This window comes from Agrobacterium sp. CFBP 3001 (assembly GCF_027871605.1).
Classification (GTDB): domain Bacteria; phylum Pseudomonadota; class Alphaproteobacteria; order Rhizobiales; family Rhizobiaceae; genus Agrobacterium; species Agrobacterium leguminum.
In genome coordinates, this window is sequence record NZ_JAQAHD010000020.1 from 1 (window position 1) to 55,878 (window position 55,878).

Below are 55,878 nucleotides of genomic sequence, written 5' to 3' on the forward strand. Positions count from 1 at the left end.
ACACGAAGGAGAAAAACAGGAACTTGACCTCTACACCAGACCCGAAACATATCTAAAAGGCGGGTCAAATCTCGGTGGAAATACCGGGTCAGTTCTCAGTGGAAATCAACAAAGTGAGCTTCGGCAACAAATCTATACGAGTACAGAGGAGCCCCTGGATCTTTGTCTCATGCAGGCACCTTGCATCTATCGTCAGGCGGCGCTTGAAGCGCTGTTGCGAACGAATACAAACCACCGTGAAGTCATGACCGGAAACAGTGTTCAGTCCGTCCGCAGCGCAGTGATTTCTGGCTTAGGGATCAGCGTGCTGGGAGCTTCGTGCTTGGGGGCGGGATTACGGCCATCTCGACGAATGCACGATCTGGAGGCGCTCCCGCTGGCGACGATCAGTCTACACGGGCGAGATCATCGAAAAGATGACGTGGTGACCGTCATGCGGGAAGTTCTAGCTGATCACTTGCGGAGTGACCTGCCATTGAACTTTCCTCCAGAGGCGATTAACGCCTAGCACGACTTCAGCAGGCGACGTGATAGACGACGTTTCCCGACAAGCAGCCACTGGGGCCGATCAGGGCGCCATTGCCGCAGTTGATGCAGAACGCTTTCTTGCTCTCGCAATTTGCAGAAGCAGCTAAGCTCTCAATAGGGCGGATTAAACAGGTGAACAACATTCCCGCTACCGATGACGACAATTTTCAGACCTACGTATTAGGTAAAGAGGGCGTCACCGTTGTCCGATTTTGGGCAACATTGTGCCCACCTGAACTGCACCCCATTTCGACCGGACAGTCGGCATAAGCAGAAGGCTCAAGCACAGGCTTGGGTATAGGCTTATGTCTAACGAGTATCGACACGTTGAATTGCTGACAGGAGATGTCCGCCGCAGGCGATGGACAACCGAGCAGGGGTCGTTTGGCTATCGTTACTAGAAGTCCAGGGGATACCAGCGGGATCTCGCTCGATCGGTACTGCGCTCCGGCAGACTTGGCGAAGACACCGGGGCACCCTCGTCGACTGTTGCTGCTTGAGCATATAGCTCAAGGGGAAGCGATTGGGTGAATAAATATAGTCAACGACCAGTCTGATTCTCATCACGATCGATCGGCCTTTTGCGAGAACTCACGCCGATCAGCTCGTAGGGTTTGCCCCGGTCCCCAAGCTTGACCGCAGACTGGAAAGTGTCAATTCGAATCCGGATGCACCATCCAGCATTCGCTCCATCATGAGTGCCCCCTCAAGTGAGGTGACAACAAGGCGCGCTGCAGCGCGGCCTTCAAGATTGCTGTTCACCTGACGATTTCGCAAACCCTCTTCGTATACTTTTTGTACCCACTCAAGATGTTCACGGAAAAATGCTTCAGTCCCTGCCCGCAACTCTTCTGGCAAAATCTCGAGTTCGGCTGTAAGGGCCGCACAGAGGCAACCCAAACCTTTGTCCACTCCGGTAAGATAAAGCCGACCATAGGCATCTATTCGATCCAGTGCGTTGTCCGAATGTGCCTCTATTCTTGTCAGGGCATTTTTGTAACGCTGCCTGTAACTATCAAGAACCGTAGAGACCATTATTTCTTTTGTCGGGAAATGATAATGAATACTCGCCTTCCGAATTCCCACCCGTTCTGATACGTCTGCATAGCTGAAGCCGGAATACCCCCTGCGGCGTACAAGGTTTTCTGCATGTCTCAGCAGTTCATCGCGCATTTCAGACACGCCGTATCTCCTTTCCAAGCAAGCTATCGATAAGTAGATAGGCAACCGGACGACGAATTGCAACGAAAACGTCGGTTATATGGAGCCGCTCAACCGCGGGCGCCTGTAGCCGCAGGGATTAGTTACTCAAACGACTCTCGATAAGCGAACAATCCCGGCGCCCCGCCCGTCATAAGGAAAAGTACATTCTCGTTGTCCTTCACTACTCCGGAGCGAATCGCGTGAAGCATGCCTGCGAAAGCCTTGCCGGTATAAACGGGATCGACGAGCAAGCCCTCGGTCTGCGCGAGAGTGCTGATCGCGTCCCTCCCATGCTTCGACATGACACCGTAGCTATCTCCGAGTTGGCTGTCATCAACGTGGATTTCCGCCTGCGGGATACCCTCCTCGAAACCGAGCATCGATAGTAGTCTGTCTGTCAAATCTAACGTTCGAGCTTCAGTCGCCGCCGCAGAATCAAAGACGCAGTATCCAACGACATTTCGGTTGTTGCCGCTGAGTGCCCGGAAACCTGCAAGCAGGCCGGCATGCGTGCCGCTGCTGCCCGTTGCGGTAAAGATCCGATCAAATCTAATGTCGTTCGATCGTTCCTGCTCTAGTATTTCGCCGGCGCAATCGACATATCCAAGGCTGCCGCAAGGAGACGAGCCTCCAAGGCCGACAGAGTACGCTTTACGCCCCTGGCGTTGCAACACCCGGGCACGTTCGTGCGCCATGGCCAACGTGTCCGTATCCTTTGAGAAGGTGTGAACCGTTGCGCCAAACAGTTTGTTGAGCAACTGGTTGCCATTCGACTGGTAGGCTTGTGTTTCGTTCGGTACCAGGGTCGAGAGCATCAGTTCACATGCCAAGCCTGCTTTTGCAGCTGCGGCAGCGGTAATACGTGCGTGATTTGATTGCAGTCCGCCGGTCGTAATGATCGTGTCGCATCCATTTTTCAGAGCATCACCGATCAAAAACTCAAGCTTCCTCAGCTTGTTTCCCCCCATGCCGATCCCTATGAGGTCGTCGCGTTTGACATAGATCCGAACGCTTGTGCCGAGTGCCTTCTCAAGCCTGCGTAGCCGTTGAATCGGGGTTGGACCATCGAGGAGAGGAAAATGCGGGAAATCGTCTCGCAGCCTTTGGCGGGTCATGCTCATCAACGTTCATCCTTGATTCTGATATCTTATAGAAAGGATCGGCCGCGTTAGCAGCCGATCCGCGAAGCCTTTTTGGCGGCTCTAGGAATCTTGCTTCAGCACTTCGCTTGAATAAGACGTGCTGGCATCGCCAACAGCAGAAGTGCCGCTCCGGCAATTAGAACCCCGGCAAAAACATACAAGCCGATGTCAGTGCTTCCCGTCTGCGCCTTGATCGCACCGATCACCGTCGGGCTAACGAAACCGCCGATCAGAGCGAGCGAGTTAATCAGAGCGATGCCACCCGCCGCCGCGGTCCCAGACAAATAACGCGTGGGAATGGTCCAGAATACCGGCATCGCCGCGAAAACACCAACCGCGGCGACCGTAAGGCACGCAAGCCCAATGATCAGATTTGTCGTAAAGAACGTGCTGGCGACAAGCGCGGTCGCGCTGATCACCATGCATGTCGCGAGATGCCAACGCCGCTCGCCAGTCGCATCAGAACGCCGGCTAATGACGACCATGCCTATAGTGCTCGCAAGATAGGGGATTGCTGTTAGGAGGCCGATATGGAACGGGTCGGCAATGCCATAGCCCTTCACCATACCTGGCAACCAGAAACCGAGGACATAGATACCGGACGCCACGGCGAAGTAGACGGCCGCAAGCGCGTAGATCCGCGGATCACGAATGGCATCTTTCATCGAGTGCCGGCCGGATTGATCGGTCGGGCTCTTGATGTCTTCGGTGATTTGCGTGCGTTCCCGGTCGGACAACCAGCTTGCCTTCGACGGCCCGTCAATAAGCATCAGACCCGCAACGATACCCAACACCACGGCCGGAAGGCCTTCGATGAGAAACATCCATTGCCAACCATGCCACCCGTTCACGCCCTCCATGTGGCTCATGATCCAGCCAGACAATGGACCGCCGACGACACCGGCAATGGCGATTGCGGACATGAAGATGGCGATGATACCACCACGCATGCGTGCTGGAAACCAATAGGTGAGGTACAGGATGATGCCGGGGAAGAAGCCCGCTTCAAAAGCGCCGAGCAGGAAGCGCGCGATGTAAAACTGCATCGGCGTCTGCACGAACATCATGGCGGAGGAGACCAGACCCCAGCAGATCATAATCCGCATGATCGTCTTACGCGCTCCGATCTTAGTCAGGAGCAGGTTGCTCGGGACTTCGAACAGGACATAGCCTGCGAAGAAAATTCCAGCGCCCAAGCCGTAGACAGCATCGCTGAAACTGAGATCCTGCTGCATGCGCAACGCAGCAAAGCCGATATTAACGCGATCCAGATAGGCCACGATGTAGCTTACGAACAGCAGTGGCAAAATTTTCCATGCTACCCGTTTGTAGAGATTGTCAGTGTCTGTCGATGGCAAGGCCGTCGCCGCGGAATCGTACGATGTCATTCTACTTCCTCCCAGAGTCGAATTGTTGATGAACTGATGGCGGCCCAGGGTTACAGGCCGAGATAGCCCCCCCGCTCCTTGGCCGGATGCGCGGCAAGTGCCGTCTCGATCGGCTCGCAGCCCCAACCTGGCCGGTCCGGTACGACGATCGCGCCGTTCTCGATGATCGGTGCGTTGGTGAAGAGCGCGTCGTCCCAGGCGAGACGATCGACGTCATGTTCCATAATCCGCAGATTCGGCACCGCCGCCGCGAAGTGGACGTTCATCATCGTTGCGAGATGGCTATAGAAATTGTGCGGTGCCACGTTCACATCGAAGGCTTCGGCCGTATTGGCAATCTTCATCGACTGCCAAACACCGTTCCAGACGACATCAATGATCGCAACGTCGACAGCCTGTGACTGGAAGTAAGGCAAGTACTGCCGCACCCCGAACAGGGTTTCGAGGGAACTGATGGGGGCATGGCTTTGCTGGCGAATGTAGGCGAGAGCCTCAGGATTGTAGATGTCCAACTCGCACCAGAGGAAATCGAAATCCGACAGTGCGCGGATCAAGCGGACATACCCCTCCGTTCTGGCGTTGAAATTGAAATCGACAAGCAGCTCAACATCGGGACCGAGACCATCCTTGAGCGCTTCGAGGTGAGCGCGCACGTTGCGGATCAGCGTCTTGTCGATATTGAGTTCGGGTTTATAGGGCGCGCCGAAACCCGCATGCCATTGTTTGGGTCGCCCCTCTCCGTGAAGAAACAGGTTCGTCTTGGCCGCACCGATACCGCTGTTGCGCGCATCAAGCCCCGCTTGCTTCACATCGTCCAGCGTATCGATCTTCGGCGAATAAAACGATGGATGTGAAATGCGCCAGGTCGCGCAATGCGACCAGTAAATTGGGATGGCGTCACGGTGCTTGCCGCCAAGAAGCTCATAGCACGGAACCCCGAAATCCTTGGCCTTAATATCCAAGAGAGCATTCTCGATGGCTCCGAGTGCTTCTGCCGCCAGACCGTATGGTGCGGGCCTGATCGACGCAGCGAGAACCCCATAGATCCGCTCGTGATCGGTGACCGAACTGCCGATGACACGCTGTCCAAACCGGCGGATCACATCGGTTAATCCCGGCGGACCGTAAGCTTCATCGTACTCGCTCCAGCCGACGAGCCCTGTATCCGTCGTTATTTTCAGGAAGTTGTAATTTCGCCAGCCCGCGTCACAGGCAAGCGTCTCCACCCGTTCGATCTTCATCCCGCATTCCTCCCAGAACTAAATTGGATGCCGATATTACTTGCCTATCTACTAGTAGAGTGTTAGGTTGTCAATCACGTATTGATCGCAATCGTCCGCACCTTTCATCAGAAGGCGGAACGCAGGCCTTACGTCCCAGGCTGGAAAGATCCGTCTGCGGAACATCGACCAATGACTCCAAGGAGGCTCAATTGACTGCTACGAAGAAGCCCTTCGCCGACATCAAGGCGATCCGTGAAACGCAGGACGTCGTCCGCAACCAGCCGGAACTCGGAAAAGTCACGTTCAAAGTCAAAGGCAGGTCCAACGGCGGTCTTGCAATCGCTTCGCAGACCGGTCCCCTCATTCAAAACGGGCTGGCAGACAATACGCGTGACGGAAAGTTTTCTCTTATTGGCGATGAGCCTGTGGCACTGCTGGGCACCGACACCGGTGTCAGCCCCGCTGAATACGTCCTTCAGGCACTTGCCGGCTGCTATATCGTAACCCTGGCCTCCATGGCTGCCAGCAAAGGGATCGATCTCAGCGGACTCGAACTCGACCTGGGCTTCGATATCGATCTCAACGGCTTCCTGGGTCTTGACGAGACGGTCCGCAAGGGTGCGCAGGCGATCAATGTCGACGTCAAGCTAACCAGCGACGCGGCAAACCGCGAGCAGCTCGAGGAGTTGGTACGCGAACTGCCGAACAATTCCCCGATCCACGACACGCTGGCCAATCCGGTCAAGATTGCAGCGCGTCTGGTTTGACCGATCGTGGCCGGCGGGGAGCCCCTCCTCGCCGGCACACCAATTCATGTTCGTCACCAAAACTCAACCGAGCGGTATAAATCCATGAAATCCGAACTGTATTACGTTACCGATATCTACTGCCTCTGGTGCTATGGCTTCAGAAGAACAATCGATCGTATAGCTACGGAATATGCCGACCGCGTCGACTTGCGGCTGGTCAACGGCTGCATGATTCCGCAGGAGATGCAGCTCGGAGAATTCTTCGGACGCTTTCCGGATCCTATCGGCCTGCATCAGCGTGTGAGCGAGGTGTCCGGTCAGGATTTCGGTGAACCTTATCTCGAACATATCCGCAATCATGCAACCTCGAAGCGCAAGTTGAATTCGCTCGTTCCCGCAAGGGCGATGGCAGTAATGCAAATGCTCGGCGTAACAGATTCACTGGCGGTTTCCTCGCAGATGCAGCGCGCCCACTACGACGACGGACTCGACCTTCTTCTACCCGAAAGCTACCGTGCGCTCGACTGCATGAAGACGATCGACTTTGAACAGTTCAAGTCTCTGCTAGTGGATAAGGCAACTCTGTCCACCGTCTTAAATGGTGTTCGATGGGTGAGCGATGTTGGCGTACAGGGCTTTCCCGCACTGCTCCTGAAGCAGAGTGAAACGCGGTATAAGATGATAGCGCGTGGATTCATGCCATATGAGGGGGTAAAGGCTGGACTCGACGCCGCCCTTGGTAGCTTGCTGGACGTGGCGGCGACCACGGGCCTCGCATGCCAACTTGACGGAACCGGATGCCAATGACGCTAAGCTCAGATACATGTGTGCTGCTGACCGATGCTCCTTGGGTTGATACGGAACTGGAGGAAAATATCTTTCGCAGCGCCGGGTTGGAGTTTATTCGCGCGCCGGCCGAGGAAGAGACCCTTGCCCGACTTCTAGCCTCCGTCGAGCCGGCGGCCATCATTACCTGTTGGGCATTAATCTCGCCTGGTATGATCCATGAAGCAGAAAAGCTCAGGGTTATCGCCCGGCTTGGCGCTGGCGTGGACAACGTGGCCGTCGAAGCTGCCACCGATCGCGGAATTTGGGTAACCAACGTCCCGGACTATTGCGTCGGGGAAGTGTCCGACCACGCGGTCGCGCTTATGCTGGCCCATTGTCGCGGCATCGTCCGACTCGATGCCGAGGTGAAGCGAACCGGCTGGCGCTCTGATGGGGCCGGCTTGCAACGTGTCTCGGATCTAACCGTCGGCATCGTCGGTCTTGGAAGGATCGGATCGGAGACCGCACGCAAGCTGAAGGCGTTTGGGTGCCGGGTCATCGCCATGGCACGCACTGGAAGCCACGACAGCAGCTTGGCGGAGCCGGTCGACCCAGATAATTTCGCTAGATTGGCAGATGTGATTATCCTGCACGCGCCCTTGAACGCCGAGACGTCCGGGATGATCGACACACGTTTCCTGTCGAAATGCGCAAAGCGCCCGCTGCTTATAAATGTGAGCCGAGGCGGGCTGGTGGACAACGCAGCTCTTGCCGTGGCGCTCGACGCCGGGATGATCAGAGGTGCCGCCCTCGACGTCGTTGATGGCGAGCCCTCTCCCCCGCAATCGCTCCTCAACCGAACGGATGTGATCATCACACCGCATGTCGCTTACGCATCGACTGCTGCAATGGTGGAACTGCGCACACGAGCTTGCGAGGAGGTCATTCGCGTACTACGCGGTGAACAACCGCGCAATGCATGCAACACTCCTCGCGTGACCTAAGACTTCAACTGCGGATTTTCCCGGTTAGCGCGCTACCAAACCGACCCCGAACTATCGATTAGCTGAAATTGCGTTTCGAATCCGGTCGAGTCCTTCCTGCAAGACGGAACGGGGGCAAGCAAGGTTCAGCCGGATATGGCCCTCGCCGCTGTCTACGAACATTTCGCCACCCTCGATGACAACACCGGCCCGTTCGAGGAAGAAGCGCGTCAGGTCGATCGAACCTGAGAAATAGGCGCGCATGTCGATCCAGGCAAGATAGGTCGCCTCGGGAATACGCAACCTTGCATCCGGGAGATGCGTCCGCACAAACTCATCTGCGAGCGCAAAGTTCCCATCCAGGTAGACCCGTAGGTCGTCCAACCAAGCTTCGCCCCCGCGATAGGAACCGATGGCAGCCGCAAGGCTGATCGGATTGATGAACGGATAGTGCAGTTCGTTCCAAACCGCTCTTAGCGCCTCATCGGGGATGACGATTGTGGCAATCATCATGCCGGCGAGATTGAAGGTCTTACTCACCGCCATGCATGTGACGACATCGCGGCTTTCCGGGAAAAGCTTGGCGAGTGGCGTGTGTTTGAGCCCGCTGCGAAGCAGGTCGCAATGGATTTCGTCGGAAATGATCTTCACGCCGTGTTTGAAGCAGACTTCCGCGAGGCGCCGCAACTCGGCTTCGCTCCACAGCCGCCCGGTGGGATTGTGTGGGTGACATAGGAAGAAGACCTTGACCGAGCCGTCCGCCGCCTTTTCTTCGAAATCTTTGAAATCGACTTCGTAGTAGCCGTCATTGTTGATGAGTGGCGATGTGACCAATGTTCGGCCGCTCTTCACCGTAGCGTGCTTGAAATAACCGTAGGACGGGCTGAGAGTCAGCACCTTGTCATGCGGTCCGCAGAGATAGTTGACGAGGCCGAACAGTGCAGGAATGACACCGAGCGACAGGACCAGCTGCTCGCGCGGGAAGCTCCAACCGTGCCGGCGCTGACACCAGGCGTGGAAGACATCATAAAGGTGGTCATCGTAGTTCATCGTATAGCCGAAGATCGGATGCTTCAACCGATCCGACATGGCATCCAGTGCGGCTTGCGGGGCAGCGAACTGCATATCGGCCACCCACATCTGGATGATCTCCTCTTTCGGCCGATCGAGCACGACCGGCACGGTACCCTGCGGGAAGAGATATTTCTCATATCCTTCCACTGCGGACGCATTGCTATCGAGACGGGAAATCAGGCGGTCGAAATCGTGGTGCATTGGAGACTAACCAGGAAACGTGAGTGGATTGCGCTGGACATCGTTGCGTTGAAAGCAGTTTAATCTACAAGCTGCTACAATTCTTACTAATGTTCTAGCTGATGCTGCGAATCAGTGGCAGATTCCACTAAGGAACGACGAAATGGACGAGATTGATTTCAAGATACTCATCGAGCTGCAAAAAGACGGCCGGCTTACCAATCAAGAGTTAAGCGAACGCGTGAATCTGTCACCCTCCCCGTGCCACAGGCGCGTCCGGCTTTTGGAAGAAGCCGGTGTGATCGAAGGTTATGGTGCGCGGCTCAGCCATAGGGCTCTCGGAATGCCGATCATCGCCTTCATTCTTGTCCGGCTCGCGGCGCAGAGCAAAAACGCCATGGCAGAATTCGAGCTGGGTATTCGCCGAACATCCGAAATCACCGCCTGTTATCTCATGTCGGGACGGCAGGATTATCTACTTCAGGTGTTCACCGCCTCATTGGATAGTTATGAGGAATTCGTGCGCAACAAACTCTCAGAGCTGCCGGGTATCGGATCCTGGGAGACGAATTTCGTGTTTGGGGAAATCAAGAAGAGCGTCCTGACGCCGAAAATAGGTTCACGTTTACCTTCTCCTGGCGAAGGCAGGGAGGCCTAGATGCGCTGGTGGATTGAGCCGAATCGGCGCGGTCGCTAACCAGCGACAACTATGGATCGCTATGGCGCCCGTCTTCGATAGCCTGATGGAAGAATAGGACCTAGCTTACCGCTCCGCGCCATCGCGATCATTGCTGCACTGGCGCTCCTGTTCCGCCTGCCGGAGAATCTGCTGGCGCTGCTCGTTCTGCGCACCCATTGGCAGCCCCGGCCAGCTCCCGCGAAGTCCTTGCGACGCGACCGGCGGCGAGCACCTGCTGCGGGGCGGCGATGGCCGAACGACCGTCGGCGGCGTTGCCCGATCCTCTTGATCGCGTCTATACTGCCAGAACGTATCCCTTCCACTATCGCGATGCGCTCGTCACCAATTGTCGACTTGACGTCGGGAGCATATCGCCAGCGATTCCGGGCATAGCTGTGACTTTCGCGGAGGCACGAAGCCTTCGGTGGCTGCAGGAATGCCAAGGGATTAGCCTTTCATATGAAGATTGTGCTCCTTTGCCGGTTGACCCGCCCCAGGGGAAGCTTCGTTTCGTCAAGTCAACGACCAAGCTCTCCGCGCTGTTGGTCGACGGATGAGATAGTGCTGTGCTTGAGGATCTCATCTGGAAGCGCATCACCCCAGTCTTTCATGGCATATAAAATGTCGTGCAAAGACAGTCCAAGTTCGGTCAGTTCGTAGACTACACGCGGAGGCGTTTCGGCGTATGCCATGCGCGTCACCAAACCGTGCTCTTCAAAACGCCTGAGGCGATAGGTCAGTGTGTGTGCGCTGATCCCAGGCAGCCTGCCGCGCAATTCGGTAAAGCGACGCGGCCCGCCCAGCAGCTCACGGACGATCAATGTAGCCCAGGGGCCGTCGAGAAGAAGCAGAAATCGCTCGACCCCGCAGCACGGCAGTTTTTTTACGGTCACTGAATTTTCTTCCATTAGTGCATTTGACGTAACTGATGCACATCATGCACCAATGGGTTCCGACCTTCAACGGAAATGGAGCAGTTTATGTCTTTCATCATTCACGGCGCGACGGGGGCACAAGGCGGCCCGCTTTTTGATCTCCTGCTATCCAAAGGGGAAGCTGTACTCGCAGCGGTTCGCGATCCGGCCAAGTCCGATGGGAAACCATGTATCGCTGTCGACAACAGTTCCCTGGATTCCCTGATATCCGCCTACAATGGCTCGGACGGGGTCTTCTTTCATCTACCGCAGACCCCGGAGCCTGTACGGGTGGAATATGCCCTCAACTTCTTGGAAGCGATCAAGATAGCAAAACCCAAGCGTGTGGTGCTTTCGACCAGCGGCGCCGTCATTGATCAGCCCGGATCATCAGTTCAGGTGTCCGAAGACAGTGCCATGGGAATGCTTGTGCGCGGCATCAGCGACAGCAAGATATCCTACGCCGTCGTGGCCCCTCGCCTATACTTGGAAAATCTGCTGTTGCCCATGGTGGTGGGCAGGGTAAAACAAGACGGTGTTCTGTTATATCCGATCCGCGCGGACCTCCCGGTATCCTGGAGCTCCCATCTGGACATCGCGGAAGTTGTCGAAAGACTACTGGCGGACCATACGGTCACCGGTATCGTCGGTGTCGGACACCTGCCCGGAATGAACGGTGCGGCACTGGCTGATGGGTTCTCGGCGCGGTTCAACCGGCCAGTTCAATTCGAAGCACAGTCGCCGGAAGAATTCCGCAAATTGCTGGAACCAATGTTTGGCCCAGCCGCCGCCAATGTTGCGGCCTTCTATCAAGCCCTCTCAAAGCTCGATAAAAATGTGATCGTTGAAGAAACGAGCGCACAGCGGCTTCTCGGTCTATCACCACGCAGCGTCGAAAAATGGCTGGACGACGTCTCCGCCTGACTTTGGAGATGAGGCTACAAAGGAAGTCGTCTCGGCCAAATCCGAGGCGGCTGTTCGGCCAATGGTACCTTCAACTTCGTCCTGACCTTGGCGTTTCTATGGCCGTTTGACGCCGAAGGACAACCGCCGACGCAGCCGTGCCATCTCGTCTCTGCGAAGTCAGCTGGCCGTGGTAATTCTCGCGCTTGTGTCGCTGCAATTGACCTTCTCCAGCATCCAACTGGCCTTCGGCTGCGGTTTCACGGAGATGCGCTTTCGGGGAGCTGTACCCGCACCTTGATCGTCGGCTTGCCATCGCAATTATGGCCGACGCGGAAGACGGCCCTATAGCTCAACGAGACCGGCGCCTGCTGGTTCGCCAGCGTGGCGTGTGCGAAAGCGGCCGTCGAGCCGATTGCGCCAGCGAGTATCAAGGATTTGAGTGCCCGACATCGTCATAGCTACCTGAAGGCCGTCGTGGCCTTGGACCGATTGTCCAATCCCCTATCGGGCACCATGCCGACTATCAAAAGTGGAAAATTCCACTGTTCGGCTGGTGAGGTAAAATGAATGCTATATCACGTTGGCTTAGCGCCAAGAATCATCGAACTACAGTCATCAATATTCTGATGTTGACTGGAGTGCTCGCGATGGCCGGTAGTGCCGGTCTGTTCAAGGTGGTGGGCGGCTGTGCCGTCGCGATCGCAGGTGCCTATTTCCTCGTTCGCGCGATCAGCTTGACCGTTCGGTCCTGGGCTGGCGCCAATTTGTACCAGATCGCGCTGATCTGGATACCCGGCATTCTTGCCCTCGGTCTCGCTGTAGTCGGCCTCTACCTCGTCACCAGCAGCGAACCACTGAGCCTTGGTTATGTTCTTGGCTTGACCCTGTTCGGGACCGAGGTGGCCATGCTCGCCATTGCCGGCGCCGACCTTGTCGGGACCTCAGCCAAAACGGTGGAGACCGCCTGATGGATTTTCCGGTCTTTCATCTAGATTTCTTCGGCAATCGCTGGCTGATCGCCACGATCGCCATCCTGCATGTGCTGATCAATCACGGCCTAGCCGTCGGCATGATGCCGCTCGTCGCCGCCATGGAGTGGTACGGACACAAGAAACAAGATCCGCGCTGGGACAGGCTCGCCTATAAAATTCTGTTTTTCTGCTTCCTGATCACCACGACGGTCGGCGCGCTTACCGGCGTCGGCATCTGGTTCTCGGTCTCGCTGGTTAATCCCTATTCTATCGCCAGCCTGATCCGCGTCTTTTTCTGGGCCTGGTTCACCGAATGGCTGGTGTTCGTCACCGAGGTCTGCCTGATCCTCGCCTACACTCTGACCTGGAAGAAGTGGAGCAGCCAAGGCCCGGAAGCGAAGAAGCGGCACATCCGGCTCGGCTTTGCGTTAGCGTTCGCCTCCTGGGTGACAATGGCGATCATCGTCGCGATCCTCGGCTTCATGATGGATCCAGGTAACTGGATGACGGACCGCAGCTTCTGGACGGGCGTAATGAACCCGCTCTACGTCCCCCAACTCGCGTTCCGCACGCCGCTTGCCGCCGCCATGGCCGGCATCATCGCGGTGTTCCTGATCCTCTTCTTCACGAAGAGACAAGATGGCTTCCGACACGATGCGCTGCGGGCCGTGGGTTTATGGACGCTGGCCTTTGCCCCGTTCGTGCCCGTCGCCGGCTGGTGGTACTACACCTCCGTTCCCGACGCGATGAAGGACAATCTCGGCGTTTCGTTGGCGACACTGGAATTCGTCGACTGGCAGACCAAGTTCCTCCAGATCGCCGTCATCACCGTCGTCACCATCCTGCTCGTCGTGCAATTCGCGATCTCGCGGCCCAACCGGCTGCCGAAGGTGGCACTGGTCGTGCCATTCTTCGCCATCCTCTGGATGACGGGGCATTTCGAGCGGGTGCGCGAGTTTATCCGCAAGCCCTATGTGATCGGCCAGTACATGTATGCCAATGGCATGCGGGTCGACGATTACGCCCTGCTGCAGCGCGACGGCGTCCTCACCTACGCGACCTATTCGAACCCGCTGACCGAGGCCGAGAAGGCCGGTCTCCCAGAGGAGCTATCGGAAACGGAGCGGACGGCGCGGCTGGAGACCATCCAGAAGGGCAAGGACGTCTTCATGGACACCTGCTCGCGCTGCCACACCGGGCATGGCGTCAACAGCATCACCGGCCACCTGCAGCGCATGTTCGGCGACAAGCCTTGGACGCCGGAACTGACCGCCGGCTACATCGAGGGCATGCATTATGCCCAGCCTTACATGCCGCCGTTCCCCGGCAGCAAGGCGGAACTGCAACTGCTCGGTGCCTATCTCGAACATCTCCAGCACAACAAGGCGCCGATCCCGGGCGCGCAGTCGGCGGGCGTCGTCGTGCATGGCGAGAGTGCGTCCCGGATCGCTGCGAAGAACAATCAGACAGAGGGGACCACCCGATGAACCAGATTCCTGTCCCCAGAGACATTCCGCTGCCGCTGCCGGCGCCCGAGCCGGTGTTGATCGGTGTGCTGGTCGTCTTCTTCCTGATGCACATCGTTTTCGTAAACTTCATGGTCGGCGGCGCCTTGCTGACGCTCTGGTACCAACTGCGTGGCCTGAAGGAGAAGCGCTACGACGATCTCGCTTACGAGATCGCCTCGACCATCACCGCCAACAAGTCGATCGCGGTCGTGCTTGGCGTCGGACCGCTGCTCGCCATCAACACGATCTACACGGTCTATTTCTACACTGCGAACGCGCTGACCGGCGCCTTCTGGATCAGCATCATACCGCTGGTCATCGTCGCCTTCGTGCTGACCTACATCCACAAATATCTCTGGCATCAGATGGAGCGGATGAAGTGGCTCCATATCGGCCTGGCCCTTGTAGTGAGCCTGCTCTTCCTGTTCATCCCGCTCATCTTCCTAACCAACATCAATCTGATGCTGTTTCCGGAGAAGTGGGGGACGGTTCAGGGCTTCTTCTCGGCCCTGATGCTGCCAAACGTCTTCTCGCGCTATGCCCATTTCATCCTGGCCTGTCCGGCCATGACCGGTCTTTTGATGGTTTGGCTGTTCCGCAGGAAGAGTGGGGCAGAAATCGCCGCCACCGGCTTCGAGCGCGTTGAGCTGATCCGCAAGGGCTATCAGTGGGCCTTCTGGCCGACAACCGCCCAGTTCGTCATCGGCCCCCTCGCGCTTCTGACACTGCCCGAGACGCAGGAGCCCATTCATTCCGTCATCGCCGTTTTCGGTGTCGCCATCCTCGTCTCGCTGGGCATGGCACATCTGATGTTCACCGAGACAAGGCGTCCGGCCGAGACCATCGGCAGGAGCTTTGCGCCGATCTGCGCGCTGATGCTGGTGGTCCTCGGATTGATGGGAACCGGCCGCCATCTCTACCGGGAAGCCGCCGTCTCGCCACATCGCGAGCTCGTTCGCGCCAAGACGGAGGACTACATGCGCAGGGTCGAGGAGGCGAACCGCGAGGCCGCGGCTGCGGCCAAGGGTAGCGAAGAGGGATCATCGCAATGATCCCCGGCTCCCTTGAATCAGGCGAGCCGCAAGGCGGCTTGAGCGCGTTTCGCGGCTTCAAGGTCTGGATCAGACGGTATTTCTGGCTCTGGATCGCCTACCAGACGATCAAGGGTATCACGACCACGACCGTGATCTGGGCGCCGCTCGTGTATATGTACTTCACTAAATAGGAGCATTGGGCGGGGCGACGTGGCGGTTTCCATTCACGACAAGACCAACAAGAAGAATTTGCTGCTGCTGATCCAACTGCGCTGGCTCGCCGTCGGCGGGCAGGTGATGACGATCCTTGTCGTGCATTACTGGCTCGGGATCACACTCCCGCTCGTCCCGATGGCGGGGGTGATCGTGTTCCTGGTCGGGCTCAACGTCGTCAGCTTACTGCGGAGTCGAAGTCAATCCGAGGTCAGCAATATGGAGCTTTTTCTCGAGCTCCTGCTCGATGTCGCGGCGCTGACCGTCCAGCTTTACCTGAGCGGCGGGGCCTCCAACCCGTTCATCTCGCTTTACCTGCTTCAGGTGATCCTCGGCGCGGTGCTGCTGGAGGCATGGTCGACCTGGGCGCTCGTCGCGATCACCAGTGGTTGCTTCATCTGGCTGACCACCAGCAACCGCGAGATCGCGATGCCACATGCCCACGGCACCGATTTATTCAACCTGCACATCCAGGGCATGTTCATCTGCTTCGTGCTTGCCGCGAGCCTGCTCGTCCTGTTCGTCACGCGCATCCAGCACAATCTTCGCGCCCGCGACGCGCAATCGGCGGAAGAGGATCACATCGTCAGGATGGGTCTCCTGGCTTCCGGCGCCGCCCATGAGCTCGGCACGCCGCTCTCGACCGTCTCGGTCATCCTGAGCGACTGGCAGCGGATGCCGATGTTCAAAGCCGATCCGGAGCTTGTCGAGGAGCTCTCTGACATGCTTGGCCAGCTCGACCGCTGCAAGGCGATTGTCTCCGGCATCTTGACATCTTCGGGCGCGACACGCGGCGAAGGAACGGTGCGCACCACCGTGAACGCCTTCCTCGACGAGCTGGTCGAGGAATGGCGCGCCGGCCGCCCAACGATCAAGGTCGACTATACCAACGTCTTCGGACCGGATGCGCCGATCGTCTCGGATACTGCCCTCAAGCAGGTGATTTTCAACATCCTCGACAATGCCTGGGAGGCCTCCCCTGAGTGGATGGGCATTGCCGTTGGAAGGCAGGGTGACGATCTGATGATCGCAGTGAGCGACGCCGGTCCTGGCTTCGACAACGAAATGCTCGCGGAGTTCGGCAAGCCCTATCGTTCGAGCAAGGATCGCCCCGGCAGCGGTCTCGGCCTGTTCCTCGTCGTCAATGTCCTGCGCAAGCTTGGCGGGACGGTCAGGCCGAAGAACGGGAAGGAGGGCGGCGCGTCCGTCACTCTCCAATTGCCGCTCGCTTCCTTATCTCCGGAAGGCGCCGATGGAATCTAGGCGTTCGCTGCTGATCGTCGAGGATGATGCTACCTTCGCCCGGGCGTTGCGTCGGTCCTTTGAGCGCCGCGACTATGAAGTGCATCTATGCGACGGGCTGGAAGGAATGCGCTCGATACTCGCAGCCGGCTCGCCCGGCTATGCGGTCGTAGACCTGAAGCTGCCCGGCGGGTCGGGCCTCGAATGTGTCAAGGAACTCCACCGCTACGATCCGGATATCAAGATCGTCATTCTGACCGGCTTCGCCAGCATCGTCACGGCCGTCGAGGCGATCAAGCTAGGCGCCAGCCATTACCTGCCGAAGCCGTCAAACACGAACGATATCATCGCCGCTTTCGACAAGGTTGATGGCGATACGTCCGTTCCGCTGACTGCCCGGCCGACATCGATCAAGAATCTCGAATGGGAGCGTATTCACGAGACGCTTGTCGACACCGAGTTCAACATTTCCGAAACGGCCCGCCGCCTCGGCATGCACCGGCGAACCCTGGCGCGAAAGCTGGAGAAATGGCGAGTAAAATAATCCGTCCCCTTCAATCTGGATCAGGGCTAGGTCGAATGGGTGCGACAAACTGCTGACTGTCTGTCGCGTGGCGAGCAGATCGCCGAAACTCTTTAGTATCGGTGTGCATGACCCGATCGACGGCTGAGCGGACGAAATCTCCGGCTGATGCCAGGAGGGCAATGGCGAAGTGGAGGACCTAATGCAACATTGGCTGGACAAGTTGACCGATCTCGCCGCCATCTCTGGAGATGAAGGGACCCTGAAACTCGCCCTGGCGGCCTTTACCGAGCAGATTGGTTTTGCGGGCTATGCCTATCTCAACATCCAGCCAGGGCGTTCCGTCGCAATCTCGAACTATCGTCAAGAGTGGCAATCTGACTATTTCCAGCGAGGCTATCTTGCGATCGATCCGGTCATTCGACAGGCCAAATCGCTGAAGCGAGCCTTCACCTGGAGCGGTGAGCAGCAGATCTCACGGCCTTCAAAGGCCGAGCGCTCCTTCTACGCGCATGCCGCAGATTTCGGTATTCGGTCCGGCATCACAGTCCCCATCAAGGCCGCATACGGCTCCATCGCGATGTTCACGCTTGCCTCGGAAAAGCCGTCAATCGACCTGGACCGCGAGATCGACCCGGTCGAGGCAGCGTCCGCAGTCGCGCAGCTTCATGCCCGCATCAATCTGGCTGATCCGACCCCAAGTGTCGAAGAGCCGATCGGTCTCGATCCCAAGGGGGCCGCCTATCTGAGCTGGATCGCTGTCGGCAAGACGATGGAGGAAGCGGCGGACCTTGAAGGCGTTAAATACAACAGCGTGCGCGTCAAGATCGCCGAAACCAAAAAGCGCTTCGACGTGCACACCCTGACCCACCTGACCGCCGTCGCCATTCGCCGAAAGCTGATTTGAGCTTCAGTTCACCGACACTTTTGGGATATAGCCAAGGATGGTGACCAGCGTGTTTACCACATACATCTGTGCGTGCATCTCCATGCAAGCCTGGATGTAAATGAGATGCTGAGCGCCGCCCGCCGCCTTACCGGATTTATAGGTGTCGGGCAGAGCCTGGAACAGCTGATCAGCCTCATCGACCAGACGCCGATGGGTCCGGATAGCATCCACTGTCAAGCTCTCCAGGTCAGCCTTGGGGAGACCTTGCGTCAGCCCGTACACGGGACGCATTTCGAGTTTATCTTCCGATGTCGGCGCGTCCAGTGTCATTCGATCCAGTCTCCGGCTTGTCCGCGGTGCGCCCCCGCAAACGTTAATCCCTGATCCCAAGCCGGGGGTTGGAAACTGTACCTGGACAGTCCTGCGACCTTTAGTACCGGAGCACCTGGACATACGTCACAGGCCCCCGGCCAATCGGTCAGAGGATTCTGGTGCTGCAACGGCCAGCACCAACCGCCAGATAGAGGTTTCCACACCTCGGGCAGCGCGTACTGCCCTATCCGCCCTTATAGAGGGCGGAAGCTGAATTCGCCAGTGCAAACATGCACATGATCACGTAAGTCGTGCGGTGAACTTCGCGAGCATCAAGGTCATTCAGCACCAATTCCTGAAAGATCGACACGAATGCCAGCCTTGTTCGGATCGTCGCCGCGGGCCTCGTCCTCGGCAGGATTGCTCACCTCCACCCCAGCAGGATCTGCTGACTGTTCGACAGCATCGCTCGCAGGCTCGTGGTTCTCAGGGTCCGGCACCTCCACTTTACCGGTATCCGGCGCCCGAAACACCGCCGTGCCCTCGAAATACCCCGTCCGCCAGGCGATGATAGCATCGTCGAGCACCTCGGGAAGAACCTCCTGCTCGGTGGGATTGCCGTACCATTTCATGACTATGCGATAGACCTTGGCGAAGAGCGCCGTGCCCATGCGGAGATTTTCGCAAGGCTCGACCAGGTCCGGTTTCAGCCCTCCGGACTCCATGATGCCGAGACCGGCTGGATATTGCGTGATGCCGACGCGAATGACGTTGCGCCCGAGATTCTGGCGGATCAGTTCCATTGCGTCCGCGGGCGTCGCGGGCTTCGGCACGAGCACAACACGGTTTCCGGAACTGACGGTGACCGCAAGCGGATCCTCCGATCCTGCCCGCTCGATGAACTGTTCGACAATCGCAGGTTTTAGGTCAGGATTGGCGCATTGCTGGATGAGGACGGCATCGACCATCACGATCACTCCTTATGTGTTGAAAGCCATGACGACGGGCAGGCCGAACAGCCTGGCCCAGGCGGTCACGCTCGCTTTCTGGATGGCCACGATCGACGTGCCCCTGGTCCACCAGCCATTGCCGGTGGCGACGATGACGGCGGGTGAATACAGCATCGATTGCAGCATCGGCCAGAGGAGGAGTTGCTCATAGCAGATCAGCGGCGCGATCCTCATTGTCCCAACCTCCACGACCGGGTTCGCAAACAGGTGCGCTTGGGCGCCGCCGCCCTGCCCTGTCCAATGCAACCATGGCCGCCACATGGAAACCGGAACCGGCATGCGCTCCTTGTAGAGGATGCCAGCGGCGCCGGAACCAACCGCCACCATGACGTTGTCGTAGCCTTGCGCATCGATGACGGCGGCGCCGGCGACGACCGTGACGTCGAGCCCGTTCAGCCCCTCCCGCCAGAGCCGAGCGACCGTCGGCGTCCAGAAACCGAGAGTGCTCTCGGGAAAGACGACAACGCGCGCGCCCTGACTTGCGGCTATGCGCGCTGTGGCGATCAGGCCACGGTGCTGGTCAAGCGAAGCATCGCGGCCGAGCATTTGGCCCAGCTGGAGATCGACGCCTCTCCATCCTTCCGGTAGATTCGGCTCTGTCCACGTTGCGGCGGACCAGAGCCAGAAGCCTCCGAGGCCAATGGCAGCGGCCGGCCAATGTCTCGTCATCATGACGAACAGGCCGGCCGCAGCCGCAGCCAGCCCCCACCAGCCCCAGCCGGGAAACACCACGCCGGCCGCAGTCAACGGATGTGCCCAGCCGGTGATCCCGAAGGGGGGCAGTGCCATGAGCACCGCCGCCGCCAGATAGCGCACCGCCCGCCCCTTTCCCGTTTGCCTTGTCCACGCTGCGGCATGCACGGCAACGAAGGAGACCGAGGCCGCCATCCAGAGCAGGAAGCCCGGCCAAAGATCGGATGAATAGAAGTTTGCGACACCCTGCGGCAGACCGCGCGAGGCGGCCAAAAAATAGCCGGCCGACACAAGGACCGCGATCGTACGCGACGGCGACATCGCCCAAAGCGCCGGGAAGAGCATCGCGACCGGAAGGGCAAGCACATTGCCGCTCCAGCCGAGTGAACCGCAGGCGACGGATGCGACGATGAGCAAGGTAGATCGCCAATGGTCAGAAACGTGATCACGGATCGAAGGTGAGAACCGGTCGGGCAAGGCCGAGAAGGCCGGTCTCGGGAACCGGCCCGAAATATCTTGAGTCATAGGAGCTCGCAAAAGAAGAGTGGAGAAAGAAGTGTCCTGGCGGCACGATGCCACCAGGATATGGCGTGATCGTCCTGCCCTCTCCGTCCGTCTTCCGCACGACGGATGCGGCATGGGAGCGGCCGTCGATCACGACGTAATCGGTAATTTCGACATGCTGCCCGGGAAGTGCGGCAACGGTCTTGATCAACGGCGCGAACCCACGATCGCAAAGCCCCCGCCGGAGATATCCTCGCCGTCGTGCCTCCTCGGACATTGCGGTCGGCGGCGGGCAGATGAAGACGAGATCACCGGCCTTGACCGGACGATTGAGTTTCTCGATGCGCCAGAGCCCGAGCGGCTCGCTCGGCGTCAGGTTCAGTCGATAACCGCCGACGGTCGCAGCCGTAATGAGGCAAGCGATAGCCACCATTGACGCGCTCAACAGCATGATCGTGCCGCGTCGCCTCATTGCTTCATCACCGGGGCTTGGCGCTGAGCTAAACGCAATTCCTCGGCCTGCCGCAGGGTCTCGGTCGTGCGCTCATGGGCGGCAAGCTGCTGGGCCGTGCGCATGATCGGCCAGGCTTCCTTCAGGCGCTCCTTCTCTTGGTGGGAGAGGCCTTCGGAGAGCTTATCGAAGAGTTTTCCCGAGGGCTCACGTGCGGCATTGGTCAGCAGGGTGCGCTCGCCGAAGCGTTCGGTGATGGCCTTGTTGAACCCGTCGATCTCCAGCTTCGTCTCGCGGTTGCTGAGCGCATATGCAAGGGCTGCGGACAAATCGTTGCGGTCGATCGCATCGCGCACGCGCTCCAGCACGACGCGCGCCGCCGGAGACAGCGCCGGTATGTCGATCGAGACACGCTGACGCAGCGCTTTCTCTTCAGCTTCATGCCGTTGCACCGCGCTCTCGCGCATCTGAAGATAGCGTTCGAGATCGCGTTTCAAGGCGGGTACATTGACCTCGGCGATGCGGCGCGCCTCGCGATCCGTCTTGCTGGCAAGAATGCCTGTCTTGCCCCTGAGCGGGCCAATCGAAGCCGGATCTGCCGCGAGCTTCTGCAGCACCTGCCGCGCCATGTCCTTATCCGCCAACACGGCGTCGAAGTTCATCACCCGCAAGGCGGTCTCGGGATCGGCGAAGACATAGCGGAAGCGGATCGAAACCTCCTCCCATTGCTTCTTCAGAGTCGGATCGGAATCGAGCCTCTCGCTGACCGTATCTGCGACGGAATTCTCGAACCGGGAAATGCCGGCGACCATGGGCCTCGACTCCTTGCTTGATTGTGTTTTCGGGGATTGCCGCAAGCCGAGACGTTCGCCGAGAGCGCGAAGGCGGTTGGCGAGATCGGTGAGCTTGCTTTTCTGGCGTAGCGTCCAGTCGAGCCGGTCGCGCAGCAGCGTGCGGGCCACCTGGACGATACGCAGCCCTCGGTTTTCAGAGAAGGCGAGCGCCTCGCGGTAGAGCGTGCCGCGCTCGTAGTCGAGTGTGGTTTCCTTGGCGTTTCGCCGCGACAGGATCTTGGCCAGCCCACCGTTCATCTCGAAGGAGCGGCGACCGAAATAAAGCTGAAGATCCTCGCGATGGCGGGTCATCGCCACATAGGTCAGGTGACGATCGAGAGAGAGTGAAGCGAGCACCTTCACCCGGTCGACCGTCGCTCCCTGGCTCTTGTGGATCGTGGTGGCATATCCGTGATCGATATTGTTGTAGGAGCGGCTCTCGACCGTCACCTGCCGGCGTTGATCGCCCTCACCCACGGTCACGGCAATGCGGTCGGGCGCGGCCTCGATCACCCTGCCGATCATGCCGTTCTTGACGCCGAGCGAGCCCTCGTTCTTCAGGAAAACGATCTGGTCGCCGGCGTCGAACTGGCGGGTGCCGTCGGCGGTCTTGAAGGCGTGACCCTCACCGATAATTCCGCGTTCGACCACCTTTTCGCGCGCCATCATGTTCAGCATGCGGACGTCGCGGCGCAGATGCGCCAGCATCAGCATCGACTTCGTGGGATCGTAGTCGTGGTTCCAGGCCGAGATGAGGCTCTCGACGGCTTCCGATTTCAGGTTTTCTCCAACGATGTGGCCGCGGGTGCGATAGGCCAGCAAGCCCTGTTCAATGTTGCCGCGCGCCAGATCGACCGAGGCATGCCGCATCCACTCTTCGCGCTGGCGGTAGATCGTCTCGAGCTCGGCGTAGCCGATACGATCCACGATGGCGCGGAAGGCAGCACCCGCCTCGATCGGCTGCAATTGCTCGGGATCGCCAACCAGCACGATCTTCGCGCCCGCCCTGACGACGGCTTCGACGAATCCCGCCATCTGTTTCGAAGCGACCATGCCGGCCTCATCCATGACAAACACGGTCCTGGCGTCGAGCGTGTCACGCCCCTGTTGCCAGCGCAGCTCCCAGGAAGCGAGTGTGCGGGAGACGATGCCCGCCTCCTTCTCCAGCCCCTCAGCCGCCTTGCCGGCAAGGGCACCACCGACCACGCGATATCCGGCGAGTCCCCAAGCCTCGCGCGCCGCCTTCATCATGGTCGTCTTGCCCGCGCCGGCGCGACCGACCACGGCCGCGATCCGCGCGGAGCCGGCAATCCGTTCGATCGCCGTTTTCTGCTCCTCGGACAGGCGCGCATGTCGCGCGAAAGTCGCCGCCAGCACCTTGTGATCGACGCCATGGGTTTCACGGCCCGACAGCCACATCGCCTGACGCGCCATCGTCGCCTCGAGGCGGATCATCGCCCGTGTCGAATAGCGCGCCGGCGCCTTCGCGCCGGTGGCGAAGTCGATCGTGTCGCGCTGGAGCCGGAGAACTTCCGGATTCAGGATGATGCGTAATATCAGCTGCTGGAAGACGGCCGGATCATCGACATAGCGATGCAGCACCTTCGCAACATCGCGCTCATCGAAGACGCTCTTTTCCCGCGTGATCAGGTCGAGCACGATCCCCGGATTTCCAACAATGCGACGCGTATTCTCGCTGCGGCGTTTCTCATTCAGTTCGAGCCGCTCGAGCTCCGGACGGACGCCTTGCTTCTCCGCCTTGCGCTCGATTGCCTTGGCGCCTACGCCGAGATGGATGGTCGGTTCCAGATCGATGCCCTGCTTCTCGTAGGATCGGCCATCGACGCGCAGCGAGATCCTGTTCAGCGCCAGGTGATGATTGAGACGCTCGAACCAGGCGTCACGAAAGGCATTGAAGTCATCCGTCCCGCCGGCCCACAGCTCGTAGACGATCTTTCCCGCCTTGTTGCGCAACGGCTGCCCGTCTTCGCCGAGAACCGGGACCTTCTTCGCGCCGAAACCGTCCTCGGTCAGCGGACGCAGGGTCATCATCAGGTGGATGTGCGGATTGCCCGGATTGTCGTGATAGACCCAGTCCGCGACCATGCCCTTCGACAGGATGTGCCGCTCCACGAAATCCCGCACCAGAGCAATGTTCTGCTCGGCCGTCAGCTCCAGCGGCAGGGCGATGGTCAGGTCCTTGGCGAGCTGGGCGTCGGAGCGCTTCTCGAAAGCCTCGACCTTGTTCCAGAAGGCTTCCGAGGCGCCTGCGATCGAGCGGTCGGCGATCAGCATCCGTACCCATTTCGGGGCATCGGCCGGAAGGACAAACTCCTCGTGCACGAGCCCCTGTTTGCGGGTGTAGTCGATGGTGCGGGCCTCGCGCTCATATTCCATCCTCGCGCAGTGCCGGTAGGCCGCGGACAGCACCGTACTGCGGCCGTCGCCGCGGCTGACGATGCTGGCTGAGAAATGGGCGATGGCCACGGCGACAAAAGCTCCTGGTTCGAACCTCGTTCGTCGGGAGCGGCAGGCCAACCCGGCCCCTTGCCAGGGCCTCTACGCAAGGCGTCGCATCAGCGACGTATAATTGCGCCCTTGGAACCGCTCCTTCGGAACGGCCGGGATGATCCTCCAAAGTGTCGGCTTTGCCGACGTGCAAATCTGCACATTTCCTTGAGCATGCATCCGGAGGAGTTTTGGCGTCGCACCTGCAGCGCCAAAACCACAAAGGAGTGCCACCGGAATGAAGAAACCGTCGTCGAAGATCAGGGAAGAAATCGCCAGGCTCCAGGATCAGCTCAAAGCAGCCGAGACGCGCGAGGCCGAGCGCATCGGCCGGATCGCGCTCAAGGCCGGTCTCGGCGAAATCGAGATCGAGGAAGCCGCACTTCAGGCGGCGTTCGAGGACATCGCCGGGCGGTTTCGCGGAGGCAAGGGGCAGACGACCGGAAAGAAGAATGCCGGTGACGGCAGGACCGGCGGCGAGACATCCGCGGCGCTCGCGCCTGGCGCGGATGCGGGCGGCGCTGGCGAGGCTTGAGCGGATGCGGCGAACCACATCGACCGATGCCCGCAAGAAAGACACGCGCGAGAAGATCGAACTTGGCGGCCTGATCGTGAAGGCCGGCCTGCGCTATGAAAAAAGGGCGCTGCTGCTCGGCCTGTTGATCGATGCCGCCGGACGTCTCCGTGGTGACGAAACGGAGCGCTCGCGCCTGACCGCAATCGGCGTGGAGGCGTTCGGTCGCGACAATGAATAGGCTCCTCCTCACAATCCTGCCCGCGGCATTCATGATCGCCACCATGTTGGCGATATCAGGCATCGAGAACTGGCTCTCGGGTTTTGGAACGTCGCCTCAGGCGAAGCTGTTGCTCGGACGGGTCGGCCTCGCCCTGCCCTACACCGCGGCGGCGGCGATCGGCGTTATCTTCCTGTTCGCGACGGCGGGCGCGGCAAACATCAAGGCTGCCGGTCTAAGCGTATTGGCTGGTGCTTCAGTCGCCTGCATCGCAGCGATCGCACGCGAAGGGTGGCGGCTGTATGCTCTTGCCGACCGGGTGCCTCACAGCCAGTCGGTGTTCGCCTACACGGACCCGTCGGCGATGCTTGGCGCATGCGCCGCCGTCCTTGCCGGCATCTTCGCACTGCGAGTCGCGATCAGGGGAAATGCCGCCTTCGCGAAATCAGCGCCACGGCGGATCGCGGGGAAGCGGGCCGTGCACGGCGAGGCCGACTGGATGAAGATGGCCGACGCTGCCAAGCTGTTTCCCCATACCGGCGGCATCGTGATCGGCGAACGGTATCGCGTCGACAAGGACGGCGTGGCGGGCCTGTCTTTTCGCGCCGGTGAGACGAAGAGCTGGGGCGCCGGCGGCAGGTCTCCATTGTTGTGTTTCGACGGCTCGTTCGGTTCGTCGCACGGTATCGTCTTTGCCGGTTCCGGCGGTTTCAAGACCACATCCGTGACGGTCCCGACGGCGCTCAAATGGGGCGGCGGGATGGTGGTGCTCGATCCGTCGAGCGAGGTCGCGCCGATGGTCATCGATCATCGGCGCAAGGCCGGCCGAAACGTGATCGTGCTCGATCCCGCCACGCCCGCGATCGGCTTCAACGCGCTCGACTGGATCGGCCGCCACGGCAACACGAAGGAAGAGGACATCGTCGCGGTGGCGACGTGGATCATGACCGACAATGCGCGCACCGCGTCGGCCCGCGACGACTTCTTCCGGGCATCGGCCATGCAGCTCCTGACGGCGTTGATCGCCGACGTCTGCCTGTCCGGGCACACGGACGAGAAAGACCAGACCTTGCGCCGCGTTCGAGCCAATCTCTCCGAACCGGAGCCGAAGCTGCGCGAGCGGCTGACGCGGATCTATGAACAGTCCGAGTCCGACTTCGTGAAAGAGAATGTTGCCGTCTTCGTCAACATGACGCCGGAGACCTTTTCCGGCGTCTACGCCAATGCGGTGAAGGAAACGCACTGGCTGTCCTATCCGAACTATGCGGCGCTCGTGTCGGGCGACAGTTTCTCGACCGACGATCTCGCGGAAGGCGACGCGGACGTGTTTATAGCGCTCGATCTCAAGGTACTGGAAGCGCATCCGGGTCTGGCGCGCGTCGTCATCGGCTCGCTGCTGAACGCGATCTACAATCGCAATGGCAAGGTCAAGGGACGCACGCTCTTCCTGCTCGATGAGGTCGCCCGCCTCGGTTATCTGCGCATCCTTGAGACCGCCCGCGACGCCGGCCGGAAATACGGCATCACGCTCACCATGATCTTCCAGTCGATCGGCCAGACGCGCGAAGCCTATGGCGGCCGTGACGCGACAAGCAAATGGTTCGAGTCCGCATCATGGATATCGTTCGCGGCGATCAATGACCCGGATACGGCGGACTACATCTCGAAGCGCTGCGGCGACACCACGGTCGAGGTTGACCAGACAAACCGCTCCACGGGAATGAAGGGATCATCGCGCTCACGATCGAAGCAACTCAGCCGTCGGCCGCTGATCATGCCGCACGAGGTCCTGCGCATGCGCGGTGACGAACAGATCGTCTTCACGGCAGGCAATCCGCCGCTCAGATGCGGGCGCGCCATCTGGTTCCGGCGTGACGACATGAAGGCCTGTGTCGGACAGAACAGGTTTCATCTGAAAGAATAGTTGACGTAACGTGGCGTGGGGATCACTTCGACACTCCCCGCCGTTCACAAGTTCGAAAGGGGCAACAAAGAATGCATTGGAAAAAAGACTGGTATTCCCTGAGGGGACCGCTGATCATCTGGGCCGCGTTCATGGCCATCACGCCTATCATCCTTGTCGAAGCGATCATCAGCCTCGACGTATTCCCGCAGCATGCGGATTTGTTGCTGAGGATCGTTGCTTTGATCTGTACGGCTGCGTTTGTGCCGTTGGCGACCCTCGCTGAGATCGCCCCGCCATTCGTGACCAGGGAAGAGGTCAGATGGCGTAACCGCAACACGGAAACGCTTTTCGAAGGCGATGTCGTCTGGGAAGATGTGCCGTTCCTGCCGCCCCTGCTCAACCGGATTCGCTCGACGACCGGCAAGCGCAGGCGACGGGAAGAGGGGAACGATGCTCCTGCTGCCAGCGCGACGGTCAGTACGTGATCACGGGTATTCCGGGCTGCCACCGTCGATGTACTTGATCTTGCGCTGTGTTATAAGATGTCTCCTTTCCCCAACACCAGCGAGAGGATCGTCATCCGACTGGAACGAAACTGCGATCAGCGGGTCCGGTGCGCTTGCGCATAGAGCCGTGCGGCGAAGCTGTCTCGCCCGCACATCTCTCGGCCAGTCACTGATACCCATCACAGAAATGAATCGGAAGCTGCCCTTCGATTCATAAGTGTCGTTGGACCATATTATGAACATCGGCGACGATGCGGCATGGGTAATTACCACTACCAGTTCTATTGCCAGAAGATCGACGCCAAGAGAAACATGGCGCGCTACTACATGCTTGCGATCCAGCCCACTCTCTTCGGGGAAACAGCCGTGGTGCGGGCATGGGGACGTATCGGCAAGGCGGGCGGGGAGATGACCGAGGTCTTCAGTGCGGAGAAGGATGCTGTCTCGCGCTTTCTCGAACTGGTGCTGCAGAAGCGAAAAAGGGGCTACAGACCAGCAAGAAGCTGTGGAAACCCCAACAGCAGCGCCATTCTGCGGACATCGCCCCATGACAATATCCAGATCGGCTGAGAAGGTTTTCCGTCTTTAACGAGGAAACCATCATGACCACCACCAATGAAATCGCCGACAAGATCGCATCCGAACAGAGCCTGACCAAGGCGCAAGCCAAGAAGATTGTCGAGGCCGTGTTCGCATCGATCGCGGCGGCAGCCACCTCTGGCGCGGAAACGTCGATCCCCGGCTTCGGCAAGTTCAAAATCAAGGACACACCGGAGCGCGAGGCTCGCAATCCGGCGACAGGCGCCACCATCAACGTGGCCGCTGCGAAGAAGCTGACCTTCCAGCCTGCGAAAGCCCTGAAGGATGCACTGAACAAGTGATCCGCGCCAGGGTGGGCGGAATAGCCACGAAGAGCCGCCGGAGCGGCTCCCTGCCGAGCGTCATTGGCGCCGCTTACCGTCACGCTCGAAACTGATCTCGATCTCGACGAAGAACGGGATCTTGATTGCGAACTTCAGGGCGAACTTGCCACCCCGGAAGAAGTGACAGATCACCTTACTGAGGATGCGGAGCCGGCGGCCGGTGGCGCTGAGGAATTGAGCGAGGCGTTTCATACGGTTTCTCCTTGTCGATTGCGGTTATCGCGGGGAGAGGATGCAGACCGGAAAGGCAGGCTGCACCGGCTGGCCGGAACGAGAGTGGAGGACCTTTTGAACACCTGAATTTTGGACCGCGAGGAGCCGCTTGCGGCGGGGAACATTCCGGTGGCGAAAGGTTGCGGCCTGACTGCGCGGGATGCACGATCCCCGATAGTCGATGACCGTCCTCGACAAGGGGATGAAACGTCCCGCCATCATGCGGACCGGATAGCGGCGGTTGCCAGTGCGGGTGATTGCCGCCCTCAGAAGGGCGGCTCGGCGTCGATGGAACCGTCCTGCTCGGCCATGATGACCGCCAGTTCAGCCTGAGCCAGTTCCAGCTCCGCGGCAACCTGGCGACGCTCGTCCGGATGGCAATGGTTCATCTCGCGGCGCAGTTCTTCGATGTGTTGTTCCAGCAGCATCGTCATCTCCTTGACGTTTGAAAAAGATGACGCCGCGGGGCGTGAGGAAATGACGGGGTCAAGGATCGCGACAGCGACCGCTTGAGGCGGCGAGCGGAGGAGCCGATTTTCCGGTGGCGCCTTTCAGGGCGGCTCCTGAAAATTGGAGGTGCCGCGAAGTCCTTGAGGCCGGCATTTCCTCACGGCACGATTGGTCACTCTGAGCAGACCCCACCTCTCCGTATCGCGACCGGAAGAAGGAAGCGGGCTCGATGCCGGTTCCTTCTTTGATTTCAACAGGGGAAGAGCCCCGCCGTTTCCGGCAGGGCCCGTCTTCGATCAGGCATCGCGCTTCGGGCGGTTCCAGACCAGCGTGTAATCGCCGTCCTTCTCGGTCGGCCACAGGGCCGCGTTGATCGGAGCCGGGAAGCTCGGATCGTCGAGCTTGACGGAGATGTAGGGTTCGCCATCGCCCGAAACCTGGCTCCATGCCGCGCCTACTTCCGCTGCACCGGACATGATCCGGAAGTCAGGAGCGTCGCGGGAGGTGCGTTCGATCGGGTTCAAGCGGGCCTTCATGGAGACCGTCAAAGTGCGCACGTGGCCGAGGATGGTGTTGCCGTTGGTGGTGAATTCGCCGATGACTGCCATTTTCGAGATCCTTTCGGGTTGATCGGGGCGCGACCATCGCGTCCTCGATGACTGTCGAATTGATCGGAGACGATCGGGCCGCACCCCCGGGGTCTCCATTGCGCCTGCGCAATGGGGTGGCTTGTCGGGCCGGAACAAAGTGGAGGGCGGACGGGAGCGACTTTCTTGTTCCGCGCGGAATGGCGGCGCAGCCGACAGGGGAAGAAAGTTGCGGACGGCCGTTGCGGAAAAACGATCGAGGCGCAGCCGTTCTTCGATCAGACATGTCAAATCGAGGCCGCGTTGGCCGCGCCCGTGTTCAGACGGATGATCTCGCAATGCGGCCATCGGTTATCGGTGGAATTTGCCGTCCAACGATAAACACCCCTGCCGCTGTCCGCACTCTCTCGTTCTCCATCCGGAGGCCTGCCGACTTCCGGCCGAATGCGCTGCCTTTTTGCTTCCTCACGACGGTCATGGGCAATCTGCGAGCTGATGGGGCGGTATTCATGCCAGCAGTTCCCGGCGATGGATCCCTCTGCGCACGGCAATGCTGGCGGCCATCCTGGTCCCTGCTCCGACCAATGCGATCCGAGCCAATGGAAGCGAAGATGCATACATGTTGTTCTGGAACCGCCCGAAGCGCGATGCCTATCGATGATCGCTGCCCCTTTCGGCAGGTGGGTCTTCCCGGCCCTCCCGGTCGCGGGCAACCCGAGGGACCAGAGCGACCATTACAAGAACAGGCGGTGTCACTTCTCGCCGGCATCCGCCTGCGGCTGAAGGCTGTGCAGATAATTGACCGCCCGCTGCGCATGCGCCGCTGCCTGGAAGATGGCGCGGCGGTCATTGGAAAGGACCGATAGCCACGTCTGAATATAGGCGGTGTGGTCTGGACGCGGCTCCAGCTCCGGCGTAATATTCAGGTCTGCGCAAACCAGTGCTGCTGAAATTTCCGCGACGAGTTCCTCGCGTGCGCGTTCGGTTCGATCCTTCGAATAGCGGCTGAGATCGCGGCCGACCCTGTTCGGATGCGCTGTCCAATGGATCTTATGCCGATATCGGCATAAGACGCATTATGCCGTAAGCCGGATTATGCCGCATGGCTCAATCATCAGGGCTAGACCCTCCCTTAAACCATGCGGCAGTTCGGCATAATCAGAGCGATTCAAGGAACGTGAGCAGTTCGTCGGTGGGTCGATACCGCCCGGGATGGACTTCCGGTCTGGCGATCTGAGAGAGCGCCTTTTCCTTCAGCCGCATGTCGGCGTGGATATAGATCTGGGTCGTCTCCACGGATTCATGCCCAAGCCAGAGCGCGATCACGGATTGGTCGACGCCATGATGGAGCAGTTCCATCGCCGTGCTATGTCGCAAGGTATGCGGCGTAACGCGTTTGCTTACGAGGGCAGGACATGTTTGGGATGCCGTGAGGCAATGCTTGCGCACCAGATGTTCGAGCGCATCACGACTGAGCCGATCACCCCGGATCGAAGGGAACAGGGGACTGTTGCTGTCAAGGCGCTCCCCAATCCAACCCTGGATCAGCTTTGCCGTATCGCGACGAAGAGGCGTACTGCGTTCTTTTCGCCCCTTGCCGATGCAACGGATGTGGGCACCCGTTCCAAAGACCACGTCGTTGCAGCGCAGACTGATTAGCTCAGATGCCCGCAATCCGGTCTGAAGCGCAAGCAACAGCAGGGCGTGATCACGCCGCCCCACCCATGTCGTTCGATCCGGCGCGGCCAGCAGCGCCGCTATTTCCTCTGCGTCGAGGAACGTCACGCCTCGCTTCACGTATCGCTTGCTTGGCATCGAGAGAATGCGCTGGCACTGGAGCAACCAGGTCGGCTCGGTCATTGCAACATATCGGAAGAATGAGCGGATGGCGGCAAGGCGCGTATTGCGGGTTCGTGCCGTGTTACCGCGTACCGTCTCGACGTGGCTCAGGAAGTCGGCGACAAGATCGGCGTCGAGATCTTCGATCGTCAGCTTCGTGGGCGGCTTTCCACGCCGTGAACCCGCGTAGCGGATCAGTAGCCGGAATGTGTCGCGATAGCCGGCGATGGTGTTGGAGCTTGCCTCCATCTGGGTGCAGAGCCGGTCAGTGAAGAAGCGTTGGATGAGCGCAGGGAAGTTGATCGCCTTCATTGATCATCCTCCGTCGCACTCGTAATCCGGGCGGAAGCCAATTCGAGCAATTCCGGGACCGCTTCCAGATACCAATAGGTGTTGGCCGGGCTCTCGTGACCGAGCCAGGTCGTGAGTTTGATCATCTCGCGCCCGACATCTCGACCTGAACGATACCAGTTCAGCATCGTCCGAACCGCGAAGGTGTGGCGAAGGTCGTGGATGCGTGGCCCACGCCCATGGCGCTTGTAATCCTGCATCGGCCTCAAACCGATCTCTTGGCAGACCAGCGCGAAGTTATAGCGTGCACCGCAATCGCCGAGACGATGGCCCTGGCACGTGACGAACATGGCCTCTGACCTGCGCCCCAATAGCCGGTCCCGCTCACGTCTATAGTGTTCGAGCTGCTGCACGACCGTTCGATCCAATGGCAACATTCGTTCCTTGCCGAGTTTTCCGAAGCGGACGCGAAGGACGCCGGTCTCGATATCAAGATCAGACTGGTCGAGACGCAGGGCCTCGTTAATCCGAAGCCCTGTCACCGCGATCAAGCCGAAGAGCGTCGAACAGGTGAGACCGCGCATGCCGTAGACCGATGGCAACGTTCGGGCTTGCTCGACAATCGCAAGGATCTCGCCGTCGCTGTAGATGTGTGGATGTACCCGTTGGACATGAGCAGGCACCAACCCTTGGGGCGGGACCTCATGCCGTGGATCCATACCGTGTAGCCAGAGGGCAAATTGACGAGCAACCCGGAAGCGAGCGCCCCGTGTTCCGGCACTGGCGGCGGGGAGGCTCTCCAGCCAGCGCATGATCAATCTGGTATCGACATATTCCGCGCCATCGTTGTCGGCAAAGGCGGTGAAGCGACGCAATATGCGTTCGTCCGTACTCAGATCGGCGCCCAGCCGTCTTCTGATGCTGAGGTAGCGGTGCTGTTCGGCAAGGAATCTCATTGTGCTGCCTCCGCGATCGGCCAAGGCTGGGCGATGGAGCGCAATCCATCCGTGTCGAGCTTCGCATAGATCATCGTCGTTGCGCGCGATCGATGTCGCAACAGATCGCCGATCTCCTCCAGTGAAGCACCGGACCGCACCAGGTTCGTCGCAAGGCTGTGACGAAGGACATGCGATCCGACATAGGGTGTCGGCGGCTTCACCCCAGTTGCCGCGAACGCTTCCCGCAAGATCGAGTTGATGATCTGGCTATCCTTGAACGGACGGTTCGGCGCCCGGTGGCTCACGAACAGCGTCCGGGTTGTCGTCGAAGTCCGCTCCTCGCGCAAATACCTGCTGATCGCCTCGCCCACGTCTGGCGGGATCGGCAGCCGGTCATGGCGTTGCCCTTTTCCGCGAACCAGAATCTCACTGGCTCGCCAGTCGATGTCATCAAGCTGGACTGCCATAACCTCGGGCGCACGCATGCCGAGCCTCGACATCAACAGCAACATGGCGTAGTCGCGGGCGCCGCGTCGCGGATTGGTCGCGACCGATGCCAGAACGGCCTCCACTTCATCGGGCGAGAGATATCGCGGAAGTCTCGAGCCCCAGGGCTTGTGTACCCTGGGTACGCAGAGTGCGAGGTTCGTGGTGGTGAGCCCCTGGGCGAACAGATACTGGAAGAAGCCGCGCAGATGCGTGGACAACGTCTTGTCGCGGTAAGGTGTCTTACGCGCGATAACATGCTCCATGAACGCAACGACGTCGCGGGCGCTGAGCGCAGGAAGATCGAGCCCACCCTCCCCAAAGCGATGAGCCAGGAAGCGGACGGCAAACCCCAGCACGTGTTTGACGGACCGTGGACTGAGGCCGCGTTGCCGCAGAAGGTAAAGCTCGAGGTTGCCGAGAAGCTTTTGGCGTTCGGCTTGAGCGGCGGTGAGCGGCGGGCGTGTCGCCACGCCGATTTCGATCAGGTGCTCGACGAACAGCCTGGCAAGGTTGGGAACCTTGATTTGGCTCTTCGGTGTCGTCGGCAGCCGCCGACCCAATTCGACCGCAAGCTCTGTCGTCAAACCTGACGGCGCAACTCCCTCGTCTTCCAGCAGTTGGCCAAAGCGCCGCAGGAGGTAACGATAATTCTCCACGGTGGCAGGCTTGTAGTTCTTGGCGGAGAGGCTTTCCTCGAAAGAGGCGAGGTACGGCTCAAGGCAGGTAAACCGGTTGGATATGTCCATCATTGTGCTCCGGGTTGGTGGAGCAACAATCTTCTTCAAAAACCTCTACATCAATTCGATACCGGCCTTTACTGACCTGCTGGCAGACACGACGTGGTCGAGTTGATTACGTCACGCCAGGAGTGCCGCAAGAGGGTGGTTCGCCGCATGTCGGCAGGGAAGAGATATCGATGTTGACAAAGTAGGACAATTGACCTAATCATCGAACTAGGACAAATGACCTAATTCGAATTTGGGGAAAGCTTCGTGATCGCCGATCTCTTCAATACCTTTCAGCTAGGCGATTTGCCTCTGTCCAATCGCATGGTGATGGCGCCGATGACGCGCAACCGCGCCGATGGTGAGGGCAATGTGACGCCCATTATGGTTTCGCACTACCAACAGCGAGCTTCTGCGGGTTTAATCATCGCCGAGTCCACTACTGTTTCTCCTGAGGCTGTTGGCTACCCCTTCACTCCCGGCCTTTTCACCGACACACACGTGAGCAGTTGGCTGCGACTGACCAACGCCGTGCACTCCTCAGGAGGTCGTATTTTCGTCCAACTGCAACACTGCGGACGAATTTCCCACCCGAGCCTCCAACCAGGGGAAGCCGTCCCGGTTGCGCCATCGCCGGTTCGCCCATCCGGCAAGGCAGTCACGTACGCCGGGATGCAAGATTTTGCGACGCCGCGCGAACTGATGCTCGCGGAGATTCCAGGTCTCGTCGCTCAGTTTCGACATGCCGCGGCGTTGGCAAAGCGCGCGGGATTCGATGGGGTCGAGATTCACGGAGCCAACGGATACCTAATCGATCAGTTCCTGCGCGACAGCAGCAACCGGCGAGGTGACGCGTACGGCGGCAGTGTCGGCAACCGTATGCGACTGCTGAACGAGATCCTCGACGCCGTCAGTGAAGTATGGCCCGTAGGGAGAATTGGTGTGCGTTTGACACCAGAAAACAGCTTCAACGACATGGTCGATTCCGACCCGCAAGCTCATTTCGAATACATCCTCCGGGAGCTTGGGGCTCGAGGGCTTGCATACGTCCACATGCTACAAGGAGACATGTCAGCAAAATCATCTGTGGTTGACTATCACGCTCTTCGGGCATGTTTCGCTGGCACATATATCGCGAACAATGGCTATGATCTAGCCCGCGCAAAGCAGGCAATCGCAAATGGCGAAGCCGATCTCGTGGCATTCGGCCTCCCCTTTCTCGCCAACCCTGATCTCGTACGGCGTTACCGGCAGGGATTGCCATTGAACACGGCTGATCCAGCGACTTTCTATGGTGGGGGCGACGCCGGATATACGGATTATCCGTTTTTCACGGGCGAAGAGGCCTCTGCTGCCTAGGGCGTCCGAAGACCAACAGGGAATTACTACGATGGCCAATCGGGCTACACGTGAGGAGATCGTCGGCGTAGCGGACGATCTGTTCTATCGCAGAGGATTTGATCACACGTCCTTTGCAGACATTGCCGAGCTGGTGAAGATTTCTCGCGGCAACTTCTATCACCATTTCAAAACGAAGGACGACATTCTCGAAGCGGTGATTCAAAAACGCCTCGCTGATCGCAATGCTATGCTGGAGCGATGGGAGATAGAGGGCAAGACACCTGTAGAGCGGATCAGCAGCTTCATCGATATCCTGATTGTGAATGGGGACAAGATCAAACTGTATGGATGCCCGATCGGGACCTTAACGAGCGAGCTTGCGAAGCTGAACCATCCAGCGCAGCCAGACGCCGGCAGATTGTTCATGCTGTTTCGGACGTGGCTTCGCCGTCAGTTCGTAACACTCGGTCGAGAAGCAGATGCGGATGTGCTTGCCATGCATCTTCTCTCCCGGAGCCAGGGCGCAGCGACGCTTTTTAATGCATTCCAGGATCAAAACTTCGTTCAGCGCGAGGTCGAGCAGATGAAAGACTGGTTGAAGGATATCGCTGCCGCGGCGTCAACACTGACGGGGGATAAGCTGCCTCGAACACAACCGCTCGACGCGTCATAGCGCGGCGAGCGCCTTTCTCATTCCATCACAGCTCAAGAAACGGGACCGTTCATGTTTATCGTACTTCTCAGGTTTTCCGACAACAAGCCGCAGGCCTCTCAATTTCTTGAGGGACACAATGCCTGGATCAAAAGAGGTTTCGACAGTGGAACATTTCTTCTCGCAGGCACCCTCCAGCCGAACGCGGGCGGGACACTCCTCGCCCACAATATTGATCGGAAAAGACTTGAGGCGTTGGTTCAGGAGGATCCGTTCGTGGCAGAGCGTGTGGTGAGCGCCGAGATCCACGAAGTCACGCCGGGCCGCGTTGAAGAACGGCTTATGTTCCTGAAAGGATAACGAATGAGCGGAACTGTCCTGGGTCATGACGGACGGCTGCGCTGCCGCTGGTGCGCGGCCGCACCGGAGTTTCTTCACTACCATGACGCCGAGTGGGGCTTCCCGGTCTCCGACGATTTTCGTCTTTTCGAAAAACTCTGCCTCGAAAGCTTTCAGTCGGGCTTGAGCTGGCGAACTATCCTTACCAAGCGCGAGAACTTCAGGTCTGCCTTCTGTGCTTTTGATTTCAACCGTATCGCGCAATTCGATGGTTCCGACGTCGAGCGACTCTTGAAGGACGAGGGCATCGTCCGCCATCGCGGCAAAATCAATGCTGTCATCAACAACGCGAAGCGAGCGCAAGAGCTTGTCAAGGCCGAGGGCTCTCTCGCCACCTACATCTGGCGCTTCGAGCCGCGACGGGAAGATTGCGCCGAACCGCAGACTGCATCGACCTCCGCAGCTTCAATTTCTCTATCGAAAGATCTGAAAAGGCGCGGTTGGTCCTTCGTAGGGCCAACCACCGTCTATGCATTCATGCAGGCGATGGGGCTCATCAATGACCACGCCTCGGGATGCGAGATCAGCGCTTCGGTCGAAGAAGCGAGAGCGGACTTCCATCGCCCAGTGTAGCCGACGGAAAGCAAACCGGTGGCAATTATGCCGACCATCAAGGCGGAGTTGGTGTTTAATTCCAATCCCTTCTGATCAGATTCGGCATAATCCGGCTTACGGCATAATGGGCGCTTTCATGTGCTAAAACAGCAACATAGGACGCAGCGTCCCGAAAGCTTTCAAACGCAGGCATTTGAATGTGGTCGGTCGCCGGCGAATAGAATGCCTTGTCGCCGCCATGCCGAATGACCGCACCGGTGTTGCGAAAGAACCGGTCGGCATGGGCGATCCGCTCGACCGGATCGATGACAGGTTCAGGCCGGTGGTAATAGAGCTCCGGCAGACCGTCTATTTGATCCACGTTAAAGACTGTATACGCTTTCAGAAACGGGATTTGCCGATCGACCTCGCTGCCATTTCCGTCGGTCTCTGACTTGGTGAAACGGCTGGCGAAAACGACAGTGGCACCGCTCTCGCCCTTGCGCACCGAGGCATTCAGCTGCAACGCCTGCCTGAATGTCATCCACATCGGCGAGGCAAAACCCCGGGCAATACCTTCCGACCATAAAAGCAGGGTGTTCATCCCCGTATAGGGTTCGCCACTATGGCGTAGCGGCCGGGTAATCCGGTCATTCGCGTTGGAGGGACTCCATGGCTGAACCCACGGGCGCACGTCCTTTTCCAGATCCGCGATGATACTGTCGGTGATCCGCGCGTAGATGTCGGCGCGTTCGCCTTCTTTCTTCCTGTTCATTTCCAAACCTCCTTGTCATGAGGCCGCGCCAATCGCGGCCCCGTCGCGGAGGGCCAAAAGCAGGAGCAGCAGGGCGGACAGACGCACCGGCACGGCCGGAACGGAGAGAAGGACGGCGCAGCTGTTGCGTCTGCCGCCGGCTCCTGTAGGACCGACGAACGGGACGGCCGCGATTGCGGCTGTCTCGGTCCCGATTTGCTTTCCTCGTTCTTTTCCCCACCTGTCACTTCGTCGTGGCATCGACACGGGAAAAAGCCACCCCCATGTGGAAGTGGCTTCGTATGGACGGAATGAAGGCGGGGCCGGAACCCCGCCATGATTGATCGATTTCAGTCGAAGGCCGACATCTGCGCTGCGGCGGCCTTGCGGTCGAGCGTCTGGCCGGGATTGTCGACCGGGCGATCGAACGGCTTCCACGCCTCACCGACGACCTGCTCGTATGCGGCGACGGCGCCTTCAGCGGCCATCCTGAGCGCGTGCGCCTGAATGCCCATGTCGGCTGCGAATTCGCGCTTTCGCTGGGCGGCGCTGTCATATCCGACGGGTCCGTCGAGATCCTCGTCGCGGGCGTCAGCGGCACTCTTGGCGGTGGCGTCGCGCGCCTCCGTGACGGCCTTGCTGTAGAACTGGCCGGCGCCGTGGGCCGAGCCGACATAGGCTCCGACAATGCGCTGGAGATGGATCTGCATCGCCCGTTCGCCAAGGCCGTCGCTTAGGCCGGTGGCCGTCTCGACGATGAGGCGTTCGTGCATGTCGCGGATGCCGTCGCTGTCGAGGATGGCGGTCCCGAAGCTTTCGGCGATGCGCAGCGCCTGGGCTTCATCCGGGCATGTCAGGCGGACCATTTCGATCGTGGCGCCCTTGCGGAGCTGCACGACACGAGCGGAGGGGCGAGCAGCATTTCGGGAAGAGGTTGCGGGCTTTGCCATAATGGTTTCCTTTCGGTTCGTCCGAAGCGTGCGGCCCCTTGCCGTCCTGTCCTTCGGTGCGGTCGAAAGGAACCGGCGCAAGCCGGGCGGTTCAGGGTCCGGGCAGGCCGGATCGAGCAGAGAAGGTATGCGGGCAAGCGGAGCGAAAGCCCTGCGAAGCCGGCGTGCCTGCTGTGCGACGAGCGGCATGACCGGCCGCCCCGCGGCGCGAAAGCGGCCTTGAATCGAACGGGCGCCGATTCAGGCCGCCACGAAACCGAAGGACGGGACGGGTAAGGGGCTGTCCAGGACGCTAAAGCGGAAGGAAAATCATGCAAGTCGCACGCCAGCCCCGATCCGATGCGTTGCTGCCATTCTGTCCGCATGCGCCAGTCATCTGCCACGCCGCCAGATAGGTTCGCTGTGCAACCCGATGAGCCCGAGCGGCCGCCGGATTTGCCCACGGGGCCTTTCCGCGATAGAGGCGCGTCTGACCTCGCAAAGAACGAACTTCATTCGGGAAAGGAAACAGCAGATGACCGAGCATGCCGACGACGATTACATCTATGACGAAGCCACCGGCGAATGGCGCCCTGCCTCGGAGATCGCTGCGGAAAAGGCCAAGGCCGCCGAGGTCCGCGATGCCTCCGGCAATATCCTGGTCGATGGCGACAGCGTCGTGTTGATCAAGGACCTGAAGGTCAAGGGTGCTGGCCAGACCCTGAAGCAGGGCACGGTGATCCGCTCGATCAGGCTCACCGACAATCCGGAAGAAATCGACTGCCGTCATGACGCCATCAAGGGTCTCGTCCTGCGCACCGAGTTCGTGCGCAAGCGATAGGCAGTTCGCCAGTTCGGCAATCACGGATCCTCAACGGGATACCGCCCTGAATCGAGCGGCCGCTTCGGCAGACGGTAGCGATCGAGCCAGGTCGGGCCATGGGTGTTGCGCAGCTTGCGCAGGACCTGACCGTCATCGCGGGGCGCCTCGCCCATCCAGGCATAGTTCAGGATGCGCTTCCACGATCGGCCATGCCGGGCGGCATAATCCTGGAGAGCTTGCACTTCCTGTTCCGTCAGGGGCGGCGATGGTTCGTGACGCTTCATGCCGCATCCCTTTCGTTGATATCGCCATGCAATTCTAACCTCGCCAGGAAAGCGGCGATCGCTGCCTCCTGACGCACGAGCTTGCGCGATAGTGCTTCGATCTCGCCCCGGCGCTGGAATTCCAATCCCTGAAGATGAGACTGGAATAGCCGTTCATCGGACGGCGCCCAGTGTGACCCGGCCCGTTTGTGCGTACGACCGGTGGACTTCGCCTTCTGGGTGACTGTGACGCGCTCGGCACGAGCTGCAATCTGTCGCAGCACCAGATCGAGATGATGGCGCGTCTCGCGACGCGCCGCCTCCATACGGGCAAGAAGGACATGGGGACTGATCGGGGTCACGCCGCGCTCCTCTCCGACCAGGAGACAAAGCTGGACGGGCCGTCATAGGCCGCATGGAGCGTTTCATTGATGACAAAGCCAAAGCGACCGACCTCATATTCGGTGGACGGCACCAGAAAACGGCGCTCCTCGACATGATGGTCGCGCTTGCCTCCACGCGTGGTAATCACCTCCGTCATGCCGGGATGATGATCCGATCGCAGCGCGGAGATCACCACCCAATCATCGGCATGCGCCAGTTCGAAGGCCTCACGATCCTTCATATAGGACTCCCCCGGCGCCAGTACCTGCCTCGAAATCGCCTCCCACGCGGCGGGTTCCCAGTCCTTCAGCGTCGTTTCCGCGCAGCGCCGCTCATAGCCTGTGAACAGGTCGGGAAAGGTGATGGCAACGGCTGCCCAGGCGGAATCCTCCTCATAGACGCCATCCGTTGACCGCAACGTCGGGTGGACCTGTGCGTTTCGATCCTGGGAGAGCATGAACCCGCCATGGCTGGCCGTCATGTGCGAGACGATCCCATCGGCATAGATGGTGGCAATCTGCGAAGCACCCCACGGGGTGCTGCATGACATCCGTGTCTGTATGCGATTGAGTTGAGCCAATTCGCGTTTATGCTCCGCCGTTTCCAGCACGCAGGAACGGAAGGCAGCCTCGTTGGTCAGCCGGCCCTGGTGGCTGTAGAAGTCAGCGCGGGTCAGGTCGCAAAGCGGGCGGTTCGCACGCCACGCGCTAGCCAGAAAGCCTCCGCCCTCCGGCAAGGGCAGCATGGCAAGCGTGATGTCACCGATCCGGGCGACCGGAAAGCCGTCGGCGCTGACGCCGAACTCCACCCCTGAATATTCGCGGGTAGACGCAATGGTCTTGTCCGGGGAACCAGGCGTGCTCATGCCGCAGCCCTCCCCTCGACATGATCGGCCGCGACCTCGTCCGCGGTCACTTCTTCGAGAACGGCCAGGGGATGCCGGTGGATCTTCAGCCATGCCTCGGCCGCTTCGGGGTTTTCGGCGAGATGGACCAGTTCATGCGAAGGACCGGGGCGATCGAACACGCGGACCGAGCCGATCGCCGGGCGATCGACCACTGTGAAGGTCAGCGTACTGTCGAGACCGAAAGTGCGCAGGATGGTGACAACGATCGTGCCGCGGCTGCCGATGTCACCCTCATGCAGGGTGAAGGACGCCGGCGCGGTATAGCTGCCCAGCGTTCGAGAGTCCTCCTTGCGGATCAACCGGCCCTGACTATTGCGGGTCTTCCAGATGGCCAGCTTCTTGCTGTGCCGTTCCGGCGGACGCGGTGTGCCATCGGACCAGGAAATGAGCGAGCCAACGGGGGCGGAAAATGCTGCATGTGCAGACATGGGAATTCTCCCTTGATTTTGGGGGTTCTAAACAGCACTGCCGCCGCCGGGACTCACCGGCGGCGGCAGATCATTCGGAAGGGAAATGAAGCACGCGGTTATTCCGCCGCGATCCCGTAGGCGTCCTGCTCGTCGTCAGGAGCGGCTTCGCTCGCGTCATTCTCTTCGAAAGGCACGTCGCGCTCGAACGAATCAAGGCCATCGGCCTCGTCGGCCGGCACTTCATCCGGAGCGCCGTCTTCGATCGCTTCGCCATCGATGCTGTCATCATCCGCACTGGCAGCTCCTTCCTCGCTGTCCAGATAGTCGGCGTGCTTCATCAGATCGGCGATCTCGCCTACATCCGGCGCAAACAGCGCGGAGGCATGCACGAAGTGGCCGTCCTTAAAGTGCTCGATCAGAGCGGAGCGGGTTTCCCGGACTTTCTGGCGGGGAAGCACGTTCGCCTCCTTCGCAGCCGCCTCCAGCGCCTGCCGCGACAGGCACAACAGGAAGTCTTCACTGCCCATGTTCGGCAGGAAACTATCGGCGCCGATGGCGTCACCGGCGATGCGGGAAACAACACCGCTGTTCGACATACCGCGCCTGCACGACAGAACCTCGATCAGAATCGAGCGGGCGGCGACCCGAATGGTCTCCATATCGAAGGCAAGCTTGCCGTCCTCGGAGAACAGGCGTGCCACATGGCGCTTGAACCGCTTCGGCCCGAACACATTGTCGTTCGCACCGGAATCGACCCGGACGTTCAGGCTGGCGAAGGCAAGAACGAGCAATGCCATCAGCATGTCGTCCTCGATCGGCGCGCGGCCGAACGCCTCGTGAAGCGCATCGGTGCGGAAATCGCCGATCATGTCATGGCCCTTCTGGGTCACGTCGGGGCGCTGCTTCGGCGCATCGATGACAGAGCCATCATGCACAGCACCCTCACCGCCCGCGGTGACCGCACCGGCTTTGCCCTTCTTCTTCTCTTCCGGCATGCGGAAGGCGACCGACTGCACCTTGCCGTCACGGTCGAGATACATGGCGACGTGATCGGACTTCGACGGCTTGCCATAGATGCGCTCGGCCTTCTTCGGCAGCTCCGGCTGGCCATAGCCGTTGGTTTCGACAATCGTGCCCTTCTTCGGCAGGTTGGACGTCATCCACTCCTGCTGTGCGCCGAGGAAGGCTTCGACATTCGTGGTATAGCGATTATCCTGATCGGCGGGCGCGAACAGATCCTCGACCCACTCGATACCGTAGGCGGCGGCGAGATCGTCACCGAAGCTCGCATCCCGCGCAAACATCCGGATCTTCGCGAGCCCCCGCGAGATGTTGTACCAATCCGCGCGTTCGTTCTTCTTCGGCTTGTTGGCCTTCCAGACCTGCTTCTGCTCATCGAGCGAGGCGGACGCGATCGTGCGCAACTGCTGCTCGTTCGGCATGTCGCCGAGCGCCATCTGATCGAGCATGGCCGGAAGAACATTGGCCAGCAGGCGCAGCTTCCGGATCTGGCGCACCGGCAGGGCAAGCGCGACAGCGATCCCCTCCTCGGTCCAGCCGAGGGCCACGAGCCGCTCGATGCCGCGCCATTGGTCCACCCCGTTAAGAGGCTCTCTCGCGATGTTCTCCACCATCGAGCGCATGGCGCCATTGTCATTGGCGGCATCACGGACAATCACCTCGATTTCTTCCAGCCCGGCGGCAATCGCCTGCCTGACGCGGCGGTGACCGGCCTGGATGACATAGCCGTTTCCACCATCGGTCTGCGGCGAGACGACAGGCGGCTGGATGATGCCGACGGCCTTCACGGTGGCGAGAAGCAGCGCATCGGCTTGCGGGGACGACTTGGAGCGGCGGGTATCGTCGGGATTGTCCTTCAGCGCACGGGGATCGAGTTTGAGGATCTGCATGGGATCTGTTCCTTCCGGGATATCGGAACCGGCACCTCACCGGTCCTTCCTGCCTTCAGTTCTTTCCGAAGATATCTCCCGGACCGCAGGGCGGGAAGATCGGCGCAACCGCGCCCGAGCGGCCCTGCCCGTCAGGGCGAGCGGGGCAAAGCCTTGCGAGAACGACAGGCAGGGTTGCGCAGGGGGCTGTTGAGCGAAGCGGCGCCGGGAAGCCCGGTCTGCGAAAGGGACTTCTTTTTTCCCTCATTTCTTCTTTTCCCGCAAAGCATTGAAGGCCGCCAAAATTGACGCTATATAGCGTCTATATTAATGGTATTTTGAATGGAGGTGGATCATGGGCCTCGCCGAATATGCAGACGATGGACTGTTCGCACCGCGCAAGATTGCCGATGCGTTTCGCACGACCAGCGAAGAGATCGCCCGCACCGCCGGTCTCGGAAAAGACGCGATCCAGCGCAAGGATCGTGTTCGCTCCGACAGAACGCAGCGTCGGCTGCGCGAGATGATCGAGATCGTCAACAAGGTCGAACCGCGCTTCGGCTCGGCACTCATGGCTTATGCCTGGTATCGCTCAGAGCCGCTGTCCGGCTTCTCCGGCCAGACTGCGATGCAGCTGGTCCGCAATGGTCGCGCCGAAGAGGTGCTCGACTATATTGACGCGGTCGACGCCGGCGTTCACGCATAGCTCCGCGGATGCACTATCAAGGAAAGCTCTATCGGGCGCTCAACCCGATCTACGCCCGTGAGCCCTTGTCGGGACGCGGTGCAGAACTCTATGGCGGCCGGTTCAACCCGAAAGGCGTGCCGGCCCTTTACACATCGCTGACGATCATGACCGCACTGAAGGAGGCCAACCAAGTCGGCAATCTGCAACCGACGACGCTGGTCTCCTACGATGCCGATATCGAACGTGTGTTCGACTGCCGGGATGACGCGGCCCTTCGGGCGCAAGGCATGGATGCGGTGGCCCTCGCCGATCCGACCTGGCGTGATCAGATGAAGGTTTCGGGGGAAGCGAGAACGCAAACCTTCGCGCGCCAGCTCGCGGCCGCTGGCTATTGCGGGCTGCTTGTGAAGAGCTTCGCCCCCGGCGCCACGGATGACGATCTCAATCTCGTCCTCTGGACATGGGGCAGTGCGGCTCCCGGCCGCCTGATCCTGATCGACGACGAACACCGACTGTCGCGATAGTCCCGCAGGACGCTATCTGCCTTGCCACGAGAAGCCGGTCGCATATGATCATGCGACCGGCCTGTTATCGTCAGGCGGCGATTTCTTCCGCCTCCACATCTTCTCGCGTCGACGCCGTGAGCGCCTCCTCGACCTCGCGCAGCTTCTGGCGCTTGTCGGCCAGCTCGTCGGCGAAGGCGAACTCTCCACTCTGCCGCGACTGGTAGGACGCCAACCTGCGCCGGTATTCCTCCAGCCGCTGGCGATAGCGCTCCCGCTCCTCCTCGAACCCGTCGAGCGCATGTTCGAGCCGGGAGATGGCTCCTAGCGGCGTGACGGTGACCGGCAACTCGATCTCGTAGTCCGCGCCGGTGCGCTGAAGCAGCGTCTGGTAGTGATGGTTATCGCCACGGCCGAAGGTTTCGCCGGCATAGACGAGATCGAAGCCGCCGATGGTGGCGATATGGACCTCGCCCTGTTGTTGAAGCTGGACGAGGGTGAGGATTTCCTTCATCAGCGCTCGGCCTGCATCCTTGCGCTCGGTAAATGGCTTGCCCGTCACGGTCATGGTGAAGCTTTCGCCCGACGTCAGCACTACCCGTTCTATGTCCTGGCCGATTTCGTCGATGCGCCGCGTGGCGGTCGCGATCTCGCGCTCGGCGTCATGCAATTGCCGGCGAACGGCGAAGAGATCGTCGTCATGGGCGGCGCGCAGCCGTTCCAGTCGCGCGATATCGGCTTCAAGACCTGCCTTCTGCATCAGCCGCTCATCGCCACTGGCAATCGCTTTCGCCATGGCGAACTGGTTGGCCTGACCTTCGTTCAGATCTTCCAGCCGGCGGATGGAAGTGTCCCCGGACAGTGCGGCGGCAATAAACCTCGCCTTTCGTTCGTTGTTCTGCCACATCGTCGCGTCGAGGCTTCCCTGCGTAGCGTAGGCGAAAATATCGACCTCATCGTGCTGGTTGCCCTGGCGGACGAGGCGGCCCTCCCGTTGCTCAATCTGGGACGGCAGCCATGGGACATCTAGATGGTGCAGTGCCTTCAGCCTGAGCTGGGCATTGACGCCCGTGCCCATGGTTTCCGATGACCCGATCAGGAGGCGGACTCTGCCGGCGCGCACGTCACCGAACAGGCGCTGCTTTGCCTCGGTCTTCTTGTAATCCTGCATGAAGGCGATTTCCGACGGCGGCACGCCCATGCGGACCAGTTCGTCGCGGATCCAGCGATAGGCCGAGAACCCCCTCGTCTTCTCGACATTGATGGTGCCGAGATCGGAGAAGATCATCTGCGCCGCGCCGGGAAGTTCGTAAGGCTTGCCGTCCGGGCGGAGGTAGGTGTTTTCCGAGGTCTGCTTCCAGATGCGGTGGGCGTTGCGGACGAGCAGATTGAGCTTGTTCTCCGGCTCGTCGTCCATTGCCGGCATGACCAGACGCAGATCGATCGCCGCGTGACGGCCGTCGGTGATGACCGAAAGCAGGATGTCATCGCTAGGTTCGGGTGGACGATCGCGCTCCTCGATCGCCTTGATGCGGGTTTCGAGGATTTGCTGGTAGGCCTTGAAGGCAGGCGTCGGGGCGGCGGTCAGGATCTGCCGCTTGCCGGTGGCGATCTCCGGCACCTTGACATGCGCTTTAAGATCCTCCGGCATCACCACATCGGCGAAGGCCCGGAACATGGCGATCAGCTCCGGCACATTGACGAACGAGGCAAAGCGCGACACAGGCTTGTATTTGCCGGAGGGCTGAAGTTCGAGCTCGGTCTTCTCGTCACCGAAGTTCGAGGCCCAGGCGTCGAACTCATGCAATCCGCGCTCGCGCAAGGCCTCGTAGCCGAGGAGCCGCTGGATCGAGAACATTTCGCCGAGCGTGTTGGTGATCGGGGTGCCGGGGGCGAGCACCAGGGCGCGGCCCGGATTCTTCGTCTCGATATAGCAGCTCTTCACATAGAGGTCCCAGGCCTTCTGCGAACCGTTCGGGTCTATGCCCTTCAAGGTCGACATGTTGGTGGCGAAGCTGAGTTTTCTGAACTCCTGCGCCTCGTCGACAACGATCTGGTCAATGCCGATTTCGGAGATGGTCAGCAGATCGTCCTTGCGGGTAGAAAGCGCCTCCAGCCGCTCCTGCAAACCTTCCTTCAGGCGCTCAAGCCGCTTGCGCGAGACCCGATCCTCATCATCGACCCTGGTCAGCAGGTCCTCGTAGAGCTGCAGCTCGTCGTGGATCATCTGTTGTTCGAAGGTCGAGGGCACACCGATGAACCTGAAGGCGGAGTGGGTGATGATGATCGCATCCCAGACCGCCGTCGCCGCCCGCGACAGAAAACGCTGGCGCTTGTCCTTGGTAAAGTTGGTCTCATCAGCGACGAGAATGTTCGCCGAGGGATAGAGCGCCAGAAACTCGCGGGCGGCTTGCGCCAGGCAATGGCCGGGCACGACCAGCATCGCTTTGGCGATCAGGCCGAGACGGCGTTGCTCCATGATCGCCGCCGCCATCGTCATGGTCTTCCCAGCGCCGACGGCATGGGCGAGATAGGTGGAGCCGGAGGAGATGATCCTCCAGATGCCGCGTTTCTGATGCCCATAAAGAACGAAGGCGCCCGAGGCGCCGGGAAGGTTCAGATGGGAGCCATCGAATTTGCGCGGCGCGATGTTGTTGAAGCGATCGTTATAGACCCGGGCCAGCCGGTCGGTGCGATCGGGGTCGCTCCACACCCAGGTCTGGAACGCTTCCTTGAGCTTCTGCAGCTTGTCGCGCGCCGCTTCGGTGTCGACGACATTCAGCACCCGCCGCTCGCCATCGGCGTCCTTGATGGTGTCGAAGATCTGCGGCACCCGGGAATTCAGCGCATCGGCGAGCAGTTCGCCGGCATGGCGGCGGCTGGTGCCCCATTCCGATGTGCCGGCGGCGCTATAACCAAGTTGCCGAGCCTCGACCGTCCATGATCCCAGTTCCGGCATGTGGTGGATGCGAATTTCCGCGCCCATGGTTTCCTTGACGAAGGCCACGACGTCGGACGCCGGAATCCACGGGGCACCCAAGCGTGCCGTGATATCGGACGGACGCAGATCGGCGGGCTGAACCTCCCGAAGTGCCGCGACATTGCGCTGGAGGGTAGGCTCGAGCTCGGCCGCAGCTTCCGCGGCGGCAAGCTTGGTGCGAACCGGGCCGGAGAGATAGGCGTCGGACGTTTGCCACGAACCGTCGGTCGGATCGCGGAAGATGGCCTCACCCAGTTCGGCGATCACCGCCTCCGAGTCACGATGCAGCAGCTCGGCGATGTGGTCGACGTCGACGCGGCCGCACTCGTTGAGCACGACGGCCAGTGCATCGGCGGCGCTGGTGATGACCGGCGCGGCGGGCGGCGAGATCACCCGTTCGGAAAAGATCGGCCCCGGTCTGGCCGTATCCGTTTCGAGGTCGTAGTCCTCGATGGAAGCGACCAGCCAGCAATCGGGATCGTCGAGGAAGGGCTGAAGGTTCGGTCGGCGGTGGCTTTCCCGGACCTCGCCGGTTTCCTCGTCCTCCGAGATCGAAACCGTGGTGTGGTTAATCGGTCCAAAGTCGCGGACGAACGACGACCAGGCGATGCGCAGGCGCACCTGGTTGTCCCTCCAGGGGCGATCCTGTTCTTGGCACCTCAGCACCTCGCGTACCGCGTCCCGGACCGGGATCAGCTTGCTGATGATGCGGATGTGCTTCTCGGACAAGCCATCGCCGCTCCGGCCCTTGCGGACCTTGATCTGGACCGGCGAACCGTCGACCATCTGCATCAGACCCTGGCGGTTATCGATGAAGAAGCTGCCTTCACGAACCTTCTCGTTTCCGGGGCGAAGGTCGACGATGTCGCCGAGCTCGTCCTCCAGGTCGATGTCGATCTCGGTCGGCTCGCCGTCGTAACGGTCTTCCGGAAGAAGGGAGATGACGGCCTTCAGTGCCGTTTCGAGCTCGACGCCGGCACGGGCGCGGCACGTATAGGTCTCGCCGAAGGGGCCTGACGTCAGCGCGTGGTCGCCGAGCACGAAGCCGGGATGCTTTGCGAACCAGCGATTGACGCGGATGGCGCCTTCGTCGTCCGTCGCCGGACGTACTTCCTCCAGATCGAGCCACGACAGATCGCCCTCGGACTCACCAGCCTTGCGCTTGCGGAAGAACAGGAGGTCGACCACGACATCCGTGCCGGCATCACGGCGGAAGCTGCCTTCGGGCAGGCGGATTGCGGCAATCAGGTCGGCGGATTTGGCGATATGCTCGCGGGCGGTGCTGTCCGCCTTGTCGAGCGTGCCGGAACTGGTGACGAAGGCGGCGAAGGCGCCGGGCTTAAGCAGATCAATCGACCGGGCAATGAAATAGTCGTGCAGACGCAGACCAAGCGAGCGGTATTGCCGGTCGGAGCGGACGGTGCGATCGGAAAAGGGTGGATTGCCGATGGCGAGATCGTAGATCGGCGAGAGGTCAGTGCGCGCGAAATCCCCTTCAATAATCCGAGCTTTCGGCTGCAGGAGCTTTACGATACGCACTGTCACCGGATCGAGTTCGACGCCGGTCACATAGCTGTTTTCTCGATATTCTTCCGGCATCAGCGCCGGAAACAGCCCCGTGCCGATGCCCGGCTCCAGCACGCGACCGCCGCGCCAGCCCATGCGCTGCAACCCGGCCCAGATCGCCCGGATGATGAACTCCGGCGTGAAGTGCGCATATTGCGTGCAGCGGGCCAGGCTGGAGTAGTCGCTCTCAGACACCGCACTCTCGAGCGACGAACCGAGATCGTCCCAACCCTGCCGGAAATCGATCTCGCCCGGACGGCGGAACACGCCATTGGCGAGTTCGCCAGCGCCGAAGCCGGTGAAGCGGATCAGCCTCTTCTGCTGTTCCCGGGTTACCGGAATATCGAGTTTCTCGATCTCGTTGGCGATCAGGATGGCCGCGACGTTCATCCTCGCCCGCTCCTTCCAGCTGGCGGCAAGACCGCGGTCCCCGTGATCGAGATAGAAATTGGCGCGCTCGCCCTGTTTGCGGACGGCAGGCTTTAGAGGGGTTGCGAGCGGCATCACCGGTGCGGGCGCCGGCGGCGTCGGATCGGGATCGTCGTCATTGGCCGCCTCGGGCGCGAAACCGCCGAAGGCTGAGACGCCAAGGCCGAGCCCCGACGACAGGGCTGTATTTCCGAACATATCGAGCGTGAAAGGATCGTTGGGCATGAAAATACTCTCCTTGGAAAAGAGCGAGCGCCATCGTTCCGCTGGATATGACCTGCGGGCGGGACGGTCGCGAAGTTGTTGGAAGGGCGCTGCAGGCGCCGTGTCAGCGGCGGATCACGCTGATGGATAGGGACGTGTCGTCCATCACGATCCGCAGATGCGTCGCGTCGGGCTGAGCCGCGACGAGCTTTTCGAGTTCGACGGCATCGATGAATTCGACCCCGTCATCGCCCCCGAAATATCGGCGCTTGTAGTGCCAGTAATCCGGGTTGCTCATCGGATTGCATTCCTCGGCATAGATGACGAGCGGACGCTGTCCCTGGGCGAGTCTTCCGTTCGAGAGAACGTAGACGCCTTGGTCGCCGACCAGCCACAAGCCGGCTCGGGCCTCGGCTTCAGGGGATATTCCCCGATACGGGATCCGAAAGCCGCCGTTTGCGGCCGCGTCGGCACGGCCACGCGCGAGCACGGAACGAATGTCGGCAACAGAGAAAGTGAACATGCCACACTCCCTCAAGTCGCGAGCGCGTCGGGCAGGTAACGCAAATGTACCGGCAGCTTCGCCGCGATCTCCCCGTCGGTCAGATCTTCGAGCAGTTTCAGCGTGGTGCCGCCTGGCCTGGCGAAGAACATCACCGTGCGCTTGCCACGATCAGCTTCTGGCCAACGCTCGCTGGCATAGCCACGATAGTCGTCAGCCGTGCTGCTCCAGATATGTTCGAGACGCTCCTCGCGCGTCATCGACCGGACAGGCCTGGATTCGCGCTCGATGATTGCGGCGCGCATGCGCTCGGGCGAACCCTTGTCAGCGAGGTCGCAATAACCGTGGAAGTGCCGGATGCGCCCGTCGATCGACAACGTGAAAAAGATGCTGGTGATCGAGCCAGTCAGGAATTCGCGCATGGCGAACATGTCGCCGCGCATCCAGAGCGGCGGCAGGATCTCGAACATGTAATCGTGGGATGCCTCGCCAATCCCGAACCACTCGCCGCGATAGAGCGCACCACCGTTACCCTCCCACCGGTTGGGGCGTTGGGCATGGCGGTCGAACATACGGAACATCTGATGCCGGTCGGCGACACCCTGGAATACCTTGCGGATAGGAGAGAGGTTCATGATGGGCTCCCTTTCAGCCTCGTCGGGCCGGAGCGCGGCTCATCTTTGCGATGGCGCCATCTTCTCTTCAGCCCTTCCTGACCCCTCCCCCGCGGCCGCCTCTCCGTCCGGCGGGGTCAAGGGCCGGCTTCAGCCGGGCGAAGCTTCACCCTTGACGCGGCCGGCGGGCATGCGGCAGGCCTCTCCAGCTCTCCCCTTTTTTCCTTTCTTGCCCTTTTCTCTCCCGCAACGCGTCATTCCAGTCCTCGGCCGGCGGCGTCAGGCGAAACCAATTGCAGCCGGCATCTTCGGCGATGTCGCGCAGGCGGCTGGCGAAAGTCTCGCCCTGGCTGTTGACATCGGTTGCGGCGACGAGCTCAGCGCCGGGACGCGCGGCGAGCACGCGAACAGCAGCTTCCGTCGCCGGCGACCATCCCCCGCCCGTGCTGAGATAGAGGCTGCCCTCCCGCAACCCTCGGACGCAGCCAGGCTCATGGCGTCGATTGCTGCTTCGGTGACGCACAGACGCAGGGCGTCGAGGGAGCCGAGACGGAACAGCACCTTCGAGCCTCCGGTCGAGAAGCCGCGCCAGTCAGGGCCGCGCTCCTCCCAGCCGGTGACGCCGCCATCGGCATCGACATGCGCGGCCCACATGCTGCCGTGCGGACCTTCACGCAGTACATTGTGACGGATGGCATCGCGGATGATGGCCTCCGGCAGGCTTCGGTCGTCGCGCAGGTAACGCCACGTCATCGATCCCCGCCACGGTTTGCGCCGTTTTTCCCATCGTTCCGGGATGGAACTGGGCGGTGTGCAATCGCGGGTGGGGCGGGTCCAGACCGGCTCTTTCGAAACGAATCCGACCAACGAAGCGATGCGGTCCAGAGCTTCGACGAAGGGCACGCCGTCGAGGTACTCGACGAGCCTGAAGACGTCACCTTTCGCCTCGGACAGCGGATCGAACCATCCCCGCCCCTCATGGATGGCGATGACGATTTCCGCACCGCGCCGGTATTTGACCGCCTTGCGCGTGCTTTCCTTCATGTCGACCGCAAAGCCGGCCTGCTCCAGCACGACGGCACAGGGGACGCGGTCCCGCAGTTCCTCCAGTTCTTTTTTCTCCATGGATTCTGTCGACGCTTTCGCGTCCGCCTTTCCTTCCGGATTTTTCCTTTTCCCGCAGTTTTCGGGACCGTTTCCGGCGGCCCGCGAAGAGCAAAGGAGGCAAGGGCGCGGCCGACAAGGTGCAGATCTGCACCCGGCCGCGGCGAAGCTTCCCTTGCCGCCTGCCGCTCGCAAGCGGCACCTGAGAAGGGAAAAGCCGGCTCAATGAGCCGGCCCGTATTCGAAAGGATCGAATTCGGCGATGGTCTCGACCTCGTCGTCATCGAGTTCGTCGCTCGGAAGAACGCCGAACTCGTTTCGGGATATGAAGAGCGTGACCGGGACCATCAGGGTGCGGGCGAGCGCGAAAGCGTGGCGTTGAGCAAGTGCAAGATCCTGTGCCATGTGAGAAACCTCCGACCGGAGCGGGCCGATCCCGCTCGATGGCTCGGGGGACGGTCGCGATCACCGCGAAGTGAAGCCGAGCGGCGGCAGCTTGCTAGCCGACCCCGACAGAGGGTTGATCGACGGAGATCCGGACCTGGTCCAGGACGCCATCTAAAAAGAGCGGGATTGGTTGGCGGCGGGTGTGGGGCGGGATTACACCACGGTTAGCCGTCAGGTCGCTAAGCTGGAGAGTCTTGGGCTCGCCGAACGCCGGCAAAACGCGGTTGACCGACGAGTGAACGAGGCCGTCGTCACACCGAAGGGCAAGGCGATGACCGACAAAATCGATGCCGCGCGCGAGAGGATCGCCCTCGCCGTCTTTGCGAGATGGGAAACGGCTAAAGTCAACGACCTCGTGCGGTTAATGCGAAAGTTCGCAGACGCCCTGGGAGGGGCAACCGCGAGCCCGCAGGCCGAATAGACAGACTTTGGGGTTCAAGTCAAGGAGGGCTTGAACGCTCACAAGAATTTGAGCCGCGAGTATGCTTGGGCTTGGCGGTGTCGAACGAGGACGCACTTGGTGTCGGAACTGATAGAGAATGGGAGAGCGGCAGTATTTGTCGATAACGAAAAAACATTCGGACCGTACAAATACGCTATTTGGCGATGCGCTGCGGGGAACACTGCGGTCGTGGCGACATCTTCGTATCCATCCCCGATGCCCCACGCCCATTTCTGGTGTTGAACTGGTGGGCTTCGTGAGCCCTTTTGGCGATTCTCATGCCAACCTGCGTTGGCGAATCGTTCTATTGGCACCTGAAAACCGCAAGCTCTGGCTCGAGGCTGGGTCATCGGGGTCTCGCATGCATTTATCTATCCGAAGCATAAGGGAAATGTTCAGGAGCCTTTCATAGGAAAAGAAACCAGAACGGTCTTTACCGCCAGCTCATCATTGTAATCCGCCTTGACCTGCCGGCCGTCCTTCATCCAGATATCCCAATAGACATCGCCATCCTCTTCCTCGGTTTCCTGAGGTTTGCCAAAGGCCGCGAGTGCCTCGTCCCGGTTTCCGACCGGGCGGGAGGAAAACGGAATGGATCCCAAGTATGGGGACACCATCGCCGCCCCGTTGGGGTAATAGAAGACGCCGCTCATTGCCATAGGGCCGGAGCCAATTGGGTCGCGATAGTTGCGAGAGAAGAGCTCCTTCGGCGTGAAGGCGAGCGCGACACCCAGGTTATTCAGCCGGACGAAGTCGATGGTCAAATCCTTCAGCTTCTTCGGCGAGAGTGCGTCGATCGATCCACCATTGGCCTTGATCGCATCGATTACATCATGATCGGTATTGGTCATTCCGACCAGCGTAAACAGTCGCTCTGCATTCATGCCTTTATCTGCCTTCTTGTTGAGCCACTTGTCGCAATCGTCATTGCTCATTATGGACGGGGTCTTCGCGGCGTCACTGTACCGATTCTCATGGCAATCGTCGCAACTAAGCATTGGAGTTGTTGCATGGCAATCTACAAGGGCGCGCTGGCATTGCTGGGAAAGTCGGAAACCGACGCAGCGGTCGTGGACTACTTGAGGTCGCTGGGTGCGACGCTCCCGCTCGAGCGGCCGCCCCGCGGCGAGAAGGAAACGAACGTCGAGGTCCCCGGCCAACAGATTGAGCTGGTCTTTACTCTCGGAAGCGAGTTGCCGAAAGGGACGCGCTTTGCGGAAGGGGAGTTGGTTCTGCGTACCTTCTTCATCCTTCCGGAGGAAGCAGGAAGGCCGATCGACGGAACGCCGTTCGATCTCGATATGACCATGACCCGGGAGCAGGCGCGAGCAAAGTTCGGAGAGCCGGAATGGAGCAGCCGTGGTAGTTTGAAAAACGATCGCTGGGCGCTTGGAGACAAGCGGATGCTTCTGTGCTTCACCTCGGACGAACAGCGCATCCGACAAGTGTCAGTGTCGCAATTGTTCGAGTGAGCGGGTCGCCTTCTCTCACTGAGCAAAGGACTAAGCTGCCAGCTTCAGGCGCCCCCGAAGCTGGCATAAGTCCAAATTCTCAGGCGGCGCGGAGAATTTTCCCTGGAAGCCGCAAGGGCCTGAATCCTTCCGGCATCTGCTGCTCAGCATCCCAGGCATAGATGCCGATGAGACTGATATGCCCCCAACTGAGCGGTGAGAGATGCTTGAGCAGCTCGTCTGGAACAATCCCCTCCCTGTTGCCGCAGATGGGCCGTGGCGCGACCGAGATAGACGGTGTTCAGTGCACGATGGCGCTGACGACCAGATTGAGGCCGGATGCCCGAAGAGCCTGGCTGTCAAAAGAGCGATCATGGTTTCGCCGCGCTCGTGGAAGAACACGGCGCGCTTGAGCATATGCGCCGCCTCACCCTTGTGAGACCGGCCTGACACCGCCGGCGCAGCCGGGCTGGAATATCATTCGATCATGAACAGGGTCCGCTCGATGCGTCCGAGTTCCCGCAGAGCCTTGGCCAGTTCGCTCGATTTCGAGGACGAGGAGAACTTCTTGAGGATCGTCGACGGCGAGAGGGTGCGCGTCGTGATCGAGACGGCCTGCTCGGTGGGCAACGATGGGACGGAGTGTCCACCGGGATCGTGTCCGGCCTTGTGGTAATGTGGATAGGCGGCCAGGGCTTCCTGTCGGTGGCAGGGTTTCTCGTGATTTACGGCGTGGGGAGTGAAGCTTTCGCTGTCGCCCGAGCCACAATGCCCCTCGGTTTCTTTGAGAAGGCCGACTATGCCGCCGCAATGGCAACCATTGCCCTGCCGATGAATCTGATCAACGCGCTGGCACCACCGGTCTTGGCTGCGCTCATGGCGGGTATCGGAGCGGATGCGGTCTTTGCGGTGCTTGGAGCTCTTAGCACGATGGCTTTCATGATTTTGTGGCAACTGAACCGCAAGCGGTCCTGGGGCGTCAAGGTTGGGTGATCGGGGCCTCAAGCTCTATAACGCGACAAAACCGGGATTTAGATATCTGCAATAAATAAGATTGTGCACAATGCACGGGTTCGACAAGCCCAAAACCACGGCATGCAGAACAAACTTACTTCATTTACGAAAATCCATATTGAAACCGATAAAGCCAAAGAAGATTTTCAATGAGCCAAAAACGAAACGATGCGAATTGGCAACCTCCGCAGGATCGCCCTGAAGATACCATCCTGCACTTTCCAAAAAATGGCTATCCCGGCAAATATTATGATAGAACCCATGGAAATCTGCGGGGGCGAGCCAATATGCAGAAAGCGGCTGAGTTAGAGAACGCGGTATATTTCCAGCGATGTGGTAAGGTACTCAACATCCTGTCGAACCCAAAGCGCGTCGAGGTCGTGCTAAAATTGGCCGACGGCGAGCAAAGCGTGACGAAGCTGGCCGACCAGGTCGATTTATCGCAGTCAGCGCTTTCGAAGCATCTCGCAAAAATGCGCGAAGCGGGGGTCGTTAAAGCGCGACGCCACGGCCTCGTTGTCTATTATCGTTTGGCGATGCCAGAGCTCATCGGGCTATTGAAAGAGGTCACGAGATTCCTGGAAGCGAACTCCGAAAAAGCATGATCACGCCACAAGCGT

The 55,878-nt window shown here is 60.1% G+C and carries 59 protein-coding genes and 5 pseudogenes; 30 read left to right on the top strand and 34 right to left on the bottom strand.

Annotation, left to right across the window (positions count from 1 at the left end):
- On the top strand, positions 1–508 hold a 508-nt coding region (locus PH605_RS20465), incomplete at its 5' end, for a LysR substrate-binding domain-containing protein (RefSeq protein ID WP_237680948.1).
- A gap of 620 nt (positions 509–1,128) precedes the next feature.
- On the opposite strand, the gene PH605_RS20470 is transcribed toward PH605_RS20465, so the two are convergent.
- The 4 genes from PH605_RS20470 to PH605_RS20485 form a co-directional block, all read right to left on the bottom strand.
- Positions 1,129–1,701, bottom strand: coding sequence for a TetR/AcrR family transcriptional regulator (locus PH605_RS20470; RefSeq protein WP_112402588.1), 573 nt, complete (start codon positions 1,699–1,701; stop codon positions 1,129–1,131).
- Positions 1,702–1,832: 131 nt separating this feature from the next.
- The gene (locus PH605_RS20475) at positions 1,833–2,852 is read right to left on the bottom strand and encodes a D-cysteine desulfhydrase family protein (RefSeq protein ID WP_112402589.1); all 1,020 of its coding nucleotides are present in this window, start codon (positions 2,850–2,852) and stop codon (positions 1,833–1,835) included.
- A gap of 95 nt (positions 2,853–2,947) precedes the next feature.
- Positions 2,948–4,261 (bottom strand): MFS transporter, encoded by a 1,314-nt coding sequence (locus tag PH605_RS20480; RefSeq protein WP_112402590.1) that lies wholly within the window; start codon positions 4,259–4,261, stop codon positions 2,948–2,950.
- 50 nt (positions 4,262–4,311) lie between these two features.
- The gene (locus PH605_RS20485; protein WP_112402591.1) at positions 4,312–5,502 is read right to left on the bottom strand and encodes a mandelate racemase/muconate lactonizing enzyme family protein; all 1,191 of its coding nucleotides are present in this window, start codon (positions 5,500–5,502) and stop codon (positions 4,312–4,314) included.
- 191 nt (positions 5,503–5,693) lie between these two features.
- On the opposite strand from PH605_RS20485, the gene PH605_RS20490 reads away from it, so the two are divergent.
- The 3 genes from PH605_RS20490 to PH605_RS20500 all read left to right on the top strand — a co-directional run bounded on the left by PH605_RS20490 (position 5,694) and on the right by PH605_RS20500 (position 8,005).
- On the top strand, positions 5,694–6,251 hold the full coding sequence (locus PH605_RS20490) for an OsmC family protein (RefSeq protein ID WP_112402592.1): 558 nt from the start codon (positions 5,694–5,696) through the stop codon (positions 6,249–6,251).
- An 84-nt stretch (positions 6,252–6,335) separates the two neighbouring features.
- Positions 6,336–7,040: a hypothetical protein gene (locus tag PH605_RS20495; protein ID WP_112402593.1), complete on the top strand. Its 705-nt coding sequence runs from the start codon at positions 6,336–6,338 to the stop codon at positions 7,038–7,040.
- Between the two features lie 20 nt (positions 7,041–7,060).
- The gene (locus PH605_RS20500; protein WP_205125167.1) at positions 7,061–8,005 is read left to right on the top strand and encodes a C-terminal binding protein; all 945 of its coding nucleotides are present in this window, start codon (positions 7,061–7,063) and stop codon (positions 8,003–8,005) included.
- A 51-nt stretch (positions 8,006–8,056) separates the two neighbouring features.
- On the opposite strand, the gene PH605_RS20505 is transcribed toward PH605_RS20500, so the two are convergent.
- Entirely contained in the window at positions 8,057–9,259 is a 1,203-nt protein-coding gene (locus tag PH605_RS20505; protein WP_112402595.1) for a MalY/PatB family protein, read from the bottom strand.
- Positions 9,260–9,401: 142 nt separating this feature from the next.
- Between PH605_RS20505 and PH605_RS20510 the strand changes: the two genes are divergently transcribed.
- The gene (locus PH605_RS20510; RefSeq protein WP_112402596.1) at positions 9,402–9,896 is read left to right on the top strand and encodes an Lrp/AsnC family transcriptional regulator; all 495 of its coding nucleotides are present in this window, start codon (positions 9,402–9,404) and stop codon (positions 9,894–9,896) included.
- Positions 9,897–10,435: 539 nt separating this feature from the next.
- Here PH605_RS20510 and PH605_RS20515 read toward each other — a convergent pair.
- On the bottom strand, positions 10,436–10,810 hold the full coding sequence (locus PH605_RS20515) for a winged helix-turn-helix transcriptional regulator (protein ID WP_112402597.1): 375 nt from the start codon (positions 10,808–10,810) through the stop codon (positions 10,436–10,438).
- Positions 10,811–10,897: 87 nt separating this feature from the next.
- Here PH605_RS20515 and PH605_RS20520 point away from each other — a divergent pair, with 87 nt between their 5' ends.
- Positions 10,898–11,755, top strand: coding sequence for an SDR family oxidoreductase (locus tag PH605_RS20520; RefSeq protein ID WP_142845919.1), 858 nt, complete (start codon positions 10,898–10,900; stop codon positions 11,753–11,755).
- 239 nt (positions 11,756–11,994) lie between these two features.
- Here PH605_RS20520 and PH605_RS20525 read toward each other — a convergent pair whose 3' ends face one another.
- Complete coding sequence (locus tag PH605_RS20525; RefSeq protein WP_223565076.1) at positions 11,995–12,168, bottom strand: DUF1775 domain-containing protein; 174 nt, start codon at positions 12,166–12,168, stop codon at positions 11,995–11,997.
- Positions 12,169–12,384: 216 nt separating this feature from the next.
- Between PH605_RS20525 and PH605_RS20530 the strand changes: the two genes are divergently transcribed.
- From PH605_RS20530 to traR, 7 genes are all read left to right on the top strand, one after another.
- Entirely contained in the window at positions 12,385–12,705 is a 321-nt protein-coding gene (locus tag PH605_RS20530; protein ID WP_142845918.1) for a hypothetical protein, read from the top strand.
- Positions 12,705–14,195 carry a c-type cytochrome gene (locus tag PH605_RS20535; protein WP_142845917.1) on the top strand — a complete coding sequence of 497 codons (1,491 nt, stop codon included), beginning with the start codon at positions 12,705–12,707 and terminating at the stop codon, positions 14,193–14,195. The genes PH605_RS20530 and PH605_RS20535 overlap by 1 nt, the downstream gene beginning before the upstream one ends.
- Positions 14,192–15,268 (top strand): cytochrome C, encoded by a 1,077-nt coding sequence (locus PH605_RS20540; RefSeq protein ID WP_142845916.1) that lies wholly within the window; start codon positions 14,192–14,194, stop codon positions 15,266–15,268. The genes PH605_RS20535 and PH605_RS20540 overlap by 4 nt, the downstream gene beginning before the upstream one ends.
- On the top strand, positions 15,265–15,441 hold the full coding sequence (locus tag PH605_RS20545) for a hypothetical protein (protein ID WP_161987971.1): 177 nt from the start codon (positions 15,265–15,267) through the stop codon (positions 15,439–15,441). Before PH605_RS20540 ends, PH605_RS20545 begins: the two co-directional genes overlap by 4 nt.
- A 19-nt stretch (positions 15,442–15,460) precedes the next feature.
- Positions 15,461–16,726 (top strand): ATP-binding protein, encoded by a 1,266-nt coding sequence (locus tag PH605_RS20550; protein ID WP_223565073.1) that lies wholly within the window; start codon positions 15,461–15,463, stop codon positions 16,724–16,726.
- Complete coding sequence (locus tag PH605_RS20555; protein ID WP_142845915.1) at positions 16,716–17,249, top strand: response regulator transcription factor; 534 nt, start codon at positions 16,716–16,718, stop codon at positions 17,247–17,249. Before PH605_RS20550 ends, PH605_RS20555 begins: the two co-directional genes overlap by 11 nt.
- A 181-nt stretch (positions 17,250–17,430) precedes the next feature.
- Positions 17,431–18,135, top strand: coding sequence for an autoinducer-binding transcriptional regulator TraR (gene traR, locus PH605_RS20560; RefSeq protein ID WP_142845914.1), 705 nt, complete (start codon positions 17,431–17,433; stop codon positions 18,133–18,135).
- A gap of 3 nt (positions 18,136–18,138) precedes the next feature.
- On the opposite strand, the gene PH605_RS20565 is transcribed toward traR, so the two are convergent.
- From PH605_RS20565 to traA, 5 genes are all read right to left on the bottom strand, one after another.
- Positions 18,139–18,447, bottom strand: coding sequence for a transcriptional repressor TraM (locus PH605_RS20565; RefSeq protein ID WP_142845913.1), 309 nt, complete (start codon positions 18,445–18,447; stop codon positions 18,139–18,141).
- 320 nt (positions 18,448–18,767) lie between these two features.
- Positions 18,768–19,397 (bottom strand): TraH family protein, encoded by a 630-nt coding sequence (locus tag PH605_RS20570; RefSeq protein ID WP_142845912.1) that lies wholly within the window; start codon positions 19,395–19,397, stop codon positions 18,768–18,770.
- Between the two features lie 12 nt (positions 19,398–19,409).
- Complete coding sequence (locus PH605_RS20575; protein ID WP_142845911.1) at positions 19,410–20,657, bottom strand: conjugal transfer protein TraB; 1,248 nt, start codon at positions 20,655–20,657, stop codon at positions 19,410–19,412.
- Positions 20,578–21,108, bottom strand: a complete 531-nt coding sequence (gene traF, locus PH605_RS20580) for a conjugative transfer signal peptidase TraF (protein WP_142845910.1) — start codon at positions 21,106–21,108, stop codon at positions 20,578–20,580. Before traF ends, PH605_RS20575 begins: the two co-directional genes overlap by 80 nt.
- On the bottom strand, positions 21,105–24,407 hold the full coding sequence (gene traA, locus PH605_RS20585) for a Ti-type conjugative transfer relaxase TraA (protein WP_142845909.1): 3,303 nt from the start codon (positions 24,405–24,407) through the stop codon (positions 21,105–21,107). Before traA ends, traF begins: the two co-directional genes overlap by 4 nt.
- Positions 24,408–24,666: 259 nt before the next feature.
- On the opposite strand from traA, the gene traC reads away from it, so the two are divergent.
- From traC to PH605_RS20615, 6 genes are all read left to right on the top strand, one after another.
- On the top strand, positions 24,667–24,963 hold the full coding sequence (traC, locus tag PH605_RS20590; RefSeq protein ID WP_142845908.1) for a conjugal transfer protein TraC: 297 nt from the start codon (positions 24,667–24,669) through the stop codon (positions 24,961–24,963).
- Between the two features lie 4 nt (positions 24,964–24,967).
- Positions 24,968–25,183 (top strand): type IV conjugative transfer system coupling protein TraD, encoded by a 216-nt coding sequence (gene traD / locus PH605_RS20595; RefSeq protein ID WP_161987970.1) that lies wholly within the window; start codon positions 24,968–24,970, stop codon positions 25,181–25,183.
- Positions 25,176–27,086: a Ti-type conjugative transfer system protein TraG gene (gene traG / locus PH605_RS20600; protein WP_142845906.1), complete on the top strand. Its 1,911-nt coding sequence runs from the start codon at positions 25,176–25,178 to the stop codon at positions 27,084–27,086. Before traD ends, traG begins: the two co-directional genes overlap by 8 nt.
- A 71-nt stretch (positions 27,087–27,157) precedes the next feature.
- Positions 27,158–27,553, top strand: a complete 396-nt coding sequence (locus PH605_RS20605) for a hypothetical protein (protein ID WP_080821143.1) — start codon at positions 27,158–27,160, stop codon at positions 27,551–27,553.
- Positions 27,554–27,832: 279 nt separating this feature from the next.
- Complete coding sequence (locus tag PH605_RS20610) at positions 27,833–28,144, top strand: WGR domain-containing protein (RefSeq protein WP_142845905.1); 312 nt, start codon at positions 27,833–27,835, stop codon at positions 28,142–28,144.
- 32 nt (positions 28,145–28,176) lie between these two features.
- Positions 28,177–28,455: an HU family DNA-binding protein gene (locus tag PH605_RS20615; RefSeq protein ID WP_080821140.1), complete on the top strand. Its 279-nt coding sequence runs from the start codon at positions 28,177–28,179 to the stop codon at positions 28,453–28,455.
- Between the two features lie 60 nt (positions 28,456–28,515).
- On the opposite strand, the gene PH605_RS20620 is transcribed toward PH605_RS20615, so the two are convergent.
- The 7 genes and pseudogenes from PH605_RS20620 to PH605_RS20650 form a co-directional block, all read right to left on the bottom strand.
- A complete protein-coding gene (locus tag PH605_RS20620; RefSeq protein WP_162856863.1) occupies positions 28,516–28,689 on the bottom strand; it encodes a hypothetical protein in 174 nt (57 codons plus the stop codon).
- Positions 28,690–28,976: 287 nt separating this feature from the next.
- Positions 28,977–29,138 carry a hypothetical protein gene (locus PH605_RS20625; protein ID WP_162856861.1) on the bottom strand — a complete coding sequence of 54 codons (162 nt, stop codon included), beginning with the start codon at positions 29,136–29,138 and terminating at the stop codon, positions 28,977–28,979.
- A gap of 318 nt (positions 29,139–29,456) precedes the next feature.
- The gene (locus tag PH605_RS20630; RefSeq protein WP_080821139.1) at positions 29,457–29,768 is read right to left on the bottom strand and encodes a DUF736 domain-containing protein; all 312 of its coding nucleotides are present in this window, start codon (positions 29,766–29,768) and stop codon (positions 29,457–29,459) included.
- 731 nt (positions 29,769–30,499) lie between these two features.
- Positions 30,500–30,793: pseudogene (locus tag PH605_RS20635) on the bottom strand (zincin-like metallopeptidase domain-containing protein); the annotation flags it as partial.
- Positions 30,794–30,905: 112 nt separating this feature from the next.
- Positions 30,906–31,898, bottom strand: coding sequence for a tyrosine-type recombinase/integrase (locus PH605_RS20640; RefSeq protein ID WP_129566351.1), 993 nt, complete (start codon positions 31,896–31,898; stop codon positions 30,906–30,908).
- A complete protein-coding gene (locus PH605_RS20645) occupies positions 31,895–32,833 on the bottom strand; it encodes a tyrosine-type recombinase/integrase (protein ID WP_129566350.1) in 939 nt (312 codons plus the stop codon). The genes PH605_RS20640 and PH605_RS20645 overlap by 4 nt, the downstream gene beginning before the upstream one ends.
- Positions 32,830–34,050: a site-specific integrase gene (locus PH605_RS20650; RefSeq protein WP_129566349.1), complete on the bottom strand. Its 1,221-nt coding sequence runs from the start codon at positions 34,048–34,050 to the stop codon at positions 32,830–32,832. The genes PH605_RS20645 and PH605_RS20650 overlap by 4 nt, the downstream gene beginning before the upstream one ends.
- 246 nt (positions 34,051–34,296) lie before the next feature.
- On the opposite strand from PH605_RS20650, the gene PH605_RS20655 reads away from it, so the two are divergent.
- From PH605_RS20655 to PH605_RS20670, 4 genes are read left to right on the top strand one after another with little or no spacing between them, the layout of a single operon-like run.
- Positions 34,297–35,388 (top strand): alkene reductase, encoded by a 1,092-nt coding sequence (locus tag PH605_RS20655; protein WP_129566348.1) that lies wholly within the window; start codon positions 34,297–34,299, stop codon positions 35,386–35,388.
- Positions 35,389–35,419: 31 nt separating this feature from the next.
- Positions 35,420–36,043: a TetR/AcrR family transcriptional regulator gene (locus PH605_RS20660; protein WP_129566347.1), complete on the top strand. Its 624-nt coding sequence runs from the start codon at positions 35,420–35,422 to the stop codon at positions 36,041–36,043.
- A 51-nt stretch (positions 36,044–36,094) separates the two neighbouring features.
- Positions 36,095–36,382 (top strand): YciI family protein, encoded by a 288-nt coding sequence (locus PH605_RS20665; protein WP_142845904.1) that lies wholly within the window; start codon positions 36,095–36,097, stop codon positions 36,380–36,382.
- 3 nt (positions 36,383–36,385) lie between these two features.
- Positions 36,386–36,994 (top strand): DNA-3-methyladenine glycosylase I, encoded by a 609-nt coding sequence (locus PH605_RS20670; protein ID WP_129566345.1) that lies wholly within the window; start codon positions 36,386–36,388, stop codon positions 36,992–36,994.
- 70 nt (positions 36,995–37,064) lie between these two features.
- Here PH605_RS20670 and PH605_RS20675 read toward each other — a convergent pair.
- Together PH605_RS20675 and PH605_RS20680 are read right to left on the bottom strand one after the other, a co-directional pair.
- A pseudogene (locus tag PH605_RS20675) lies at positions 37,065–37,730 on the bottom strand (ArdC family protein); the annotation flags it as partial.
- A gap of 329 nt (positions 37,731–38,059) precedes the next feature.
- Positions 38,060–38,659 carry a hypothetical protein gene (locus PH605_RS20680; protein ID WP_080821266.1) on the bottom strand — a complete coding sequence of 200 codons (600 nt, stop codon included), beginning with the start codon at positions 38,657–38,659 and terminating at the stop codon, positions 38,060–38,062.
- Between the two features lie 514 nt (positions 38,660–39,173).
- On the opposite strand from PH605_RS20680, the gene PH605_RS20685 reads away from it, so the two are divergent.
- The gene (locus PH605_RS20685; RefSeq protein WP_142845902.1) at positions 39,174–39,479 is read left to right on the top strand and encodes an alkylphosphonate utilization protein; all 306 of its coding nucleotides are present in this window, start codon (positions 39,174–39,176) and stop codon (positions 39,477–39,479) included.
- 20 nt (positions 39,480–39,499) lie between these two features.
- On the opposite strand, the gene PH605_RS20690 is transcribed toward PH605_RS20685, so the two are convergent.
- The 5 genes from PH605_RS20690 to PH605_RS20710 form a co-directional block, all read right to left on the bottom strand.
- The gene (locus PH605_RS20690; RefSeq protein ID WP_080821135.1) at positions 39,500–39,745 is read right to left on the bottom strand and encodes a hypothetical protein; all 246 of its coding nucleotides are present in this window, start codon (positions 39,743–39,745) and stop codon (positions 39,500–39,502) included.
- Positions 39,742–40,086 carry a hypothetical protein gene (locus tag PH605_RS20695; protein WP_205125166.1) on the bottom strand — a complete coding sequence of 115 codons (345 nt, stop codon included), beginning with the start codon at positions 40,084–40,086 and terminating at the stop codon, positions 39,742–39,744. The genes PH605_RS20690 and PH605_RS20695 overlap by 4 nt, the downstream gene beginning before the upstream one ends.
- The gene (locus PH605_RS20700; RefSeq protein WP_142845901.1) at positions 40,083–40,973 is read right to left on the bottom strand and encodes a DUF7007 domain-containing protein; all 891 of its coding nucleotides are present in this window, start codon (positions 40,971–40,973) and stop codon (positions 40,083–40,085) included. The genes PH605_RS20695 and PH605_RS20700 overlap by 4 nt, the downstream gene beginning before the upstream one ends.
- A complete protein-coding gene (locus tag PH605_RS20705; RefSeq protein WP_142845900.1) occupies positions 40,970–41,443 on the bottom strand; it encodes a hypothetical protein in 474 nt (157 codons plus the stop codon). The genes PH605_RS20700 and PH605_RS20705 overlap by 4 nt, the downstream gene beginning before the upstream one ends.
- Positions 41,444–41,541: 98 nt before the next feature.
- The gene (locus PH605_RS20710; RefSeq protein WP_142845899.1) at positions 41,542–43,335 is read right to left on the bottom strand and encodes a ParB/RepB/Spo0J family partition protein; all 1,794 of its coding nucleotides are present in this window, start codon (positions 43,333–43,335) and stop codon (positions 41,542–41,544) included.
- A gap of 334 nt (positions 43,336–43,669) precedes the next feature.
- Between PH605_RS20710 and PH605_RS20715 the strand changes: the two genes are divergently transcribed.
- Complete coding sequence (locus tag PH605_RS20715) at positions 43,670–44,020, top strand: antitoxin Xre/MbcA/ParS toxin-binding domain-containing protein (protein ID WP_142845898.1); 351 nt, start codon at positions 43,670–43,672, stop codon at positions 44,018–44,020.
- An 8-nt stretch (positions 44,021–44,028) separates the two neighbouring features.
- A complete protein-coding gene (locus tag PH605_RS20720) occupies positions 44,029–44,526 on the top strand; it encodes an RES family NAD+ phosphorylase (protein ID WP_080821130.1) in 498 nt (165 codons plus the stop codon).
- 70 nt (positions 44,527–44,596) lie between these two features.
- Here PH605_RS20720 and PH605_RS20725 read toward each other — a convergent pair whose 3' ends face one another.
- From PH605_RS20725 to PH605_RS20745, 6 genes and pseudogenes are all read right to left on the bottom strand, one after another.
- Positions 44,597–49,705 (bottom strand): DEAD/DEAH box helicase family protein, encoded by a 5,109-nt coding sequence (locus tag PH605_RS20725; RefSeq protein ID WP_142845897.1) that lies wholly within the window; start codon positions 49,703–49,705, stop codon positions 44,597–44,599.
- A 103-nt stretch (positions 49,706–49,808) separates the two neighbouring features.
- Complete coding sequence (locus PH605_RS20730; protein ID WP_142845896.1) at positions 49,809–50,207, bottom strand: DUF3085 domain-containing protein; 399 nt, start codon at positions 50,205–50,207, stop codon at positions 49,809–49,811.
- An 11-nt stretch (positions 50,208–50,218) separates the two neighbouring features.
- Entirely contained in the window at positions 50,219–50,821 is a 603-nt protein-coding gene (locus PH605_RS20735; protein ID WP_142845895.1) for a DUF1419 domain-containing protein, read from the bottom strand.
- A gap of 145 nt (positions 50,822–50,966) precedes the next feature.
- Positions 50,967–51,323 carry a toprim domain-containing protein gene (locus PH605_RS25390; protein WP_425292606.1) on the bottom strand — a complete coding sequence of 119 codons (357 nt, stop codon included), beginning with the start codon at positions 51,321–51,323 and terminating at the stop codon, positions 50,967–50,969.
- Between the two features lie 77 nt (positions 51,324–51,400).
- A pseudogene (locus tag PH605_RS25395) lies at positions 51,401–51,925 on the bottom strand (DUF3991 domain-containing protein); the annotation flags it as partial.
- Between the two features lie 201 nt (positions 51,926–52,126).
- Positions 52,127–52,309, bottom strand: coding sequence for a hypothetical protein (locus PH605_RS20745; RefSeq protein ID WP_142845894.1), 183 nt, complete (start codon positions 52,307–52,309; stop codon positions 52,127–52,129).
- 172 nt (positions 52,310–52,481) lie between these two features.
- Here PH605_RS20745 and PH605_RS20750 point away from each other — a divergent pair.
- Positions 52,482–52,772, top strand: a pseudogene (locus tag PH605_RS20750) (MarR family winged helix-turn-helix transcriptional regulator); the annotation flags it as partial.
- A 416-nt stretch (positions 52,773–53,188) separates the two neighbouring features.
- Here the strand turns inward: PH605_RS20750 and PH605_RS20755 are convergent.
- Positions 53,189–53,728, bottom strand: a complete 540-nt coding sequence (locus tag PH605_RS20755; RefSeq protein ID WP_142845893.1) for a hypothetical protein — start codon at positions 53,726–53,728, stop codon at positions 53,189–53,191.
- Positions 53,729–53,803: 75 nt separating this feature from the next.
- On the opposite strand from PH605_RS20755, the gene PH605_RS20760 reads away from it, so the two are divergent.
- Complete coding sequence (locus tag PH605_RS20760) at positions 53,804–54,265, top strand: hypothetical protein (protein ID WP_142845892.1); 462 nt, start codon at positions 53,804–53,806, stop codon at positions 54,263–54,265.
- A 79-nt stretch (positions 54,266–54,344) separates the two neighbouring features.
- On the opposite strand, the pseudogene PH605_RS20765 reads toward PH605_RS20760, so the two are convergent.
- A pseudogene (locus PH605_RS20765) lies at positions 54,345–54,859 on the bottom strand (Tn3 family transposase); the annotation flags it as partial.
- Positions 54,860–54,886: 27 nt separating this feature from the next.
- Here PH605_RS20765 and PH605_RS20770 point away from each other — a divergent pair.
- Together PH605_RS20770 and PH605_RS20775 are read left to right on the top strand one after the other, a co-directional pair.
- A complete protein-coding gene (locus PH605_RS20770) occupies positions 54,887–55,237 on the top strand; it encodes a hypothetical protein (RefSeq protein WP_237680946.1) in 351 nt (116 codons plus the stop codon).
- A 170-nt stretch (positions 55,238–55,407) separates the two neighbouring features.
- Positions 55,408–55,863: an ArsR/SmtB family transcription factor gene (locus PH605_RS20775; RefSeq protein ID WP_142845891.1), complete on the top strand. Its 456-nt coding sequence runs from the start codon at positions 55,408–55,410 to the stop codon at positions 55,861–55,863.
- Positions 55,864–55,878: the final 15 nt, after the last annotated feature.

Coding starts and splice junctions, on each gene's coding strand:
- PH605_RS20470 (WP_112402588.1), bottom strand. CDS start 1,701: ATGCGCGATGAACTGCTGAGACATGCAGAAAACCTTGTACGCCGCAGG.
- PH605_RS20475 (WP_112402589.1), bottom strand. CDS start 2,852: ATGAGCATGACCCGCCAAAGGCTGCGAGACGATTTCCCGCATTTTCCT.
- PH605_RS20480 (WP_112402590.1), bottom strand. CDS start 4,261: ATGACATCGTACGATTCCGCGGCGACGGCCTTGCCATCGACAGACACT.
- PH605_RS20485 (WP_112402591.1), bottom strand. CDS start 5,502: ATGAAGATCGAACGGGTGGAGACGCTTGCCTGTGACGCGGGCTGGCGA.
- PH605_RS20495 (WP_112402593.1), top strand. CDS start 6,336: ATGAAATCCGAACTGTATTACGTTACCGATATCTACTGCCTCTGGTGC.
- PH605_RS20505 (WP_112402595.1), bottom strand. CDS start 9,259: ATGCACCACGATTTCGACCGCCTGATTTCCCGTCTCGATAGCAATGCG.
- PH605_RS20510 (WP_112402596.1), top strand. CDS start 9,402: ATGGACGAGATTGATTTCAAGATACTCATCGAGCTGCAAAAAGACGGC.
- PH605_RS20520 (WP_142845919.1), top strand. CDS start 10,898: ATGTCTTTCATCATTCACGGCGCGACGGGGGCACAAGGCGGCCCGCTT.
- PH605_RS20530 (WP_142845918.1), top strand. CDS start 12,385: ATGGCCGGTAGTGCCGGTCTGTTCAAGGTGGTGGGCGGCTGTGCCGTC.
- PH605_RS20535 (WP_142845917.1), top strand. CDS start 12,705: ATGGATTTTCCGGTCTTTCATCTAGATTTCTTCGGCAATCGCTGGCTG.
- PH605_RS20540 (WP_142845916.1), top strand. CDS start 14,192: ATGAACCAGATTCCTGTCCCCAGAGACATTCCGCTGCCGCTGCCGGCG.
- PH605_RS20545 (WP_161987971.1), top strand. CDS start 15,265: ATGATCCCCGGCTCCCTTGAATCAGGCGAGCCGCAAGGCGGCTTGAGC.
- PH605_RS20555 (WP_142845915.1), top strand. CDS start 16,716: ATGGAATCTAGGCGTTCGCTGCTGATCGTCGAGGATGATGCTACCTTC.
- traR (WP_142845914.1), top strand. CDS start 17,431: ATGCAACATTGGCTGGACAAGTTGACCGATCTCGCCGCCATCTCTGGA.
- PH605_RS20565 (WP_142845913.1), bottom strand. CDS start 18,447: ATGACACTGGACGCGCCGACATCGGAAGATAAACTCGAAATGCGTCCC.
- PH605_RS20570 (WP_142845912.1), bottom strand. CDS start 19,397: ATGGTCGATGCCGTCCTCATCCAGCAATGCGCCAATCCTGACCTAAAA.
- PH605_RS20575 (WP_142845911.1), bottom strand. CDS start 20,657: ATGACTCAAGATATTTCGGGCCGGTTCCCGAGACCGGCCTTCTCGGCC.
- traF (WP_142845910.1), bottom strand. CDS start 21,108: ATGAGGCGACGCGGCACGATCATGCTGTTGAGCGCGTCAATGGTGGCT.
- traC (WP_142845908.1), top strand. CDS start 24,667: ATGAAGAAACCGTCGTCGAAGATCAGGGAAGAAATCGCCAGGCTCCAG.
- traD (WP_161987970.1), top strand. CDS start 24,968: ATGCGGCGAACCACATCGACCGATGCCCGCAAGAAAGACACGCGCGAG.
- traG (WP_142845906.1), top strand. CDS start 25,176: ATGAATAGGCTCCTCCTCACAATCCTGCCCGCGGCATTCATGATCGCC.
- PH605_RS20605 (WP_080821143.1), top strand. CDS start 27,158: ATGCATTGGAAAAAAGACTGGTATTCCCTGAGGGGACCGCTGATCATC.
- PH605_RS20610 (WP_142845905.1), top strand. CDS start 27,833: ATGGGTAATTACCACTACCAGTTCTATTGCCAGAAGATCGACGCCAAG.
- PH605_RS20615 (WP_080821140.1), top strand. CDS start 28,177: ATGACCACCACCAATGAAATCGCCGACAAGATCGCATCCGAACAGAGC.
- PH605_RS20620 (WP_162856863.1), bottom strand. CDS start 28,689: ATGAAACGCCTCGCTCAATTCCTCAGCGCCACCGGCCGCCGGCTCCGC.
- PH605_RS20625 (WP_162856861.1), bottom strand. CDS start 29,138: ATGCTGCTGGAACAACACATCGAAGAACTGCGCCGCGAGATGAACCAT.
- PH605_RS20630 (WP_080821139.1), bottom strand. CDS start 29,768: ATGGCAGTCATCGGCGAATTCACCACCAACGGCAACACCATCCTCGGC.
- PH605_RS20640 (WP_129566351.1), bottom strand. CDS start 31,898: ATGAAGGCGATCAACTTCCCTGCGCTCATCCAACGCTTCTTCACTGAC.
- PH605_RS20645 (WP_129566350.1), bottom strand. CDS start 32,833: ATGAGATTCCTTGCCGAACAGCACCGCTACCTCAGCATCAGAAGACGG.
- PH605_RS20650 (WP_129566349.1), bottom strand. CDS start 34,050: ATGGACATATCCAACCGGTTTACCTGCCTTGAGCCGTACCTCGCCTCT.
- PH605_RS20660 (WP_129566347.1), top strand. CDS start 35,420: ATGGCCAATCGGGCTACACGTGAGGAGATCGTCGGCGTAGCGGACGAT.
- PH605_RS20665 (WP_142845904.1), top strand. CDS start 36,095: ATGTTTATCGTACTTCTCAGGTTTTCCGACAACAAGCCGCAGGCCTCT.
- PH605_RS20670 (WP_129566345.1), top strand. CDS start 36,386: ATGAGCGGAACTGTCCTGGGTCATGACGGACGGCTGCGCTGCCGCTGG.
- PH605_RS20680 (WP_080821266.1), bottom strand. CDS start 38,659: ATGGCAAAGCCCGCAACCTCTTCCCGAAATGCTGCTCGCCCCTCCGCT.
- PH605_RS20685 (WP_142845902.1), top strand. CDS start 39,174: ATGACCGAGCATGCCGACGACGATTACATCTATGACGAAGCCACCGGC.
- PH605_RS20690 (WP_080821135.1), bottom strand. CDS start 39,745: ATGAAGCGTCACGAACCATCGCCGCCCCTGACGGAACAGGAAGTGCAA.
- PH605_RS20700 (WP_142845901.1), bottom strand. CDS start 40,973: ATGAGCACGCCTGGTTCCCCGGACAAGACCATTGCGTCTACCCGCGAA.
- PH605_RS20705 (WP_142845900.1), bottom strand. CDS start 41,443: ATGTCTGCACATGCAGCATTTTCCGCCCCCGTTGGCTCGCTCATTTCC.
- PH605_RS20710 (WP_142845899.1), bottom strand. CDS start 43,335: ATGCAGATCCTCAAACTCGATCCCCGTGCGCTGAAGGACAATCCCGAC.
- PH605_RS20715 (WP_142845898.1), top strand. CDS start 43,670: ATGGGCCTCGCCGAATATGCAGACGATGGACTGTTCGCACCGCGCAAG.
- PH605_RS20720 (WP_080821130.1), top strand. CDS start 44,029: ATGCACTATCAAGGAAAGCTCTATCGGGCGCTCAACCCGATCTACGCC.
- PH605_RS20725 (WP_142845897.1), bottom strand. CDS start 49,705: ATGCCCAACGATCCTTTCACGCTCGATATGTTCGGAAATACAGCCCTG.
- PH605_RS20730 (WP_142845896.1), bottom strand. CDS start 50,207: ATGTTCACTTTCTCTGTTGCCGACATTCGTTCCGTGCTCGCGCGTGGC.
- PH605_RS20735 (WP_142845895.1), bottom strand. CDS start 50,821: ATGAACCTCTCTCCTATCCGCAAGGTATTCCAGGGTGTCGCCGACCGG.
- PH605_RS20745 (WP_142845894.1), bottom strand. CDS start 52,309: ATGGCACAGGATCTTGCACTTGCTCAACGCCACGCTTTCGCGCTCGCC.
- PH605_RS20755 (WP_142845893.1), bottom strand. CDS start 53,728: ATGAGCAATGACGATTGCGACAAGTGGCTCAACAAGAAGGCAGATAAA.
- PH605_RS20760 (WP_142845892.1), top strand. CDS start 53,804: ATGGCAATCTACAAGGGCGCGCTGGCATTGCTGGGAAAGTCGGAAACC.
- PH605_RS20775 (WP_142845891.1), top strand. CDS start 55,408: ATGAGCCAAAAACGAAACGATGCGAATTGGCAACCTCCGCAGGATCGC.